Here is a 57,327-nt window from a genome sequence, read left to right as displayed (position 1 = left end):
CGGCTTCGGTCTGAACGTTCAACCGCCGGCATCGGTTCGCAAGTTCAACAAACGCTCGATTTGGCACGCTTGATCGCGCTTGCGGACCAGATCGTCGCCGCCGAGAAGGACCCAAAGGCGCCGGCACCTGCTGGCTCCGACGCCGAACAGGCTGAGGCGCTCATGCGCGCCGGTACGTCCATGGGCGGTGCGCGGCCGAAAGCCACGGTCGAGGACGAAGGCGCGCTCTGGCTGGCGAAATTCCCTCATCGCGATGACAGATGGAATAATCCGCGTGTAGAACACGCCATGCTCACCCTAGCTCGCGAGTGCAGCATCTCTTGTGCCGAAAGCCGGATGACGACCATCGCAGATAAGGACGTACTTCTGGTGAAGCCGTTCGACCGCCACAAGGCCGAGACGGGGTATCTGCGCAGCAGGATGGTGAGCGCACTTACGCTGCTTGATGCGGACGATACCCAGGAGACCGCCGACAAGCGCCAGAAATGGTCCTACTTGCTTCTTGCCGACGAAATACGGCGAGCTACATCGGGGAGTCAGACCAAGGATCTGCCCGAGCTCTTCCGTCGGGGTATGCTTCAACGCACTCATCTCCAACACCGACGATCATCCGCGCAACCATGCGATCCTAGCTAAGGACCATGCTTGGTCGCTGTCGCCAGCTTATGACCTTACTCCGAACCCGATGATCGCGCTGGAACGCCGCGACCTCGCCATGGCGTTCGGCGATTGGGGTCGATACGCCAACCGGACCAATCTGCTGTCTCGGTGCGAGCGCTTTCTACTCTCTAAGGATCAGGCCGCGGCCATCGTCGATGGCCTGCTATCAACGATCAGCTCATCCTGGTACGCGGTCTGTCGGCAGGCGGGAGTCAGCGAACGCGATTGCGAACTCATCCGCAGCGCTTTCGTGTACGAGGGATTCGAATACGACTTGAATGATCCGACGATCGTAACCGACGACCCGGAGGAGTTGCCGACGATGCGCGCCCGCTAGACTAGACAGCGCGGAAGTGCATCTTGGCCGAACTCCAGGGCGTCTTGCCTTGGCCCGGGCCAAGCGACCGCTGCGGTGGCATATCGCCTCGGCGGGATGGATCTCACGGTCCTCCGCCAATGGCGTGGCGCTGGCAATCATCACCACGACCAGCTTGCCATCCCTGGCATGCCGATTGCCCCGCGGCGGCAACGGCGACGCCCTTGGCATAGGGCTCCTCTGGTGTCGCCAGCTCATGGGTTTCGATGTCATCATAGCATGAATTGCAGGGCCGCGCAGTGATCTCGTCATGATCAAATCACGAACACCCGTCGCCGGTCCACGGCCTTCGATGTTTCGACATCGATCTGCATTGTCGCTCTCCTGAAAATCGCGCCGGAGGGGCAGCTTACAAAAGTCGGTTGGCAACGTGCGTTCCGCGGACGGACTGAAATCGCCTACGGCGCGGGTCTCCTGCCGGTTGGAGCGCTTGTTCGCTTCCTGACAACGGCAGAGCTGCTGTCACTTTCAAGCCAGCTGACGCCTATGGCTGGGCCGTATTTTTCAAAGCCTAATCAGAAGGTTAAGCAGCACGGACAGTGCTGGCATGACGGTTGCTATGAGCTTGCCGCAACACTGAGTGAGGGCTGAGTGCACGCCGACGCGCAAAAGACGAGCGATGCTCTCCTTCCCTTGAGCCCGTGTGCACAAGCTCGCGCGCACTTCGCGCAATCTTTGGCAATCGGTTGATGGAGAGTAGCATGGCTTCACTGAGACAAATCGCATTCTACGGCAAGGGTGGCATCGGCAAGTCGACCACCTCGCAGAACACGCTGGCGGCGCTGGCCGAGATGGGCCACAAGATCCTGATCGTCGGCTGCGATCCCAAGGCAGACTCGACCCGCCTGATCCTGCACGCCAAGGCGCAGGACACGATTCTAAGCCTGGCTGCGAACGCTGGCAGCGTCGAAGACCTCGAAATCGAGGACGTCATGAAGATCGGTTACAAGGACATCCGCTGTGTGGAGTCGGGTGGCCCGGAGCCGGGTGTGGGGTGCGCCGGTCGCGGCGTCATCACCTCGATCAACTTCCTGGAAGAGAATGGCGCCTATGAGGATATCGACTACGTCTCCTACGACGTGCTCGGCGATGTCGTCTGCGGCGGCTTTGCGATGCCTATCCGCGAGAACAAGGCGCAGGAGATTTACATCGTGATGTCCGGTGAGATGATGGCAATGTATGCCGCCAACAACATCTCCAAGGGCATTCTGAAATATGCCAACTCCGGCGGCGTGCGGCTCGGCGGCCTGATCTGCAACGAGCGGCAGACCGACAAGGAGCTGGAGCTGGCGGAGGCGCTGGCCAAGAAGCTCGGCACGCAGCTGATCTATTTCGTGCCGCGCGACAATGTCGTACAGCACGCGGAGCTGCGCCGCATGACCGTGCTGGAGTATGCGTCGGACTCCCAGCAGGCAGATCACTATCGCAATCTCGCGACCAGGATTCACAACAATGGTGGCAAGGGCATCATCCCGACCCCGATCTCCATGGACGAGCTCGAGGACATGTTGATGGAGCACGGCATCATGAAGCCGGTCGACGAGTCCATCGTCGGCAAGACCGCCGCCGAACTCGCTGCTTCGTAAAGAGTGCGCGAATGAATGCCGGCTTCCCCGATTCTCGGGGAGGCCGGCGTTCTGGCGAGATTTGAGGGCCACCACAGTATCCGCCGAAGCACGCTTGAGCGTAGTGGGGTCGTGAAGCCATGTTCGAAGCACAATCAGTCCGATGAATATCACCACAGTGACGAACGCGAGCGGCGCGTCGCGTACGGGAATTGCGACCTATCGCCTGCTCGCAGGTTGCCATCCCGCAGACGCTGACATCAGTAGCGACAGCGATTTCGATCGCCACGTGCTCGCGTCCATTCTGGCCACCGCTGCGATGGAGGGGGGGCGGATTTCTGACAGGGCCGGCCTGTCCGGCGACGAGCTCGTCGCATTGTTGGAGCAGCACTTCCCCTCGTTTCGGATCAAACCCGAGGAGCTGCATTTGCATTTCACGTGCGATGAGAACGATGAGGTCGCAATGTTGCGTGATCTCCTGCTCGCGCAACGGTCGACCGACGGCGACACCGGTCGCTGGCTGGCTGCGATGATCGCGCGTCGCGCCATCGAGCCAAATCACCTATGGGAAGATCTCGGATTGCGCGATCGTGGCGAAGTCTCCCGACTTTTAAGCCGTCATTTCGCGCCGCTCGCCGCGCGCAATATCAACAATATGCGCTGGAAGCGCTTCTTTTATCGCACCCTGTGCGAGGACGATGGCCTCGTGATGTGCACGACGCCGGTGTGCACGCAATGTAACGACTTCAACGTCTGCTTTGGCGATGAGAGCGGTGAGAGCCGGATGGCCGAGCGCCGGCGAGACGCTCTGTTGCCGGCGGCTGCACTAGCTGAGTCGCGCCGGACAGATCGTCCGTTGGCGAGCGTTTCGGTCGATGACCACGCGGGTCCTGCGGGGTTTGCGGGGGATTAAGGTGGACGCGGCTGAGGCCGATTTTGGCGGGCTAGGCCCCAAGGCCGGCTGCAAGGATCTCCTGCTCAAGGCCGGGCTGCGGCCGACGCGCCAGCGCGTGATCTTAAGCAAGCTGTTGTTTGCCGGGGGCACCCGGCATGTTACAGCAGAGATGCTGTTTACCGAGGCGCGCGCCGCCGGCTTTCCGATCTCGCTGGCTACCGCCTACAACGCATTGAAGCAGTTCACGCAAGCGGGCCTGTTGCGCCAGATTCCTCCAAACGGGGTACGATCATTTTTCGACACCAACACCACGCCGCATCCGCATTACTATCTGCACGGAGAGGATACCCTGCTCGATATTCCCGCAGCCGATCTTCTGCTTGCGAGTGCGCCTGAGGCGCTGCCGGGCCACGAAGTCTCCGGCGTCGATCTGATCATTCATCTGCGCCGCACGCCGAGTTGATCCGAACCTATCGCGCCGAGAAGTAAGCCGGCCCGCCGCTTTGCGACGCTGTCGCGTTTGCGACATTAGGTCTGCTACAAAAAATTCAGCTTTATGAGTGAGTTAGGTCGACTGCTGACGTGGCACGCGGGTTGCTGATGCCTTCATTGACTAAGGTCAACAAGGAGCCGCCATGATCGCCGCCGCCGCTACGAAACCTCCATGGTCCGACACGGCTCGGACCAAGCCGATCGTGCTCAATGACACGACGCTGCGCGATGGCGAGCAGGCGCCGGGCGTCGCCTTCAAGGCAGCCGAAAAGGTGGCCATCGCGCAGGCACTGGCAAGGGCTGGCGTCACCGAGATTGAGGCGGGGACACCCGCCATGGGCCATGAGGAGATCGCCGCCATCCGCGCCATTGTCGAGGCCGATCTGCCGCTTACCACCATCGGCTGGTGCCGGATGCGTGAAGCCGATATCGACGCAGCCATCGAGGCCAAGGTATCCATGGTCAATGTGTCGATCCCGGCCTCTGACCTGCAGATTGCCGCCAAGCTTGGCGGTGACCGCGATGTGGCGGTGGAACAGGTGAAGCGGGTGGTCGGGTATGCCCGCGAGCGGGGGCTTGAGGTCGCTGTTGGTGGCGAGGACTCCTCCCGCGCCGATGTCAATTTTCTCATCACTCTGATCGCAACTGCAAAGGCTGCGGGCGCGCGGCGCTTTCGCATCGCCGATACGCTCAGCGTGCTTGATCCCGACTCAGCCTCCGCGCTGATCGCGCGTCTGCGCGCGAAGACCGATCTCGAGCTCGAATTTCACGGCCATGACGATCTTGGGCTCGCGACCGCAAATACGCTCGCCGCCATCAAGGGCGGCGCGAGCCACGCCTCGGTGACTGTCATCGGGCTAGGCGAGCGCGCAGGAAATGCGCCACTGGAGGAAGTCGCGGTTGCGCTCAAACAGCTCTACGGGCACGACACCGGCATCGTGCTGTCGGAACTCGAGAAGGTCGCTGCAGTCGTCGCAGCCGCGGCTACACGCGCGATTCCTCTGAACAAAGCGATCGTTGGCGAGCATGTGTTCACTCATGAGTCCGGCATTCATGTGGATGGCTTGTTGAAGGATCAACGCACCTATCAATCGCTCGACCCGCAATTGCTCGGCCGCTCCAATCGTATCGTGATCGGTAAGCATTCGGGGCTGTCGGCGATCACCTCGCTGCTTAAGGAATTGCAGCTCGCCGTCAGCGCAGAAGAGGCGAAGCGGATCCTGTCTCGGGTGCGCGAACATGCCGTCGAGTACAAGAGGCCGGTGCCGCGCGAGACCGTGGCGGCGATTTGGCGCGATGTTTGCGAACGATCATTGACCGACTGCGGTGAGGGCCATGTCCAGCATCGTTAACCCCGATCGCGTCGCAGTAACTCCCGCATGGCGAAAGCCCTCGCTGCTCGTGCTTGGTTCTGTGTTTCTGCGCAATCGCGCGGCGTGCAACCAGCTCGAGACCTTGCTGACCTACCGCAGCATCCATGCTGTGATCTGCTATTTCCTCGCGAGACGCCTCTGGACAGCCGGCTGGCGGTTTCCGGCGCGGCTGTTGTCCTGGTTCGGCGGCTTCCTGGCTCATATCGACATCCATTTCGGCGCGACCATGGGTCGTTTCTTCATCGATCGTGGAGCCTGTCGTGCTAGGCGAGACTGCCAAAGTAGGGAGAGCTCAATGCTCTATTACGACATCCCGCTTGGCGGCGTCATTGTCGCACGAGCAAGTGCCATCCTACCGCGGAGGACTGGGAATTGGTCGGTGACGGAGCAAAGATCCTCGGTCCGATCACCCTCGGGTTCGACGCGCGCATTGGGAAGACATCCGGTTATCATCGAGAGCACCCCGTCCGACATCACTCTGGTCGGCATTCCGGCGCGCGCGTGCGGTCGCAGCGGAGCCATCGCCGCTTTATCGGCCATATCGGCCTTGACCACCATCTGATGCTGTTCCGCTCAGCAAGGCGATCGCTGTCCTGCTCGACCGGTCGAGTTTTTAGGAGACGCGTTTGGGCCATATGCAGCGCCAGCGTCGCAAGGTGGGCTGCCGCGAAACGACCAGCTTATCCCGCGTCAAGAGCACGGGCCGGCGGCCTAACCCAAGGAGATTTTCGATGAGCGACACACAATCGGCTGCCGGCATCCTCTATCGGCTCAACAAGGCCTGCTCGGCGGAGGATTTTTTTGCCCTTCTCGGGGTCGACTACGACCCTAAAATCGTCAACGTCGCGCGCCTGCATATCTTGAGGCGCATGGGGCAATATCTCGCCAAGGAACAGTTCGCAGGTGCGGCGGAGGCAGAGGTGACGGCGCGGTGCAAGTCGGTATTGGAGCAGGCCTATGCCGATTTCGTGGCGTCGTCACCGATCGAACAGCGCGTGTTCAAGGTTTTGCAGGATGCGGTCGCGGAGCCGAAGAAGCAGGCGGCTTTCGTGCCATTGAGTGCGCTGAAGTAACCTCGTGCATCACTTCAGTGCAGTTTGCCCATGTCGGATCAGCGCGTTGCGCCGCCAAACTCATAACTGAGATCAACTCTGTCGCCTTCCCGACGTATGTCGAACCTGAAACCGTCGGCGATGCTAACTGCCAGTTTATCATCCTCTCTCAACGCGTTGGTTTTTCAACCATTTTTGATGGCGCCGCAATTGGTACAACACTTGCTGTTCTCCGGCCAAGTCCGTCGTCTACGCAGACCCGACCGAATGTCGCTGTCCGAGATGAAATTTGGAGAAAGACCAATGATGTTGTCGTTACTGCTCGCAGCTCGCGCCGGAATCATCTTGTGGGTCACGTTCGCAATAATGCCGCTCGAAATTGCCTTTGACGCCATCGAGGATGTGATTGACCGGGAGATGGCCGCCAATGGGTAACTCGCGTGTGCACCGTACCTCTGGAGAAGGCATGCACAGCGTCGCTTGCGTCAAGCAGATCCCAGGCTCCGCGCAGATCCGCGTGCACCTCGTGAGCAACACGATCATGCGGCAGGTGTGCCGACCATCATCAACGCCTGTGACCCGTTCGCGATGCAAGCCGCGTTCGAGTTGCTTGACAGGTTTGGCGGTGAGATCACCGTGCTCACGATGGGCCCACCATCGGCAAAGGATCCCCTGCGCAAGGCGTACCTTCGGTGCCGATCGTCCGGTTCTGCTCAATGACCACTTCTTTGTCGGCGCCGACACGCTGGCCACGACTTACGCGTTCGCGTCCGCGATCCGGACAATCCGTGGTGCGTTTGGCTCGCCCGATATCATCTTCGCCGGCAAGCAGAGCATCGACGGTGACACCGCTAAGGTATTAGCCTGGCATAGCCAGGAAGCCAGGCCTGTTGCAGTTCACTCTGGTCGTCGAAATCGCCGTTCTCGATCTCACCTGCCGCACCGTCGAAGCAGACCGCCGCGCCGAAGCCGACGTGCAGATGTTGCGCACAAAGCAGTCCCACCTGATCACCTGCCGGAATCGACGAACCAGATTAGCGGCGGCGTCGATGGCCGACGCCCCGCGCGCCGGTACGGCGCCGGTGGTGAAATCGAGCGCGCAGGAAGCTGGCTTCGAGGATATCTTGAAAGGCGACCTGCACGACTCAGCGACCATCGTCAAACTGGTCTTTGCGCCGTCGCCGCACGCCGCCAAGACGGAGCTGGTGGAAGCCGCAAAGCAGCCGGTAGAGGCGCTGATCGAACCCATCTTCAAACCGGAATCCGGAGTCGAGCTTTGCGGTGCTGGCGCGCTGATTCTAAGGGAGTTTGAGCCATGAGCAATTTCATCAAAGGTCCTACGCCTACCGCCGGCGGCCGGGCAGCAGCTAAGAAAGAATTGCCGGAACACTTCAAGGCCTACAAGCATGTCTGGGTCTTCATCGAGCAGGAGCGAGGTCAGGTGCATTCCGTTTCCTGGGAGCTCATGGGTGCGGGCCGCAAGCTCGCAGACAAGCTGAAGGTCGATCTCGCTGCGGTTGTAGTCGGCCCGGAGGGCGAGGCGGCGCGCAGCGCCGCCATCGAATCCTTCTGCTACGGCGCTGACCTTGTCTATCTCGTGGCCGACAATGTGCTATCGGAGTATCGTAACGAGTCCTACACCAAGGCACTGACCGATCTCGTCAACACCCATAAGCCCGAGATCCTGCTATTGGGCGCCACCACACTCGGTCGCGATCTCGCGGGCTCGGTCGCGACAACGCTACTGACGGGTCTCACCGCCGACTGCACCGGGCTGGACGTCGACGCGGATGGTTCACTTGCGGCCACGCGTCCGACCTTTGGTGGCACGCTACTTTGTACGATCTACACCTTGAATTACCGGCCGCAAATGGCAACCGTCCGCCCACGCGTCATGCCGATGCCCGAGCGCGTCGCACGCGACGCCGCCCGTATCATCATCCATCCGCTTGCTCTCGTCGAAGACGATATCGTCACCAAGGTCCTGTCGTTCATCCCAGACCGGGATTCCGCAAAATCCAACCTCGCTTATGCCGATGTCGTTGTCGCCGGCGGCTTGGGTCTGGGGTCGCTGGAGAATTTTCAGCTGGTGCGGCAGCTCGCCGCCATGATTGGGGCCGAATTTGGCTGCTCGCGACCACTGGTACAGAAGGGCTGGGTCACTTCCGACCGGCAAATCGGACAAACCGGTAAGACCATACGGCCAAAGCTCTACATCGCCGCTGGTATTTCCGGTGCGATCCAGCATCGGGTCGGCGTCGAGGGCGCGGACCTGGTCGTCGCCATCAACACCGACAAGAACGCGCCGATTTTTGACTTCGCCCATATCGGCATCGTGACCGACGCGATCCATTTGCTGCCGGCGCTGACGGCCGCATTTCGTGCGCGGCTGTCGCCGCATTCGCGCGACCGCATTGCGAGCTAGCGCACCAGAAGGAGAGACTCATGATCGAAGAACGATTCGACGCCATCGTCGTTGGCGCCGGCATGGCAGGCAATGCAGCGGCGCTGACCATGGCTAAGTGTGGCATGAAAGTGCTGCAGCTCGAGCGCGGCGAATATTCGGGATCGAAGAACGTGCAGGGCGCGATCCTCTATGCCGATATGCTGGAAAAGCTAATCCCGGACTTTCGCGAGGACGCGCCACTCGAACGTCATCTGGTCGAGCAGCGGTTCTGGATGATGGACGATCGCTCCCATGTCGGTCTGCACTACTGGTCCGACGAGTTCAATGAGCAGCGGCCCAACCGCTACACCATCATCCGCGCGCAGTTCGACAAATGGTTCTCCTCGAAGGTCCGCGAGGCCGGCGCGACGGTGCTGTGCGAGACCACGGTGACCGAACTCGCGCGAGATGCCAACGGCAAGGTCATCGGGGTGCACACGGATCGCGGTGACGGCGAAGTCCATGCGGATGTCGTAGTGCTGGCGGAGGGCGTCAACGGCCTGCTCGGTACTCGTGCGGGTCTGCGCGATCGGCCTAAGCCTGACAAGGTTGCACTCGCGGTGAAGGAAATGCACTTCTTGCCGCGCGAGACCATTGAGGCACGCTTCAATCTCGAAGGCGACGAGGGCGTCGTGATCGAGGCTGCCGGCACCATTTCCCGCGGCATGACTGGGATGGGCTTCATCTATGCTAACAAGGAGTGCATCTCGCTCGGCATCGGCTGCCTCGTCGCCGACTTCCAGCGCACGGGCGAGACGCCCTATGGGCTGCTCGATCGCTTCAAGCGGCATCCGTCTGTGGCGCGGCTGATCAAGGGCTCCGAGGTGAAGGAATATTCGGCGCATCTGATCCCTGAGGGAGGCTACAAGGCGATCCCGCAGCTTTATGGTGAGGGCTGGGTGGTGGTGGGCGATGCCGCGCAGCTCAACAACGCCATTCATCGCGAGGGCTCTAACCTCGCGATGACCTCGGGCCGCATCGCGGCCGAAGCAATCTCGCATGTGAGGTCGCGCCGGGCTCCCATGAGCGCTGAGAATCTCGCGCTCTACAAGAAGATGCTGGACGACTCCTTCGTGATCAAGGATCTGAGGAAATACAAGGATATGCCAACGCTGATGCACACCAATTCGCAAAACTTTTTTCTTACCTATCCGCAGCTTGTCTCAAGAGCGATGCAGAATTTTGTGCGCGTCGACGGCACGCCAAAGGCTGAGAAAGAGAAGGTGACGTTGAAATCTTTTGTCAATGCGCGGTCATGGACAGGTTTGTTCGGCGATGCATTCCGCTTCGCCCGCGCCTGGCGCTGACCAACCAACGTCGAAGCCGAACCTAAGGAGCTGAAAACATGACTGTCGAGCCCTCAATGCGCGTCGAGGATAAGCTGTTCTACAATCGCTATCTCGTCGACGTCGGTCGTCCGCACATCAAGGTACGCGCGCACACCAAGCCATCGCCGCAGCTACTTGCCCTTTTGAAAGCGTGCCCCGCGCGCTGCTATGAGCTGAACGACAAGAGCCAGGTCGAGATCGCCGTCGACGGTTGCATCGAGTGCGGCACCTGCCGCGTCATCGGAGAGCCCACCGGCGACATCGAATGGAGCTATCCGCGTGGGGGATATGGGGTGCTATTCAAGTTTGGGTGAAGGCTGAACGACAGGCAGTGTGTGATTGCCATTAATGAGGCGATCTCGCGGCGGATACAGTTTCGCCGCGCACCGCCTGCGCGAGAGACCGAAATCTAGCAAAAACCGCAACTTGGGGTGAGGGGACGCTTCGCGAACTCAGCGCCTTAGCCCGGCGGATTCTTCTCACGAACGCATCAAACGGGGAAACCGCCGAATGAGGCCTTATCCAGCTTAGGCTCGCGAGCCGTCCGAGGGCTGTATCAAGCCGCGCTTATAGCCAGCGACCACCGTCCGGGCCGGGATCGCTGATGAGGATGGTGCATGGCGAAGATGGAACCGCTTCGCCCCAGACACGACAAGACATGCTGGTTGTAAATGCGACCGCTGTACCGCGCGACTTTCGTAGGGTGACGCCGCAGGTGCATTCATTATGGATAACAAACTCGCGCGATGATGCCGGACTCTCGCCCGCGGCCGTTCGCGCGTGGGCGTTGATCGGCGCGTTAGTCAATCTCGCTTTTGTTGGACTAGTTCTATTCTGCTGCTGAGCCCAGATCTGGCCAACTAGCCTTGACCGCATCCGGTCGCTGACAACATCGTTTGGACAACTTGCGTTTGCTCCACCAAGGAAAAATCGATCGATGTTGAGAAAGAAGAAGTAGTAGTGTCGTGGACGGAGATGCACCAGATATTACAGCACGAAATGCATCAGAGATCCGGTACGCATTTGCGGCCGAGGTTCTATCGCCCGCGGCGCTTACGGCGCGTCTTGGATGAGACCTTCTCACCGCAGAACAAATACGCGCTGTTGTGCTGGCTACCGCGATCGCGACCCGCACCACGGCCTCCTTCCTGCTGCGACCGACATTCAGATTGGTCGCATAGACATGCTGGATGGTGTTGTCGGGATCGACGACGAACGTATAGCGATATGCAACGTCGTCAGGGGAGCGCGCGCCCAGGCCATCGACCAGCCGGGCCGTTGGTGTCGGCAAATTGCCAGATCGGCAGATGGTGCAGATCCTTATGCTGGCGTCGCCAAGCGAGCTTGCAGAACTCGTCGGAGATCACGCCGCCTAGCGTTTGCCGCGGGACACCAATTCAGTCTCACGGTGCCCAGCCGAAAAGACGAGCTCGGCGGTCACGGCCTGACCCGCCAATGTTATTCCTGCAGGGCCCCTCAACTAGCCGTACGGAGGACTACTCCAGGTCGGCGCAACCGAGTTTGCTAGTGCTTGCTCAATCAATTTCCTAACACCTTCCGATCTGCTCATGCCATAGGATCTTGACCAGCGTTCGATCCGTTGAATCAGCTCCTCTGGCGCTCGGAAGGACAGCATAGGGTCCTTACCGGTGGGGGGCCGCCCCATTTTGGCATGCGGCTTCCGTTCCTTTCGTCTTCCAGCTCTAGTTCTTGTCTTCATAAGCAACCCTGAGTCTGATTAGGTATTACCCGAAGGGTAGACAGTGATTCGGGTATTACCTTAAATAAATCTCTAAAATATAGGTAATACCTTTTCCTCAAAATTCAAAGATGGGTATTACCCAAAGGCGAATTGTGGCCAGCCTGTGCTGCAGCAGCAGCGCTGTGATTCGTCGCATTGAACGGAGGGCACTAGGACCTTACATCTGAACGGGAAGGCACTGGTAAGTGCCACGACCAGGTCAAGATCCTGTGCGATAGTGCAACTATACGGAGAGATCTTGATTGACCTATCCAATCCAACCTTGTTATTAACGCCACGTGAACACTTTCCCGCCACACTCCAGTCCAGCCGTTTCCTGATGGGTAGTGCCAAGGACATGAAGCGCCGTTTGAAGCCGCTCTCGAAGAGCAACGAGATGCGATCGCTCGCTCTCGCGCTCGGCGCAGGCCAGGGCGCCCCGGACATATTGAAGCTGCTGGAGTCTGATCCAGAAGCGGCTAAGCTCATTGGCAAGTACGCAGAACGTGCGCGCTCGTCCTTTGCTGCCGCGTATCCGGGGCAGACGCGGGAAAAGACGATCAGCAACGGCGATTGGGAACAAGCGGGCTACGCGGGCATCGCGGGATTGAACCGCATCTTGGGACTTAAGAGCTCCTAGTACCATCGCCCCTCATTGCGGGGCAGGGGATGAAGGGAAGACGCCGGTCGCGCGCGACGAACTTTCGCGCGTCAGCGACTGTTGGCAGCGAGCTGAGGAGGCTATTTCCGAACGGCACCAACCCCGATACGGGACGTTGGTCGTATCCTCCCGCGCTACCTGCCGAGCTGTTCGGTGCCGTTGCCCACCTGCTTGAGGCTTCGGGAGCCTACACCTACATCGTCGCTCCATTCGCCTCTACAAGGGGCGTGCCTAAGGTAAGCTACTCCGGTGCAACCCAGGCGCCGAGGGAGACGCAGCTGGTCGCTTGGCGAAGAATCGGTAAGCGGTGGGCTTCCAATGTGTTCAAGGAGCAACCGGAAATCGTCGAACTCTGGGCTGAACTGTGGGCCTGCCGCAACCACGTGCTTGTTGCTGGACAAAATTCCCGACCACGTCTCTCGTGGTGGAAATCGGCTCACGCGTTGCTGGTGATTGCGGATGAGGCCAGCACTAACTGCGGCTATGAGACATTCGACGATGACGGCGCCGATCCAAACTGGGCAAATAAGCTCGCCTCGTATTTGCTTATCAACCGCACCGGAAAGCTCGTGATCCCATCGAGCCGCTCTCGCTCGGACGACAGGCATCTCAGCCGCCACGTGGCGCTCGACAGCCTCGCGGTCGATGCGTCTCGTGACGTTGTCCGCGTTCTTCCAAAGGGACGCACCACCGACGTGGGCTGTACTATGAGAACGCTAAGTCACAACCTGACTATGCTGCGCCCGCACGGCCATCCGAACGTCTATTGGCATCAGCAGCTATGGTCGAGCACGTCAGATCGACATGACAGCCTGAGCGTGCTGCTTATTCCGTTTCCCTACGATATACCGGACGGTTGTTTCAAAGGCGATATCCACAACGGCCCTGCTGATATGAAGTGGGGAAGATTTCGGGTGGAGCAGAAATGGCTTTACCCAAAAGTCGGCGACTGTCATTGGAGCGATCGTAGCGCTCGTCGTTCGTTCGTCGACTTCGTCAATGAGCTCCTTTTGCGAGCTAATAAAGACGTGCATGGCGTGGTGCTGCCCGAATATTCACTGGACTGGGCTACATATGACGAACTGGTCCGGTACCTTCGGGATGAATGGCCCGCCATCGAGTTCTTGATCGCCGGGGTTTCAGAGGATTGCAACAGGCGCAAAGGCAATCAGGTCGTATTCTCCGTCATGCATCAAGAGTTGGGAAACCGGATCGCCGAAACCCATTCCAGAAGAAAGCACCACCGTTGGAGGCTCGATGACACACAGATCCGCACCTACGGTCTGCAGGCCGATCTGAGCACGGACTGCATTTGGTGGGAATATCTCGAAATCGAGGAGCGTGTGCTCCACATAGATGTGTTTAGGTCTCAATCGGCATTCACGGCGGTTATCTGCGAGGACCTCGCGCGAGCAGATCCAGTCGTATCCGAGATCCGGTCGCTCGGACCGAATTTGATCTTCGCCCTCCTGATGGATGGCCCCCAAATGAAGGAACGCTGGCCGGGTCTTTACGCCACCAACTTGGCTGACGATCCCGGTTCTTCAGTTCTGACGCTCACTTCCTTCGCACTGATTAAACGGTCGAACGCCACGTTCGGACGGAATAAACGGACCATTGCTCTGTGGCGCAACCGACCAACCAATCTTTCATCGCGAGCGGCAAAGGACTTTGTTGAACTCGATTTGGCTGATGATGCGCAGGCGGTTGTCGTGAATTTAAGAAGCACACCGGCCGTCGACGTGACAATAGACGGTCGCCAGGACCGAAATACAACGTCGTGGCAGTTTGAGCACGCTCGACAGGTCGGGATTCCGAGCGACGAAATCGATGCTCGTGGCTGGCGCTGGATCGTCCCATATTGATGGCGAGGTGGTTCTAGTACATTTCGATAACGAGACGTCAGAACATTTAGAAAAGGCGATTGCTCTCTATGACGAACACGATTAGCTGGGAGGCGCTCAGCAGCGGCGTCCTGATTGATAAGGACGAAATCGCTGGAAGCGAAATCGCGCGATCTTCGAACTGTCGTCAATCCTCGCGTGGTGCCGTTGCGTCGGTTCGCGACCGAGCAGTTTGTGCTCGACGATCAGGTGGGCCATACGACAATGGTGGACAACGAGATGCCTAGCACTTTTAATCCCATTCGGTTCGAGTCGAAGTGCACCATCTTTTCGAGATGAAAGACACGGAAAAATCGTTTGCGAAATCACCTACGAGATCGCAACCGCAACCGACTGCACGATCGCGGCAAAGCGCACTGCGGTCTGGATCGCAGCCGAGCCGACGCCAGCTTCCTGCAGTGCCTTCTCATGGGCATCCATGCAGGCACCGCAGCCGTTGATGGCGGAAACCGCCAGCGACCATAGCTCAAAATCGGCCTTGTCAACCCCAGGATCGGCGATCACGTTCATGCGCAGCCGCGCCGGCATACTCTTGTATTCCGGATTGGAAGCGAGGTGAACAAAGCGGTAATAGACGTTGTTCATCGCCATCACCGAGGCTGCAGATTTCGACGCCGTAAGCGCCGCGGGCGATAAAACCTCGGCCGCAGCGGATTCCATTGCGGCGATCACGGCCGGGGTGCAGGTCGCGATCGCGGTGGCCAGCAACAGCCCGTATTTGCTCTGTGGTGAGAAGGTCTCATCCGCCACGATCGACGCCAGATTGAGTCTGACGTCCTTGGCGAAATCCGGAATCTGGTCCTTTAATTGCTCGATAGACATGATACCTCAGGCAACTTTCAGAGTTTCGCCACCGATCTCGCGGTTGCAGGGGCAGAGCTCGTCAGTCTGCAGCGCGTCCAATACGCGCAGCGTGTCCTTTGGGCTGCGACCGACATTCAGATTGGTCGCATAGACATGCTGGATGGTGTTGTCGGGATCGACGATGAAAGTATAGCGATAGGCGACGCCGTCAGGAGAGCGCACGCCCAGGCCATCGACCAGCGCGCCGTTGGTGTCGGCAAATTGCCAGATCGGCAGATGGTGTAGATCCTTGTGCTCGCGTCGCCAGGCGAGCTTGCAGAACTCGTTGTCGGTCGAGCCACCCAGCACGACCGCGTCACGATCGGCGAAATCCTTGGACAGGCGCGCGAACTCCGCGATCTCGGTCGGGCAGACGAAGGTGAAATCTTTGGGGTAAAAGAAGATGATTTTCCATTTTCCGGAGAAGCTATCTTCAGTCAACGTTTCGAATGCGCTCTGTCCATCCTCTTCCTGCAGGTGAAAGCCGGGCTTCACACCTGTGATTTCGAACGACGGCAGTCTGTTTCCAATTCCAAGCATATTGTCCTCATAAGATTACTTCGCGCGCGGAGTGACGATTCCGCCACCAGCGAAGCAAGCTATATGCCATTTGCTTTGGGATGTTCGATTGTCGGAATCCAGCAGTCGGATGCGTGGCATGCGACCGTCAGGCAAACGCACGAGGCCGGCGATGCACCGCGCGACCGGGGTTTTGCCGCAGCCTGACTGTCCGAAAATCGCCGCTACACCCTTAGCCGGTACGCTGAACTGCGCGTCGAGCGAAAAGCTACCCAGCTGGCCCTTGAAGGCGATGCCGATCCCGCCTGGTATGGCTGTCCTCACGTGCGCCTCCTTCGGCTGTATCTTTCGATCAACGTTAAGGTAATGATTACCGCAAACGCGAAACATCACCATGCCGCCGGCAAGGCGGTTTGCTTCGCCCTAGCGCGACGCTTGGACATAGTCGAAGAGAAAGGCCGACAGCACTTTGGTGCGTCCAGGAATGTTGCCGCCGATAATCAGCACGAGGCCGAATGAGCTAATTGTATGCGCAAAGCCAAGCACAGCGGCTGTGAGAAAACCCGGTCGCGCCAGGGGCGGGGCGACCGTAAAGAAGGCATACAATGGAGAGGCGCGCAGAGTGGCCGCAGCTTCCAGCGGACGGTTGCCGATGGCCAAAGGCATTGCGGATAGGCTGGACTACGAAAGTAAGCGCCCACAAAACCGATCCAACCACGAGCCTCGCAAAAGTGAAGGCGAGTGTGTGTCCGTCCCAGAGCCAGGCGAGAAGGCCGCCCGGGCCGTTTGGTCCAAGCAGCACCAGCAGATAAAACCCGCGTACAGTTGGCAGCAGCACCAGCGGCAGCGCAATGATCGTCGCCACCGCCTCGGTCCAAAGGCTCTTGGAGTGTGCTAGCCACCACGCGAGTGGCGTGCCAACGATTAGCAGGATCAGGGTCGTCAAGCTCGCGAGCTCGATCGTGAGCCCGAGCGACTGCCAGATCTCTGCCGAAAAGCTCCTCATGCGCGTCAACTCCGGTCGTCGAGCCTGAATGACACTGCAATCTCCCTCGCGGGCTCGTTGAAGTTGGCGGCGACCGCAACTTTGATGTTCGCCGCCGCCTCCGCATTGCCGACCATAAGCGAAATCAGGGTTGCATTGATCAGAACTAATCTGGGAGGTTTCATCGGATCGGTCCTGGGGCGGAAGCGCAGCCACCGCTCTCGCCGCGGCGGGTCTTCGCTGCTCATCCTAGCAATCGGCGTGCCGCTCGCAGACCTGATGAGCGCCTTGCTGCCTAGAAGAGTGAAGCAAGCATGGACGTCAGCGCGCCTTCTGGAATGGCCTGGCGGCGTTGTAGGGTGTCCGACATCGTCGTTTTCAACCGAATACGGCTTCATTCAAAGATGGAGGGCTGATGTGATGCCGATCGCCTCTCGTCCGAGCTTAAAAACGGCTGCTTGAGGATGATGAAGGCGGTGTCGACAATGTCACCGCTACGCGTGCGCATTAATAACCCATGGTCGGGTAGCCATAGGCCCGTTCGACGTCGGCAACCCATGGCTCTCGATTTGGTCATGCAGCACAAGCTGCAGTCCCTGCAAAATTGCGTAGTCACCCTCCACGAATAGGTGTCACTGCTCCACGGCTTTCACTCATTCGGTTCGCAATCTTCATTGTCGCTTTCATCTAATCATGGCTGACGGCGGACCCGGATTAGCAGATTACGTTCGACGGCTCGCAAGGCTAACCACGCTGCTCTGGCAGCGCCAATCGCGCAACGTGTGTCCAATTTCTGACAACGGCACAAAGGCACGTCAGGTTCAAAACACCATCTGCTTGCGGCGCCGTGGAGGACTTTGAAAGCGTAATCAGGCGCTTAGCACGTGTTGACGGCACTGGCACGGCCATTGCTGTTGAGATGCAGCAACACGAAGCGAGGGCCGAAGGCACGCCGACGCGCAAGACAAGCGATGCTCTCCTTCCTTTAAACCCGTGCGCCCGCTTCTACAGAGACAGCGCGTATAAATTCGTGCAACTACTAGCAATAGTTTTGGAGAGCAAAATGGTCGTGCGCATGGAATCCCAGGCTCCTCCCATTAAAGTGCAGAACTGGCTGCGCGGCCAGCCCGTGACGATCTTCCAGGCCGGAAAGGTCTACATCGTCGAATTTTGGGCAACTTGGTGCGGACAATGTGTGGCGTCGATGCCTCATCTGGTGCAGCTGCAAGAGAAATACAAAGACAGAGGGCTTGAGATCGTCGGTGTCGCAGCTAGCGAAAAAGCTTCAACCGCGGACGAGGCCCGAACCAAGTTGGACGCATGGTTGACCGAAAAGTTCTCGCAGCTCAATTATCGGGTCGCTTTCGACTACACAGGCGAAATGAACAAACTTTGGATGGACGCCAGTCTCTCTGTCGGCATTCCCACCTCGTTCGTCGTCGACCGTGACGGCCACATTGCCTTTATCGGTCATCCAATGCTACTCGATGAAGTTTTGCCGAAAGTTTTCAATGGCATCTGGCGCACAAGCGATGAAGCTAAAGCCGCCGATACGAAGCGGATCGCCGAAGGTCAACGCAGAACGCGCGAAACACGCAAGCGAGCGTTGACCAAGACGATCCTTGCCAAACTGCAGCCAGCAATGAAGGCTGGGGATTGGGCGAGGGCGCTTTCGGTGGTCGAAGAGGCCGTCGCTGTGATGCCGGACGACATCAAGTTCCGCGTCCTTCAAGTGGATCTTTTACTTCACAAAATGCATGACATGCGGACCGGCTTGCCGGTCCTGCGCCAACTGGTTCGTGACGCGATCAACCAAAAATCCGAGGTCTGGATGGCCGGCGCAATGCGCGAACTCTTTGATCCGGCGAAGGACAACTCCTACTTCCCGTCAGCCGAGCGCTTTGCCATAGGCAAGGAGTTGTCGGAGCACATCCTGGCACTCAATCCTCCGCAACGCGACGATGGCCCCAAGTTCCTGTCCTATGCGGCGGTCGCTCACTATTATTACGAGAGCGGCAACAAGGATCGCGCGATCGAGTTGGTCGAGCTCGCTCTGAAGTCACTGGACAGTCCGGAGCCTATCCAGGACGAACTGAAACAGCATGTCTTGTCGCCGTTGCTCCAAGCCCTGGCCAACTACAAGGGCGAGAAGGCTTGTTACTGGGGTTCTTGTTCGGTTCCGCAAGCCAAGTCTGCTGAAGTGCCAAAGCGCAGGCGCCGCGGAAAAAATGAAAGAAAGGGGTGATAATCGGAATTTTACTTACTGGCCGACTCGTCCATTTCTCTGGCAGCCCATTCGCAAGTGGCGTCCAAAACACCTGATATTGACTTAGATCGATCAAGTGTCAGGAGAAGAGACTGGCCAAGAGTTGCCATAGCAATAGGCTGAGCTACCGAATGCTGAGGACAGTATCGGTGGGCATCGCACCTCGTATGCCAAAGCGAGTTGTGGCCCATTCGAAGCTCGGATGTGAGTGGCCGATGGCCCGCTCTATGGCGGAACTCCTCGCACCTCTTGATGTTCGGCGTCTCCTGCCGCTTCTGCCCTGAGGAGCCCCCGAATTTGTAATCAGCCGGGCGACTGTGGCTCCAGATAGCCTTTGTCAGCGTGGAGCCGCTCGATGGCGTTGCCGATCGGCGCCTCCATTTCCGGGATCACGGTTGCAAGCGCATGACGATCATAACGCAGCGCCTTAATATGGTAACGTGCTTTGGCATGCGCCTACCTCGTGGCCACCGAGACAGGGCACGGCGCCTTCACTGAGGACACGAGGTATCATGCGACGAGCGATGAGGGTATCGCAATTACTTCATTGCGGCAGTCGCTCCGGGGGGCGGCTCAATCCGACGGCCGCTATTCCTTTTGTGATGGGTGACCGCGTCCCATTGGATCTCGTGCTCACCTCTTATTGCTGCACTCCCGGCCCGGTCTACCCAAACAGCTGTATGATGTCCCACGCTTCGAAAATGCGACAAAGACGTAGGCGGTCGTTACGGTTGCAACAAAAGAGGCCGACCGCCTAATGGGGCGGCCCAGAACCCGATTATAAAGCCGAGATAAATGGGGGTGTGACACAGGTTTATAGTACTACAGCTGGGTTTGGGAATTGCGGGGCCGGCATGTCGCGGCCCTTGTGATCTGAACAATTCGAAGTGATTGATCAGAAAGCGTGCTCTTCAGCACGATCATTCAACCGATGAGTGAGACTGTCGCAGTTGTCGCCGCGACATAACGTTTCTGAATCTGCCAGATAATTGCCGGCAACAGGGTGCCACTACTCGCTTGCAGCGCAAAAGTACTTCGGTCAATGCACTTCGGCACATAGTGTCTCCAACAATCTTTGAAGCGCTTGCGCGCCACGACGCTGTGTCGAATGACAAACAGAGCCCTCAAGGCTGTCTCCGGCAAGCGCTTCCGTGCACGTAGGTTGGCCCGTGTCGATCGTCCTCGGCACGAGCAGGCCGCTTGCGAAGCCGACAGCACATAGAATTGTGATGAAGAAAGCGATGTCCGCGGCTGATCCGTGGAGAAAACTGACGATTCTTGAGATCCCAGTTCCGGAAGGCTCCTGAGGGATTCGTGCCATGATCGACTACGCTAAGCCCAACCTGCCGCACGCAGAAAGGCGGCGCCGAAGAATAGTAAAATAACGCGCTCAAAGCCATAGGCGCTTGGCTTGTCGCTAACATGACAAGAGTTTTTCTTGAGGACTGAATCGCTCGGAAGGTACTCAACAAGGAGCAGGTCTTCTCGATTCTGGTAGCGGACAGAAACAATGAGAGGTGTAAAGTGGATATGTATCTTCCGCCCAATCGGCGGACTGGTAATGCCCCGGGCCAGCCCCTCTTCTTGGATTGGACGAAGTCTGCATACTACCTATGCATGCCACTCGAACGTGATTTGTCGGATGATGCCTGTTGGCTCCTGGCGGACGTTAAACCAGCGCTCTGCTTGCTACTGGGTAAAGTGGACATGGCAGATGTCGGCGGCTCACCGGCCACTTTTATTAGGGTCAGAGCTCATTAATTTCTTTGCGCTCACAGTACGATCCTGATTCGTTTTTGGAAGGGGCTAGGATCGTGCGCAAGAATCTCTTTTGGCTGAGCGACGAACAGTGGGGGCAGATCGAACCGCATCTGCCGATGGATGTCCGTGCTGTCGATCGTGCCTGCGCAGCGACCGCTGCCGAGCCGGGGAAGTGCCGAAAAAGTCCGACGTCAGTGGCATTCATTTGTGATTCGTCAGCTTCTCGAAAGCTGTCCGTCCCAAAATGGAACTTGAAACAACTGTGCTCGCGGCGAAAAGAATGACCACCGAACGCCGCAGAAGACTCCACTCTCGCTCACGATCTCCTGCGGCAGCAGCAGCGGGCGCAGCAACAGCCAGGCGACCTGAGCGCACAAACCAGCTCACCGGGATGCCCATCCACGGATCAACCGAACCTTGAGCAGCAGCTAAGTGACTTGCGGCCGATCCATCAAACATCAGATTCAGCTGTCACTTTCGCACATTCCGAGATTGGATCCTCTTCGGCTCTGACCACTGGCAATGAGAGCGCGCGCTATCCAGGAAAGCGAGCGGTGCCCAGCCGCATCCTTTGTCAGGGGACGTGCCGAACTTGCCGCATCGCTGGCCGGAGCGAGCCTTGAGGCGCTCAGGAACGAGATCAGGCTGGCTGAGCAGCGAACGGAATCGATCATTTGCGTCTGCATTGCGCGCCCCCGGCCGGAAAGCTCACGGAATAGGTTTTCCCAGACCCCGCGTCTTGCCCAGCGCACAAAGCGATTGTAGATCGTCATCGGAGGACCATATTCGGCCGGGCAATCGCACCAACGGCGTTTGGACGTTATCACTTCGAGGGGCGATCATGGCAAGGTCTTCATCGCGACGCCCTCATGACAATGATTGCCCACGCCTTCCTGCAACATCGTCGCATCGCACACGCGGGGCGGAAAAAAAAATCAACGGACCTCCGCTTCAGCCAACCATGCCCGCCGTACGTCACGCGATCGTCGATCTCTCCTTCGGCCGCCGTCTCAAAGGTGTCCATACTGCCGAAAACAAATCCTTGAAAAACGCTGCGCAAACAGATTCTGCCAAACTGGTGCTAGCCTGCTACGCCATGGCCTGAAATTGCGCGCGGCCCGGTGCCGACTGGACCAATCATGCCATTCATGCTTTTGTTTGGAACGGCCTCCCAATGGCGAGATTAGAACTTGGATCCTCTTTCGAACTTTGCCGCCGGAACATCTCTGCAAGACCTGATCGAGCGAATTGGCTCAGAACATGTTGAGCGGCGACTGAAAACCGAAGTCGAGCGCGAGGCCCAGCTGTTTGGCCAGGGACTGATCTTTTTCAACCTTGAAAACTGGTACTCAGCACCTTGGATTATCAGAACTGCGCTTAAGCTGACTGGACTTTATGGCCGTGCGCGTCGAAACGCTGACCACGTCCTTGTCAAAAAACACAGCGTGGCTTTCGCGAATCTTCCCTCGGCATTTCACAATTTCACTATCCTTCACATTAGCGATCTGCATGCCGACGTAAGTGTAGGCGCGATGCGGCATCTGGTTAGCGTGGTCGGCCGCCTTCAATACGACATTTGCGTCTTAACCGGCGACTATCGCGGCAAAACATATGGTCCATTCGAAAAATGTCTAGAAATCATCGATGAACTGCAGGCCCAATTGAATGGGCGAATTTATGGGGTGCTTGGTAACCACGACAGCATCCGTATGGCCCCTGCAATGGAAGCCATGGGAATCTGCATGCTATTCAACGAGTGCGAACCGATTGTTCGCGATGGACAGCGTATTTTCTTGGCCGGCGTTGACGATCCGCATTTCTATCGGGCAGACGACATTGAGAAAGCCGCGTCGCAGATTCCTTCAGATGCATTTTCGATTTTGTTGGCGCATACGCCGGAAGTTTACGATATAGCGATGAGCGCCAGATTCGATCTCATGTTATGCGGACACACCCACGGAGGTCAGCTTTGCCTACCCGGCGGAATTCCGATCAAGCTGGAGGCGGCCTTACCTAGATTCATGGGCGCTGGACCATGGCGCTATGGCTCGATGGTCGGATATACCTCTGTAGGCGCTGGCACGAGCCTTCTGCCAGTGCGGTTAAACTGCCCGCCGGAAATAACTCTGCACACCTTGCGCGAGGTAAAGCAGCTCTAGTTCACGGGCCAGTGGCAGAAAGAATGCGCTATCAAAATTTGGGCCGCGGTATCAAATCAGAGCCAACGCGCCGCATAAGATCACGCCTAACGGCCCTCGCAGTGCTCTCTATTGATACCATGAAGGCTGTGGAGCACTACGCTTTGGTGAATGGCGATGGGAGTGGGCCATGATTTCACCTTCCTTCCGAAGGCGCCGTCACCGCGAGATGCGGCGCGCATGACGCGTCGAGCTCAAAGAACACGAGACAAGTACGCCGGACGCAAAGTTGGGACCCAGACGTTTCAATTAGATTAGCGATTTCGAGTCTTCCAGCGGCCGCGACAATCGCCGCGAAGCAGTAGTCTTTCGCACGCCAACACTGCGGATGCTTGTCCGCTTTCTGACAGCAATACACGGCTGTCGGGTTCAGAACACCGCCAACGCTCGCCGGGCAGAAATTTTAAAGAGAATCGGAGACCAAGCTGTTTGAACGCGGATGGCATGGCTGTTGCTTTTGAGAGGCAGCAACACTGAGAGAGGCGAGGGCATTCAGACGCGCAGGACGAGCGATGCTCTCCTTAAACCCGTGTGTCCATTTCTGAGAGAGAGCAACGAGCGCGCGGAAAAAGCGTTGACAATCGGAAGGAGAGCAACATGCCTTCAGGCGAGACAAAGCATGATCTTTGGCGAGGGTGGCATCGACAAGTCGAACTGCTCGCAGAAACGTTAACGGCAATGGCCGGATCGGCCACAAGATACGTGCACGAAATGGCGAGCACTATCGCCGGAACCGCGAATGCGGGATCGGACGGTGCCAGTGATGCTGACGAGGGTTTTTTGTGGGTTTGCCGCGCGATCCCAAGGCGGATCTCACCGGATTTTCCGCACGTGAAAGGCGCAGGACGGGCTTTGCTGCGAACCAGCCACCTTCTGGGATCTCGAAATCGGTGCCGTGATGAAGATGGGCTACAAGAACGATCTGGTGCATCGAACCCAGCGGTCCAGGGTGGGTCAAGGCCTTGTCATTCGATTAACTGTTTGGAGGAGATCGTCGCCCTGGCGCGGTTGTAGAATGCGCGTCGGGATCCAAGGAGGCCGATCACTATCGCATGCTTGAAACCAAACTAAACAAATACTCGGCAAAGGTATGACCCAATCTAGAATCGAGCACAGCATTGCGGATGAGGTCGGAAGTCCATCATCCGCAGGGCAGTCGCTTAAGTCCTCGCTTGATGGAGAGCTAAATGACTTCGCCGGTGGCTTCTTCCGCACTTCAGGGAAGCTCGTCCGCATTCTTGGGAGCTCAGGGCTTGGATGTCGTGCGCGAAAAAGCTTCGCGCGATCCATCGCTGGCTCGGTAATGTGCGGCTGTTCGTTCTGCTGTCCGCGATGTCACTCGATGTACGGGGGCGCACGCTGAATGGCTCGTGGTATAAGTGGTTGATGCCGAAGAGCAGCGTGAACACGGCTAACGCAAGCGCGATCATGCGATAGTGCCATTCGACCGAGATCTGGCTGATACTCGCGCTGAGCTTGAAGAGGGATTGTCACATCGATCCATCGGCGGCGATTTGTCTGTAGTGTGCGTAATAGGTTCAAAATCGCTGGATCTGTACGCCATTTCGCCGTCTGCTTTGCAAGTTTGCACTGCGCTTCCAATTGTAAAAGTGCCCAAGTTGAGGAGATTGCGATGAAGGTCGGTGTTCCCGAGGAAGTCATGCCGCACGAATTCGATGTGGGCCTTGCGGCTGGAGCTGTCCGCGAAAATGTGGTAGCCGGCCACAGGGTGATAGTCGAAACAAAGGGCTCCGCCGGAAGTTGGCGCAACCGACAACAATTATCGCAAAGACGGGAAGGGCGCAGCTGCGAGCGAACCAGATCCCCTTTAGGTATCGTTTATCTAGCGCCGGAACCCCGAGGATGTGCGTGGCTCAAACAAGGCTAGCGCAGAGTGCCTTTGAAAGATCCAGATGCCGTAGCGGCAATCGTCTCAACTTTGCGGCGCGTTCACGGCGACAACATTGCACGCACGTTACTTGCAGACGGCATGAGCTTGGCGGTACTTATCGATGCAGCGTTCTCCTTGCCGATAAGCAACAGTGATGCGGTCCGAATGATCGCGAGAGCGCTTGACTCTGGCGATTTCAGATTCACACCGGACATAGGGCCGCTCTGGCGCGTGCGGTACATTTATGAAGATCGATGTGCATCGATGTGCGTTGTGGATATGGAGATGTCAACGCCGAATAGGATCTTCGCGAGCACTAAGATTTCGTTGCAGCTGTCCATATGATGCGAAGTCCAGGTCCACTGCCGACATTTTATCTCTAACCGAAAATCGGCCAACTACGTTGGATGAGGTTTCGTTGTCGGTATCAAACAAGCAGGCAAAGAGTGGCGTCTACGAATGCTCAGTCAGAACCGGGTTTAGCGGCATCGTGTTCGTCGACCTAGAAATGGCCTTCATTCAGTCCGACCAGTCGCACCTTCGTGAGAACGCATTAAACTTGACGGCTCCTTCCTCGTGGTACTGGACTTCCAGATCTACTCCTGCAGCTCTTGCGGCGTACTTCGTTGCGGCGTTGACGGGTTTGTCGCGTCCGGGATGAGGTTAAGTGCGGCCGGCGCGCCGCCGCACTCACCGTTAAGCTGGACTACCTCGGGACGAGCAGACGGCGGGCGCGCAACGCTATAGGCTGTTGCCGCATCACCAAGCAAAACCAGTTCACATGAGCGAAAGCTTGCGCTTGGCCGCTTGCGTCTCCATTTGTTCCTAACGGGTCCTTCAACGCTGCATTGTCAGTATGCGTCGGCCATAAGGCGATTAAGCCACATCGTCTCCACCCAACCTTCAGCCGTTGACCTCCGAGCCTCCAGCTCGCCGAACACGGCTTTCCGTTTGTAGATGCCGGCCCCTTTTAACGCCGCTTCAGGCATAACTTGGGAGCCGATACGCCGGCCTCGTGTTGCTCCCTGAATCCCTATGATCTGCTCTTCATGATCTGCTCTTCCGAAAAGCGGGCACGCCGCTTCCGAGCCGGCAACGTGTCTGATCAGTTTTCGAAGCTATGCCGCATTTGTCTTTGCTTCTCGTGCACCAAACCTGTAATTATTCCATGCTCCTCGCGTCACTAATCTCCTTTCACAGAGCTGGGTGCCGCGGCATTGTCATTGATCACGTCGGTCAGTTTGCTGGATCACTTGGTCCTTGCACTTCGTTTTGAATGGGCATTAGTAGGGAACAGCCGGCGTTGGTAGTTGTTGGCTCACCTGTTGTAATAAGCTCGCCTCGACCCCGCGCCGAGGCGAGCTCGTTGCGCTGGCTCAGTCCCATCCCGGATCGGGGTCGATTAGGCACACTTCTTCTTCACCGTCGTCGTAGCACACCATCAATTCCCCCGCACTCACCCGTTCCGTGAATGCAGCTGCCGCCGCGATCAGAGCAACAAAAAGGGCTGTTCTCCAGGAACGCGTTCTGTTGTTCCAAGACCCAGCAGCGCACGCTTTTTGAATCATTATACTTTCCTCAGTTCGTACATATTCGGGTACGGTGACGTCCGGACGCCGATCGCCACTAGTACAATCTGACGTAGCGTGCGAATCAATCCCTTTTTGAGGTCACCTCGTTCGAATACTTCAAACCCGGTCCTCCAGAAGGCCCAGCGCGCCTCGGTCAAGTTGCGTCGAACTGATGGCGTCTGATTTGGCGCGCGGTGAGCTTGAGCCGAACAAGAACCAGTTCATCACTGGCTTCGAGTATGTGAAAGTGACTCTGTGACTGCCGTGAACGGCGACAGCTCCGTCGGGCTTTCGTTGCTGGCGGGCCTTCTCCCGTTTGACAGTATCCATCCGAGCTAGGCCGCGGAGTGGATTCCCGATTTCACCGCTTGAGGGGTTCGGGGTTTTCCTTGTGTATCCTGACGAGCTCCATCAGATTTTCGATGCCGAAGTCGGTGAACGCCATGACGCCTTCGTCACCTATGCCGTAAACCCAAATGACGCCGTCCTCCGGGTCCATTCCGTTGGCCACGTCCCAGAGCCAGTCCTCCGTCTTCGCCGAGGTCCTTTGCGACGCGACCGATTTTGAAGACGGAATGAACTTTGTTGACGTGCACGGCTACGCCGCCTGAGCGGAGGACGTCGACGTGGGAGGCGTCCAATTCCACGGCAGCAACTCGTGCAGCCGGCTTTGCGGCATGTCGGCGATGCGCGCAAAGACGTCGGCGAGCCAGGCTTTCGGGTCGATGTTGTTGAGACGCGCCGTCATGATGAGCGTAGCCATCACGGCGGCCCGCTCGGCACCGCGATCCGAGCCGGCGAACAACCATGCCTTTCTTCCAAGAGCCATCACCCGTTCATTCTGCCCATGTCGGGCAGGAGTTGGAAGTTCAATACCGCTGGCATCCCTATTTCAGCTGCAAGGTCGGCATCCGGCGCATAGCGCAGCGAGCAACCGGTCGATTTCTGAGCGTTAGGGGTCGGCGGGCGTGGTCGTTACCATCGCCGACTGGATGCTCGATCCCGTCATTTGCGCCGGGATGTCCATGGGCACGCCGTGCGTGGACCTCGCGGCACTTGTTGAACTGAAGCGGCTGTTGATAGGCGCCGCCAACACGGCACACTCCTGGGGCAATGCCGGAATCGTTCAGGAGAAATGCCATGACGTATCCCAAGCTGCCGTCGACAATAGCGAGTTGGCAGATGAACCTGCTGTTCGACGCCAAAAGATCGGAAGGGATGAGTCCCACGGAGCGGAACAGAGTTGTATTGATACTGGCTCAGATGCTGATGCAGGCGGCCGGCCTCAACGTCGAGGAGCTTGAAGATGACAAGCTCTGAGCTGATTCCTGCGGCCGTTCTTAAACGCAAGGCGGTCGTATATGTGCGCCAGTCGACGCAATCCCAGGTCATGACCAATCTCGAGAGCCAGCGTCGCCAATATGATCTGGTCGACGTTGCCCGCCAGCGCGGATTTGTCGACGTGGAAATCATCGATGACGATCTCGGCCGATCGGCAAGCGGAACGGTGGCGCGGCCTGGGTTCGATCGCCTAGTTGCATGGCTCTGCGCCGGCAAGGTCGGTGCGGTCTTGTGCTTCGACGCGTCGCGGCTTGCGCGCAACGGTCGCGATTGGCATCACCTGCTTGAGCTGTGCGGGCTTGTCGAAGCCCGCGTCATAGATCTCGACGGCGTCTACAATCCCCGCCGGCCCAATGATCGCTTGCTTCTGGGCATGAAGGGCAGCATCAGCGAGTTCGAACTGGGCGTACTCCGAGCGCGAATGCTGGACGCCGCCGGCTCGAAGGCGAGCCGTGGTGAGCTGCGACTGTCAGTTCCGTTCGGCTATGTCTGGCATCGCGAAGTCGGACTTGGCCTTGATCCCAACCTCCGCCACCAAGAAGTGATCCGACTGATCTTCACGCGCTTCCACCAGCTTGGCAGCGCGCGCCAGGTGTTGCTTTCGATGAAGACCGATCAAATCCATTTCCCAAGACCCTCCGATGAAGGGTGCATGACCAGCTTCGAATGGGTGCCGATTTGTTATCGCAACGTCATCGCGGTTCTCAAGAATCCGTTCTACGCAGGAGTCTATGTTTACGGAAAAAGCGAGAAGCGCACCGCCATCGTCGATGGGAGGGCACGGCGAAGCGACGGGCACAGCAAACCCTTTGGGACGTGGGAAGTGATGATCAAGGATCATCACGAAGGCTACGTCACCTGGGACGAGTTCGAGCGCAATCAGAAGCAGCTCGCCCTCAACAACTACGGCCGTGCCGGAGGCGTCAAGACCGGGCGAGGCGGAAGAGCGCTTCTCTCAGGCATCATGACCTGCGGACGATCCGGACGACGGCTCAGCGTCGCCTATACGGGCAATCCGCAAAGTCGGCCGGTCTATCGCTGTGACAAGCCAAACCTTATGATGGGCTTGCCTCGGTGCATGACCTTCGGCGGTCCGCGGGTCGATTCCGCGATCGCGAGGGAACTGCTCCGGGCTGTCGAACCAATGGCGATCGAAGCCGCGTTCAGGGCGGAACGGATGCATCGGGAACAAGAGGAAGACTAACAGAGAATCCTGGATCTGGAACTGCAGCAGGCGCGCTACGAGGCAAGCTTGGCCGAGCGCCGCTATGCCGCCTGTGATCCTGACAATCGTCTGATCGCGGCACAGCTCGAGAAGAATTGGGAGATCGCGCTCCGCCGCGTTCGCGATCTGGAGGAGCGCCGGCCGGCCGCAAAGCAAGCGGAGATCGGAGTGTATCCGAATGCTTTTGCCAATTTGGCAGAGAACCTCTCTGAGGCTTGGAATGCGCCGGGCGTCACGATGCGTGCACGCCAACAATTGCTGCGGGCTTTCGTCGACATCATCGTCGATGTCGACGAAGAAGCGCGTGACGTCGTGCTTACGATTCACTGGCGCGGCGGCCAGCACTCCGAGCTGCGCGTGCGCAAACCGCGAACCGGAGAACATGGCTGCGCGACGACCGAAGATGCGCTGGCGGTCATGCGCAGCATGGCCGGTCGCTGGTCAGACGAGCATATCGCCGCGTCGCTTAATCGGATGGGCCTGCCTACCGGTCAGGGCAAGACCTGGACGGCGCATCGCGTCTCTTCAGTTCGCCGCGTGCGCGGTATCCATGCCTACCGATCTGCGGAAAAGGATGGCGAATGGCTGACCTTGACCGAAGCGGCCGCGGCGTTGCGCGTCACAAGTCATATGATACGCCGTCTGATCAAATCCGGCGTACTGCCGGCGGTGCAGGTTGTGCCCGGCGCGCCGTACCAGATTCGCGCCGACGACTTGGCGTCGGAATCGGTCAAATCTGCGGTGGCCCGAAAAGGTCGCCCGTATCGCGTCGACGACACCGACACGATTCCAATGTTTACAGACACTTGAAGAAGGAATGCACAATGAATCAGGCATCGCAAAACCGCGCAGCGCTCGCTCTGCGGCATTGTTGGTCAGGCAAATCCTTCCATCATGGGCAAAGCGGGCAAAGCCATCCCACCGGTTGAGCAGATAGTCAATCGGCTTGATGACGTTGGACGAACGCGAGAGCCGGGCAGATTCCGCCCGCAGCCAAGCCTCAAAATCGGTCAGCAGCGGCGCGCTTCTCACCTGGCGGACCCGCAGCCGCTCCTCGGCGCTCAGCCCATAGATATCACGCTCGATCTCAAACAGCTGGTCAATCCGACGGACCGCTTCCAGCGCCAGGGGCGAGATCGCCGCTGCCGACCGTCCACGGCGCGCGTTCTGGGCGATATCCGCCAGTTCGAAGAACGCCCTCCGGCCGTGCGCCCAGCAGAAGGCAGGCGTGGCCGGCGACGCCTTGCGCCCGGATCGAAGAGAGCATTGAACCCGCTATAGGCATCGGCTTGAAGGATGCCGGCGAAGTTCTGAAGATGCCGCGCCGGATGTTCGCCGCGCCGATCGCGCGAGGCGCAAAACAGCGCCGCCGGCGGACCTTGCCCGCCAAATGGCCGATCGTCGCGGACATAGGTCCAAATCCGGCTAGTGTCCGTCCTCCCCTTCGCCAGGATCGGGATCTTGGTGTCGTCGCCATGGAGCCTGTCGGCGGAGAGCACATAGGCTTCGATTAGTTCAAAAATCGGCCTAACCGCAAAGGCTCCGGCGCCCACCTGGTCCGCCAGGGTCGAGACCGACAGGTCGATCCCTTCGCATTTAAAGCGCTGGCTCTGTCGGTTTAACGGCTGATGCTGGCCAAATTTGTCGAACAGGATCGTTGCCAGAAGCTGGGGTCCGATATAGCCCCGTGGCGTCGCATGGAACGGCGCCGGCGGCTGCGTAATCGCCTCGCAGTCTCGGCAACTGAACTTCTGCCGCACCGTCTCGATCACTTTGAACCGTCGTGGGATCTCCTCCAGCGTCGAGGTCACGCTTTCGCCAAGCTTCGACAGCCGCGCCGACCCGCAGCAGGGACATTGCGTCGGAGCCGGCAGGACCACGCGCTCTCGCTCGATGTCGTCGGGGAAGGGTTGGCGAACGGGCCGCTTGCGCTCAAACGAACGCACCGTCTGCGTCTTCCCGGCCTTTCTCGGCGGCGAGTTCATCCTCGGTCGCAGCCGCCTCGAGCTCTTCAAGCTCCAACTCTAGCTAGTCGAGCAGTCGCGCCGACCGCTCCGAGCGCGCGCCATAAAGCGTCCGCCGCAGCTTCTCGATCTCGAGCTTGAGGTGGGCGATCAGCGCTTCAGTGCTCGATTGCTTCGCCTGGGCATTGGCCGCTTCAGCAAGCTTGGCTTCCGCTGCAAGCCTGGCGGCGCGCTCGGTCAGGATCATGGCGTGCGCGGCGGCAAGATCGGGCGGCAGTCCGTCAGCGGCGGAGTCCATGACCAGATGGAATCATATTCGCCGCCAGATTCAAACGACAAACTTTCAGCCCACGCTCGTGGGACGCCAGGACTCCTGTGGATTGCGCCAATCGATTCCGGACAAGAGGTAGCTCATCTGCGCCTGCGAGATCGACACAACGCCGTCAGCCAGCGACGACCATATAAAACGACCTCTCTCCAACTTCTTCGTAAACAGGCACGCTCCCTGGCCATCATGCCAGATCACCTTCAATAAATCGCCCCGGCGTCCACGGAAGCAAAACAAATGTCCGCTCAGCGGATCGCGGCGCAGCACCTCTTGCACCTGCAACGACAAAGAGGCGAAGCCTTTGCGCATGTCGGTGTGACCTGTCGCCAGCCACACCCGAACTCCCGTAGGGATCGGAATCATCGCGGATCCAGAGCCTCGATGATCCGGCGAAGCGCCTCAACGTCGACGCTCGCATCGACAATGACGCGCCGCCCGCCGGTCAGCTCGATCTCAATCCGACGCTCGGTCGAATGTGCTGTCGTACTACGCGATGAATCCGCCGCCGACGCCACAGGCCCATCCTCGGCCACAACTACCATGACAAGGCGAGCCTCGGATTTGGTCCGGTTCGCTGCGAAGGCTCTTCGCCAGGTCACCAGCAGAGAACGCGACAGGCCATATCGCCGCGCCGTCGCCGCAACCAAACGCGGCTCGGACATGCTTTCCAAAACAATCCGCGCCTTCTCCTCCTCAGACCAACGCCGTCGCCGGCCCGTCTCCACCACTTCAAGTCGATTCAGCGCGCTGATCGTATGGCTGTCCATACGTACAGTTCTCAACCATCAGGTCAGCCCGCCGCAAGGCGGCTCTCCTCGGTTCTCCTCGGAGGCTTACCATTTGTCTAACTACGGGAAACGCGCAACTACTGCCATGAGCAGGGCACCGTCCGATGAAAGAGCGAAGCTGTGTTCTCCCGATGATGGATTGCTTCGTGCCCAGTTGGCCTACACGGGGCCAAAGCGTACTAGAGTACTGCGCGAAAGGTAGGCTCCCTTCGCTCAGCCGAGGCGCGGTGGATACTACAGGTCTGAAGGCCGTCCTAGTTCGGCGCGCAGCTTCCAAATCGCGCTATTTGCAAGATGCAATATGTCCTGCTCGCCGTTTCTGCGTGAGAGTGCCAGATAGGTTCGTAGCCGATTGCGCAGCAATTCCTTTGCATTATGCACAAGCAATGGATCGGTCTCGACAAAGCGCCATGACTTGTCGAATGCGGCGCTCACGAGGCTGTCAGAGGCCTGGTATCGCTCGGGTGAAGTCTGCTCCATGTTAAGAACTCCAGCGTAACATCGAGCGAATACACAACTCGCCCGATCAAAAGTGGGTACGTCGATCGGCCCGCTTTTTGGAAGACCAAAGCACGGCCTCAAACAATCCACCATACAAGTACTCCGGCCAGACAGGCGTCGTCGATTGGTTAGAGTGCGCCTGGCGTCCGTAAGTCTGTTGAAAGCACTCTCGGATGGACCGAGGAAGCTAATACGGACGTTTGGTGAAGCTGAGATGACTGCGTTCGCTTTCAAGCCCATTTAGTTCTTCGCGCAATCTGGCATTGTTGTAGGCGCGTCGCCAAGCATGCGTTTCGGTGGTATCACTCTGCGGATCGTCACTCCGCGAAAGGACAGTCGTATCCTTCACCTCTGCTCAGCAAGAATGGCAATTAGACGTCACTACCTGCGACGTCTGGATCTTCATGTCGTAGAACGTGAGGTGCCGCCGCTGAGGGGGACATGCATTGCTTTGAGAGGGCGCGGCAGTTCGCGCACGTGCATCAGGCCGGCAATCCGCGTGCGGTACAGACGTTCCCATTGTGGTCCCCAGCTCGACAACAGCGACGCTCGTGAGGTTAGATTGTTGGGATTGTCTCCAAACAAACAAATCGTCGCTTCTGGTGTCGTACGCCTCAAGAGATTGACGTCGCATGTGTAAGGCCGCGATGCAAAAGAGCAAACGCGCTCGCCAAACTTGTGAAAGCTTCGAATCGTCTACCGAAGAGCGGACTGCGATGCGATCGAGAGCTTTCCATTAACGAATAACGCTAAGAATTGCCCGTCATTCCAAGCAAGCACGTGAAACGTAATTCCTTGGACGGTCTCACGTGACGTGATGGTGCCTGCGCAGCCGAACAGGTAAACAACGTCTGCGTAGTTTGAGCCCAGCCGAACGTTGCTGAGCTCCGAATCCGTGACGCGACAATGCCCGGCCGGGAGTGAGCGAGCGTTAACTGACTTGTATTCCGTATCCAGGTCATCGGGCGTGGCCGGATTGGCGGCAGCTCCGCTTGGCGGAGCGCCGGCTCGTGCCGGTCGAGGGGCGCTCGAGATCTGGGCTAGCTGCATGAATAGCCACGCGAAGGCTGGAATCGCGGTGATCCGCAGGACTACTCGCCAGTTGATGGAACGCCCTATCAGGTGGAATGCTTGATAGATTTTCATCGAATGCCAGAGGCTTGCTAACGTCAATACTCAGCCATTCACGTAGGAAGGGGGCAGGCCATCTGCAATCCACGGTGAAAGGCTGTATGCGAAAATGTGGGCTTCGCCTCGCGTTAGTGTTGCTGAGAAGTAGAATGACGTGTCGTGGACAAAGCACCTGTACTCCCAAGCCATTCGGTTCGAGTATTAGGTCCGACTTTTCACCGTGATGGTACAGATTAGGCAACCCGCCAGGACGTAGCAGTAGCTGATGTTGTTGTATCGGCTGACTACGTTGCGGAACAAGCCGATTCCGCAATACACACGCCTTTCGAGTTTACACTCGGACGATAAGACGACCGAGACTATGAGCCAACGCGACCGCCGCTGCCCAAACGTGTGGTTTCATATTGCACCTGCTACGGATTGGCCGCAGAAAGTTGGGCGGAGCGACCCGACCGTGGCCAGGGCGCGCGGAGTCACCCCTACCTCACGGGCGCATTGGTGATGCTGCCTGAATAGGCAAGCAACGTGCCGAAATCAAAAACATCAGCTTCTGCAGGCGCTTCGCTTGAATCTGTTCGAGGGGCTTGAATCTCACGTAACGTCAGGGTGTAGAGAGTGGCAAAGCTAACGAATCGGGCCTCGTGGTGTCCGACCAGCATTCCCGAAGCGAAACTAAGTGTGCCGCCGATGCTACTGTTCATTTTGCTGTCGATCTTCTTCGCTGTGTTCGGCGCACTGTACGCTGTGAGCGCATGGCTCTCCCGTGGGCAGCACGAGCGCGACGCGCCTTGCGTTCGCCCTACCCAAACACCCAAGCGACGAGCATTCTAACCTGTAGAGCGCCATCACCCGATGGGCTGCACGCTCAGCGCGGCTCGCGCGGCCTCTAAATCCATCTGGAGGAAATATGCAGTGCTTACTGGCATCAGAAAGCAGCGCTTCACTGAAGGCATTTAACGATGCCGGTTCTGAACAGTTCCGTGCCTCGTTACTTTGACTGCCCAGCATGACTCTAACCAGCACGGAAGTCGAACGGGTTCAGGTAATGCATCGCTCTAGATACGCCCTTATCTTCCAGCGCGCGCTGAAGGTGCTCGATCGCGTTGCTGAACAATTCCATTCGATTCGACAGTGATGGCACTGAGCTCGGCGCTGGAATGCCATTTCGATGGAATCCTGCGTGATGCTATCAAGAATAGCTGAATTTCGGCGCTACTTGGGCGCCCGCGTCGCAGGTTTGCATCGCTCTTTCCATTATAAGAGCGGTTGTCCAAGTTAGGAGATTGCAATTGAAGGTCGGCGTTCCCAAGGAAATCAAGACGCACGAATACCGGGTGGGCCTGACCCCTGGAGCAGTCCGCGAATATGTGGCCGCAGGCCACAGCGTACTGCTCGAGACCAATGCCGGTGCTGGTATAGGTGCCACAGATGAGAATTATCGCACGGCTGGCGCAACCATTCTGGACTCTGCTCGCGAGGTGTTCGCGTCGAGCGAGATGATCGTAAAGGTCAAGGAGCCGCAGCCGTCCGAATGGACCCAGTTGCGAGAAAATCAGATCCTCTTCACTTATCTTCATCTGGCCCCGGACCCCGAGCAGGCCAAGGGGCTCATTAAGTCCGGCTGTACAGCAATCGCCTACGAAACTGTGACTGACGCGCATGGCGGGCTTCCGCTTCTTGCGCCGATGAGCGAGGTCGCGGGCAGGCTTGCCGTCGAAGCGGCCGGTGTGGCCCTGAAGCGGTATACGGGCGGGCGCGGGCTGTTGATCGGCGGCGTGCCGGGTGTCCAGCCGGCCCGTATTGTCGTGATTGGAGGCGGCGTTGTCGGTACACATGCGGCGCGGATGGCCGCGGGATTGGGTGCCGAGGTCACCATCCTCGACCGTTCGCTTCCTCGGCTTCGTGAGCTGGATGAACTTTTCGAAGGGCGCGTTCGTACTGGGTTCTCCACGATAGAAGCCGTTGAGGAGGAAGTATTTGCGGCGGACGTTGTGATTGGCGCAGTACTAGTTCCTGGTGCCAGTGCGCCGAAACTCGTCAGTCGGAACATGTTGAGCTCGATGCGCAAAGGCTCCGTCATCGTGGATGTAGCTATTGACCAGGGCGGATGCTTCGAGACATCGCGTCCGACGACGCACGCTGATCCAACTTACGAGCTAGACGGCGTCATTCACTATTGTGTGGCCAATATGCCGGGAGCTGTCCCGCTGACCTCGAGCCAAGCGCTGAATAACGCCACTCTGCCTTTTGGTTTGGCTCTCGCTAACAAGGGATTTGCAGCCATCCTCGAAAATCCGCATCTGCGCGCAGGCCTCAATGTCTATCGAGGGCGGCTGACTTATAAGGCGGTGGCCGAGAGTCTCGGCTTGCCATTCTCACCGATCGAACAGGCTGCGGCCTGATCCCAGAGGCCCTCAAGGGCGTTTCCTCCCTTACTTGGGCCACTCCTTCGGAGTGGCCCCTTTTTTCGGAGGCTACGAACACTCAACGCAATTTGATTGTCTTGTAACTCGCAGATCAAGTCGGGGAGCTCTCCCGGAGAATATCCAGTCATCTTTTTCAGCTGCACGGCGATACGAAAACTTGGGGCTAATGGTGATGATGCACCCGTTCGTAGCGCTCGCCTTCCGGTGTTTTAAACCGCCAAGGCGACCGGCGACCGCCGCCATCCATTCGGGTTGCGGGTGGGTGGACGCCGAACGAGAAAGGAAGCGGTGATGGCGTTGAGAAATACGGAACTGCGCTACTACGACAGCAATGTCCTGCGCCTCCCTGACGACAAGCGGAAGGAATATCATGAACAGGTGGATCGCCCGATCGCCGAACTGTGCAAGTCCGTCCGCGACAAGACCGAGATCAAGATCACAAGGGTAGTAAAAGCTGGCTCCTTCGCCAAATATACCATCTTACGAGAGACGAGCGTCGATCCCGGCGATGTCGATGTGGTGTTCTATATTTCTGGACGTGATGCCGACAAGGAGACGCTCGATAGTCTGAACAACACCATCTACGACCTGCTGATCAACAGTATCCCAACAAGTCGGCCGAAGATTTCGAGATCCAGCGCAAGGCTGCGACCGTGACCTTTGTCGGCACGGGCTGAGCGTCGACATCGTCCCGGTGATCCAGGACGAGAACCGGTCAGGCTATTTGACATCCGTGACGGGTCGAAAATCCAGACCTGCGCTCCCTGCAAGATGAATTTCGTCCGGGATCGCAAGAACCAGGACGGCGATTTCCGCACGCTGATCCGCTTAGGAAGAAGTGGCGCAACTATGCTGAGATCAAGCCGCTCAAATCCTTCGCTATCGAACTCATCACGACCCATATGCTGGCGATGCAGGGTAATCTCGGGAGCATCGAGCTGCGCTTGCGGAATTTCCGTCTCTACATCGCCCAATCGGGTTTGAAAGAGCGGATTAGCTTGCCCCGAGAATACGGCACCGTTCGGGACCTTCAACGATTGCGTGGTCATCCTCCACCCTGTTTTGCCCATACCGCGAAGCCATGCAAGGCAAGGCTCTTTCTCAACGCCACTGCATTCGGCCTCTGATTGCGACATCGACATTATTCCGTCGCTAAACAGCCAGGTCGTCCTTGATTGTGACATTGCGGATCGCGTGTTCGTATCCATAAAGTTAAAACCGTACTTTGGGGCTGTTCGGCCAGCGTGCATTGAAGCAGTACCTCGCGAAGGCGAGGACAAAACGACAGCATCTATATGCCGCTCCAATTCAGCAACGGAAGCCCGTTCATAGGCACCCAAGCCGATCCGTGCCAGTTCCCGTGCTTCCCGCGCCGATAAGGCCGCTTCTTTGTCCGCCGCCGTAGGGGGTGGGAGTAAAGCCGAGTTTCAGCCATGGTCCTATACGTTCCGAAGAAAGCCGTGCCTTTGCAAAATTGGCAGCACCTCATGATGGTCATGAATGATGTAATCCGGCTGCGCAGCCTGCAAACGCGACTCGGAAACAAACCCGCCGGTAATGGATATGCTGATAAGCCCAAGCTCGCGCGCAATATCCGTTTCAATCGGCATATCGCCGATGATGAAGGTCGACTCGGGCTTCAGATTATTTGCTTGCATATACAGGCGAAGCCGTTCGCCTTTGCTCATGCTTTTGAATTGAGTGGCGCGGCTTTCGAAGGCGAGAACGTCGTTGACGCAATCGTCGATTCCGAGCCTGCGGATTTGCGAACGAAGAGGGTCGACTATATAGCTGCTGAGAACGATCGTTGAGACCGCCTGTTGACGTGCCGTTTCCAAAATGCAGCGGGCGCCTTTGCGCAGATGAGCCTTGCTCGCCAAGGGTTCGTAGGTATCGTGAAAAATAGCGCTGCCATCGCTATCCACGATTGCGGCTTCACCTTCCGACATTCCGACACTGCGGTATAGGACGGAAAGCGGGAGCTCGCACTGTTCCCGAAAAGTTGGCATATCGATCTCGGCGCGACCGAAGCGGCCTAAAAGGGCATTGATCGTTTTCAGCAACGCATCGGCATCGTCGAGCAGCGTGCCGTTCCAATCGAATACTAGAGTCGGTTTCATGATGTGACCTTAGGCAACGGCTGATTCTGGGAAGGGAAGATCGGAGATTAACTTGTCCAAATTCTTGTTCGCGCGTTTTTGCCCCGCTGGGGTTGGCATCTCGAACGTAAACGGCGACAAATCGATTCCATTATGCCCTTGCGGAAGCAAGGATACGAGAACTTGGAAGGGTAGATAAGTGACAGTCGCAGAGTTGATGGATACGGCAATTGTGCTTTCGATGACCCTGAGCATTTGCGGTTCGATGTTATGAAAGCGCAGGCTTTGCTTCCGCTGTTCGGGTTGCAAAGTTTTCCATATTTGCCAGAAGGCCAACTCCTCCATCGTGTCGATACCCATGCCGTAGTAATTTGGCGCCACTATAGGCGGTGAACCGATTGCCCAATGCACAGCTTTGGCTCCGGCGGAAAGGAGCATGTTCGTGACAGCCCGACTTGTGTCGCCGCGAATGAGAGCTTCATCGACCATGATTATGGTGCTGTCAGCGACGTCCTTCTCTGCGACACGGTATTTTTTGGAAATAAGAGATATGCGCTTATCAACGATGCCTACAAGCGTCCGTTGAGAAAATTGCGTGGCGATGACTTCCTGACGTCGAAAGATGGCGCCATCCTCGACCAATGATGCAAAAAGACCATCAGCATACGGCCCGCCGGTTCGCGGCATGGAAGAAACGATAATAGGGGCGGTCCCCACTTCAGCTGTCAGTCTCGGCGCGATAAGTTTACCAAGAGCCGCTCCGATATTGTAACGGGTTTCGAGATGAGATTGTCGTTTTGATGTGTCGGGGCTCCCTAGGTAAAGCGTTTCGTAGGCGCACAGCCTGGTGTTATGTCGAGCATCGCATACAGAGCGATCAAGGCATTCTCCCGTTCTTCCGTTCACATACTTGATGTGGCCCGGTAAAATTTCCTCCGCCTTGCCTTGGAGTCCGGAAAAGGCACAGTTTTCCGAAGCAAAAAGCAGAAAGCCATCGTCGGTTTGCATGAATTCCAAAGGTCGTAAACCGTATCTGTTGCGGAAAGCAATGAGATTTCCCTCACCATCCAACAAGAGTGCGCTGACGGCACCATCGATGCGGTTATCGATCTCTCGAAACAGTGTTTTGTGATTCACCGGCAGACCATGCCGCCAATAATGAGCTTGACAAGTGCGCTCAATCAGCTTGAGCAAGAGTTCGGCATCCGTTTCGCCATCAAAGCTATGCCCTTGAGCGAGCAATTCTTTCCTAATCTCATCAGCATTGACCAAAGCCCCGTCTAAAGAAATCGCCAAATGGCGGTAACCGGCTTGATGGTTGTGAACAGGCTGAACGTCGTTCTCGTCGTGTTCCCTGCTAGACGGGCTACGAATGTGTGCAATCGCTGCGTGAGGCCTGAAATCGGCGTACTGTTCATCGTAGTCGATCGTTGTTAGATCGCGTGGCGGCTGAGACGACTTTGTATATTGAACGCGCTTTTCATGCATGAAAGCGGCGAGACCAAACCCCGCCTGTCCGCGAAGTGCAAGTTTCGGAAGCATGTGCTTAAGCCGATCATAAACCGTCTCCCGTGAACGACTTGACGGCAACAGAACAGCGCCAGCAACACCAGACATGCAATTTATCCTTCAAAGACGACAATTGTTGTCGTCGTCATTCGACACTGCGAGTGTCGTGTTCAACCAAGACCCCGCGTCCCACTCCGAGACTAAGACAGATGTATTCCGCCGGCGCGACGCGAAGCACGTCGTTGTTCTGCTCGCTTTTAGCAAGGCTTGTGCCAGCGTCTTAAATGGCACAGCTCACGCCGGCAGATCGCTACGGCTCTGGAAATACGAGTGTTTTGATCAAGCGGGTGCCGATCCAAGCTGTTCGATCCACGACATGTTGGCCGGGGCGCGACACGTCTTACGCAAACAGGCGTCACGAATTGAACGTCCGTAGTCGGAGCGGCGCTAAGGTGAGAGTCACCCGCCTGCGGTGTCGCGGTAATGGTTACAAGTATCATTGGCTTCCGGTGCACTATATGCGGTGCCCGTGAGCGCTGATGGCGCGATCAATAACAAGAACACGTACCTGACCGTCAAAGCTCGGCGGCTTGGCCGATGGCAGGCCGCAGGATCGGCCGACTCTCCCTTTAGGCGCAACGTGCGCTCCGGTTTCGAGTCGATGGGATCATAGGAAGTGGGCAGGCCAGCTGCAGATGATCGATGCCGTTAAAGCGCTCGGCATTGATCCCGCCGATGTCGCAGCCGGCTCGCTGACATCACGTTCATAGCCGTCTTTCTGTGAAAATCCGCGTCCCTAACCGAAGACCATCAAGTGATTTTCAAAGAAAAGATGGATCTGTCCATGAAGAGGACGGCGATGCGGCTCTCATAGACGTGCGGTCTCGGTCGAGACGGGACGGGCTTACAACGTCGAAACATCGGCGGCGACAGCTAGATGGCGCTTTCCGCTGGTACCAGTGCACGGCCGTGCCGCTCAGCATCTGGCCGTAGCGTTCGGGAATGGTTCGGCATTTGGATGAATGTGCACCACGACAAACTTTCTGGCCGGCACAATGGCCCATCGAGGCTCACCGGGACGCAACTGAGGCCGCCGGCGACATTCTGAACTGGTCGGTCAAGCAGCTGGCCGAGCGAAGTGGAATGTCGCGCGAGTTCATTCGCCGGCCTGTGGAGTACAACGGCAGTCCGCCGATTTTCGACGAGTTGATGGAATCCTCTGAGCAGGTTTTCGGTTGCGAGAATCGAATTGTTTCCCCTGGTTGTTAAGCCATTGAAAGCTTTGGCGAAGCAGAGCTCTGATGATCTTCTAAGTCCCCCGATAGCTAGGCGACCGCTTCTCAAAAAAGGCGTTCATTCCCTCTTGCTGGTCGGACGTCGTAAATGCGTGCCTGATGGCTTGTCGTTCAAATTCGAGACCGGCATCAAGCGTGGTTTGGTAGGCGGCGAGTACAGCCGCTTTAGCCAGTTCCGTGGAACGCGGCGGCTTGTGCGCGATAACTTCGGCAACTTCGAGAGCGCGACTCTGTGCCTTGCCGTCTGCCGTGACCTCGGCAACAAGCCCAGCTTGATGGGCTGCGCGCGCAGAGATCGGTTCTCCGGTCAGGATCATGAGCATCGCGAGCGACTTGCCGGCCACGCGGGTCAACCGCTGGGTTGCTCCGTCGCCCGGCAATATCCCAATATTAATCTCCGGCTGCCCGAAGGTTGCGCCTTCACCGGCGATTACGATGTCGGCCAGGAGCGCGAGCTCGTGACCACCGCCAAAGCAAATCCCCTCAATTGCGGCAATAAGTGGTTTGGGGAAATTGGCGATATCCCGCCAGGCAGAACGTCGTGCGGAATTGTCGACGGCTTCGAACCCTCGTTGCTGCATTTCCTTGATATCGGCGCCGGCGGAAAAGAACGTATCGCTGCCACGAAGAAGGACGCAGCGGACGTCATCATCCAGCGCGGCCTTGCGAAGGGCGGCCCCGAGTTCCGCGATCAGATCATTGCTCAGGGCGTTTCGTTTGGATGCCCTATTCAATGTCAAGAGCACCACATGCGGCAGGGGTGAGGTCCAAAGAATGAGGTCAGGCTTGGCGTTCAAGGGTAGCACCTTTGCAAGTTGCGGATCAGCGGATTTACACAAATCGTTTTCGCGAATGCCGTCCTGCATGCCAGCTAGCTTGCGAGGCTTCATCGTGGCCGCCTCGGCAGGCGGTCGGCTATCCGTGGTGGCGCGGTGGACGACCGCATCACCAGCCGGTAGGGCAACAGGATGCTCTTGGGGACGGGCCTTCCCGCGATCGCATTAATTAGATAGTCGGCTGCGCCGCGGCCGATTTCCGCGGCGGGAATCCTAATTGTCGTAAGCGGCGGATCCACCTGGGCGGACAGTTCCACGTCGTCAAAGCCGGTAATTGAAAGCGCCTGCGGCACGCTCAAACCCATGTTGCGGGCTTCCGACATCGCGCCGATGGCCAGCGTGTCGGTCGTGCAGATCACGGCGGTCGTGTCGGGATGGTCAGTGAGCAGTTGGCGAAGCGCGCTTTGTCCTTGCGCGAGCGAGTAGTCGGCCCTGATGACTTGAGTCGGCTGGAGCTGGATACCGGCTTCAGCGAGAGCGCGCTGAATGCCATCGAGTCGCGCGCGCGAACGGTCATTCGACGGCGGAATGTTGGCAATTGCACCGAAACGAACGTGTCCCAGGCTCAGAAGAAATTCAGTCATTTCGCGAGTGGCACGTTCGTTGTCGATGCCAATGGCGGGAATGCCGCCGCCCGCCTTAGAAACGTAAGTCGTAATGACGGGAACACCAGTTTGCTCTACCAAAGTTCTCAATTCGCGACCATGCGAGCCCCCCACGAGCACAATGCCGTCGATGCCGCGCTCGATGAGGCTCTGCATCTCCTGCAACTCGCGGCGTTGATCATACTGCGAATTGGCGATGAATAATGTGTAGCCGCTTTCGCTTAGGCGGTTCTGCAGGGCCTCCACGCCTTCGGCAAAGATTCCAAGGCCTAGCGTCGGAACAATCGCGCCGATCGTCCGCATGCGTCCCGATTTTAGTGCCCGGGCCGCACTGTCCGGCGTATAGGAGAGATTGGCGATGTAGCGCATCACTTTGTCGCGCAGTTCGGGCCTGACAATTTCTGGATGATTTAGAACCCGCGACACCGTCGCCGGCGACACGTTTGCCTTTCTCGCGACGTCCTCGATCTTCACCCTGGGCTGCGACCGGCCTTTGGGATCGGCGATCGATTTTTTGTCCATCTGATCTGCTCGGATTGGCCCATAACGGGCTGTTAACATCCGTTGGAGGTGAACCACCTGGAGGATTGCTAATCTCAAGCTAGTGTGCAGGAGATCCGTGGTTCTCATTGAACATTATTTGAGCGTCCAAGCCACATCAAGCAGAGCGCGCCGGCGGCCATGCTCTGAATGTGCAGCGCTTAACTAGCTTGACGCCCCCGATCGGGGCGACTAACCTGAAAACGATTTCAGAAAAGCGAAGATGGCGGAATGTTGCCGACATTGACGCGAGATAATTAAAGGGACCCAGCAAGAACAGTTATGGTCGATCTTCTCAAGGGCGTTCGGGTCCTGAGCTTCAATCACTTCCTGATGGGGCCTATGGGTGTGCAATTTCTCGCCGACCTCGGCGCGGACGTGATCGCTGTGGAGCCGCCAGACGGCGCCTTCCAGCGGAAATGGGGTGGGGCAGACAAGCAGGTAGATGGTCAATCCATGCTGCTTCTGACCGGCAATCGCAACAAGCGGAGCCTGACGCTCGATCTCAAGAAGCCGGACGCGGTTCTGGTTGCGAAGAAACTGATCGCAACATCGGACGTCATCAGCGAGAACTTCCGCCCTGGCGTGCTCGACAAGCTTGGGCTTGGATATGAGGACGCCAGGAATATTAAATCCGACATCATCTATGCCGCAGCGTCCGGATATGGCCCGGACGGCCCGTACGTGAATCGACCCGGCCAGGACCTCTTGGTTCAAGCGTTGGCGGGGCTTGCTACCATCACGGGAAGCCGCGATCACGGCCCCCGAGCGGTGGGTGTTTCGGCAGTTGATCATCACGGCGCCGCTCTCTTTGCGGCTGGCATCCTAGCCGCATTGGTAAGAAAAGCGCGCACGGGGCAGGGGTGTCGGGTCGATGTCAGCCTACTGTCTGCAGCGCTCGACCTCCAAATGGAGTCGTTCACCTGCTATCTCAACGGGCAAAGACCCAACGACGTGCGCCAGCCGGGTCCGATCGCAGGATGGTATTATGGCGCACCGTACGGCATCTATGCTACGGGTGACGGGCACATCGCGATCTCGCTCGGATCGCTCGACGTGCTGGCAGATGCGCTTTCAATTCCCGCCGATCAGCGCGTTCCCGACACCGAAGCTTATCGGCGGCGCGATCACATCGGCAGCAATTGCGGCCAACATCGCCAAACGCACGACATCGGAGTGCCTTGCGCTGCTTGAGGCTGGCGGAATCTGGCACGCCCGCATCAACGACTATTCCGACGTCGTCGTCGATCCGCAGGTGATTCACAACAAGAGCTTCCAGGTTGTGAAAGGGGCGACGGGGGCGCCGATTACCCTCGTCAGCCATCCCGTGTGTTATGACGGCGAGGTACCGGAAATACGTTTGCCGCCGCAGCCGCTCGGGGCACAGACGGAAGAAATCTTGAAGGAGCTCGGCTACGACGCCCAGCAATTGAAGGACCTCTACGACAAACGCGCCGTCGGCTCAGTGACATCCCTTCACGCAAAAGAGCTTTAGCAACAGCGAGCTCCCGCCCGCTTTCGGTCTGCTCTTTCCACCGTCGCGCTCGCCCTCGTCAGCAGGAAACGCGCTGGAGCAGCAATTGATCGCGGCTTTGACGGGCACGGGCGAGTTCCTTGCCTTTAATAGCTCGACCGAGGCACTGCAAATTGGATCGCAGGTGGTCCTGCGACTTCTGCCCGGGCCCGGCAAGAAGGAAAGCAATCCATTCCGAGCGAACTTGAGCTGCGCTTGGGCGACGGAAGCTACACCGGTCGCGGCCTGTCTTGATTCCAGTCGGATCTCACCTACGAGCTTGTTCCGTCTGGAAACATCCCACTCGGGTTTACCTACAAGCACGGCAACAATCAGGATACGGACGTCTTCGCTAGCTCATACCGGGTCGTCTGATCGGGAAGCTCTGATTGGCGCAGGCGCGATCATGTTTGCTCGCCGCCCTGCATCTGCCCGCTATTCTCGCCGCAAGGTCTCGATTAAAGGAGAAAGGCAAGATTCGCGAGCGATCCGCCGCGGTGCCGTTGCGGAAGCAACAACCCGCCAGCCGAGTTTCACCGGCCCGTGGCAGGCACGAGCACCTCGGTCAAAGGACGATGCTCGCCGGGTGGTGTTTCGTGTAAGTAATTGTAATGAGGCCCGACTACATACCCCGCACTCTTCATCTCGAAACCGCGGTCATTTCCGAAGTTGATCTGCTCGCTCAGCACCAGGTCATCATCGTTCTCGCCGAACCAGGGGCGGGAAGGACAGAGCTCTTGCAGAGCCTTGCGGAAAGGCTCGGAGTTCAATCGTACAGGATTCGCAGCGCGAGTCAGCCATGCGTTAAATCATCCTGGCCGCTGTCCATACACCGGCCAGCTATCGCGACTCACCAGCGGCTTCCTAGAGGCTTTGACGGGAGGGCCCTCACCAGGGTTCGAAACGAGACTCGCCATTCGGCGGATTGATAATGCGCAGGCTCCATTTCGTCGAGCCGTCCGCCGACTGACAATCGATCTTCTCGATCCTCCGGCGCGCGTCCTCGCCCATCTGTGTGTTTGTAAGTGGGACCGGACAATTGACACCATGCATTTCAATAATTTGACGAGTGAATCTTTGGAACTCTGGGCGCTTCCGGTAGTCAATGGTGGTTCCGGTCGCTGGGACCGCAAGAATCAGCATCGCTAGGGAGGACAGCAAAAAGAAAATCCGCATGGTGCGCCCCGTCAGCAGTCAGTCACAACTTACCAGTAAATAAATTGTTGCTAGGCCGCTCAAGCCAGGGGATTCATTAGCGACTTACTTTTGATGTTTCCCCGATTTGTCCCCCTTGCAAGCCCTTTCCAAATGACTCGTTCACAGCGTCGTGCGTCACCATCACGGGGCTGATTAATGACTGAATTGTATCTGCCGACGACCATCTATCGCGAAATCATTGAACGCCTGCTGCCCGTCGCGGGCGCCGGCAATGCCGATCAGATCACGGCCGTTCTCGGTCCGCTGGCAAAGGATCGCCTGGTGCCGCTGGCGGATCGCCTGGCACGCCTGGCGCCATGCCCGGCGTGCGGCATGGTGACCAGTAACGAGGTCAAAATCGCACTAGGTGAGGCAGGCGACATCTGGCCGAATCACATCCGGAGCGCAGTGGCGCTCGCGCACTATGAGGATCATGTGGCGCAGTTTCACTGATTGCGCTCTTGCAAGACGCGAAATGGCCGCGCGGCGCACCCCTGCGCGGCCTTTTTATTGCATCGTATTCTTCCTATCGCATTCCTATTTTTTTTGCTCTACGTGGGACGCCCCGTAATCAACCGATCAGAGGTATTGCGCTAATGCAAACTGAAATCGATCCGGCCTATCTCGCCAAATCCAAGCCGCTCGCGAAAGCGCTTACACCGTTGGCCAGGCACTCGAAATGCAACGCAAGGCATTTTTCCCCCAAGCGATCGCACCGAATGCTACAAGCTCTAGGTTGCTATAACGGCACGGCGGAAGAGCACAACGTTATCTTTGATGCCGTTGAGCAAAAGACCTGCGGCGACTGCTGGGAAAAATCGGAGGAACGGCGCAAGTCAGACGTGGGGCAATCCTACGAAGAGTGGATGCAGGATTTTGAACCGGCCAAGATCGAGCCACTTGATGAGCGAGACGTCCCGGCCGAGCATGTCCACATAATCAAAGCGGAAGGGGATGCGGACGACATTCCCGATCGCCTACACATTATCCGGCGAGAATGATCGACGCTCTGTAGCTTTAATCGCGACGCAGCATTGAAAAGTAACATCGGGCGCGGATCACTCCGCGCCTTTTTTGTTGCGCGAACTACGCCCAGGTTGATGCACGGGATTTTGCCGCATTCTCAGCGGCAATAACCAGGGCCTCGGAGAGTTTGAGCGCCTGTTCGGCCGTCACCTGAAAATGAACGCCCACAACGCTAGCGATAGAGAGAGTGATCTCGTCATCGATCTGCTCAACTATGATTGCGGCCGACTCGTCGATTTCGATCACCGCGACAAGGGAGAGGTCGTCAGGGTCCTTCACCATCACTACAACTCCGCGGGCCACCCCGGTGCAACATCAACCATCACCATCTCATGGACAGGCTGCGCACACGCGTGGCCGACCGGCGGGTTGTGGGGTTGGTCCGGCAGCGCAGCCTGCCGGCGAGATCATGGTCGGAAGACAGCGTAACGAGATCCTGCAGCTTCAGCGGGCCAACGTCTCGACGGCATCGGCTGAGCTGCTGCTAACGAGGATGCTGGCAAAGATCGAAGGGCTGTGCGCGGAGCGAGACCGGCTGGTCCGACGAAAGGACGCGTGCTAGGTGGCCGGAGTTGGTGATGGGCGAGCGGCTGAAATGGTACGACGACAAGGCCGACAACTCGCCGTGGATCGACGCGCTCGCCGAATTGCGTCAACAGGCCGCGCGCGAGGGCCATTGTTATCAGCACGTCCAGGCGATCACTGTCGCGATCGATCAGTACGCGGAAGCTGCCTTAGGCAATCGGAGCTATTTCTTGAACAAGCCCTACAGCACAGCATCGGCGGGTCATTAAAAGGTAATCAAGAGCCGTGATGCCACGGTGGCACGAGCGACTAAAGATTAAAACTGAGGATCATCGGCCGGTTTCCCTCCGACGCGGCGCTCTTTGCGCGTTGGAGTGCCGAATATCGAGCGTCGCGATCCAATCTCTTCAAAAGATCAGGATCGAAGACTGTTCCTGAAATGTCGTAGTCACCAGACGAGCGGCATCGGACCGTCTTTCCGTCAAAGGTTTCAACGGTAATATCCTCGGCCTCCGCCTCACAAACTGGGCAATTGATGTTGTTAGCCATGGTGAACACTACTCCTCCGATTTCAACCCATCTAGACGGGTTCGTAGAAGATCAAGGTCGGCTTGGAGAAGATGGATGCGCCCGCGGAAAGCCTTCAATTCGTCGGGTGTCAGGATCTGGTTGGCCTTCTCGGCATACTCAAGGCGCATGCTCGCTTTAAGTGTTTCGATGTCTCGCTTCAGCATTTCTTCTTCGGTCATGGCTTGCCTTCTTGTGAGCCTCGGCGGTCGCTTGGTGATGGAGAGCCTCAAGGCCCGCTAGGCAGCCTTGAGGTAGCTGATGCTGTAGCGAATATTTGCTTGGCCGCCCGCAAGATCGATCGTTACGTTCCAATACCCATCATGGGGTACGGCGACTCGGGCAGGCAACGCGCGAAAAAATCCGCCGTATGCCCGATGTTGGCGCCCAGAGCGGAAAGCTTGAAAATTGGAGTCGTCTGTCAGTCGTACGTTGCATTGGTGACTGCACTGAACCACAACCACGTCGCCGGCGTGCAGGAGCTCTCTAGTGTGTATAAAATCAGCCATCGCCTTTCTCCTGTTGAGTTCCCGTTGCTGCCTCGAGCAGCAACGGGAGTAGTCTTCGCTCAACGTCCGTTTTTGTGCTTGGTGGGGTCTACCAGCGTGTAGCCCATACCAGGCTTCGGAGTAGGGGGGAGCGGTTCACCCCGCGTGACAGTTCGTTCTTCGCCGGTCCCGCCGCCGCGCGGGCCGACTTGCTCGTACTGTCCCGAGCGGGGGGCTTCTTCACCAGGTTTGTAAATTTTAGCCATGACTGGCCCTCCTCATTGTGAGAGCCGGTGTTGACCGCGGGCGACGAACCGCTCATTTTGGTTCGCTGAAAAGCGCCTGTCCCACGTCGGCTCTCGACCCACGGGGCGGTTTCGGGCCGTCGGAAGTTCCAGTTCCGGCGGCCTTTTCTTAGGAACGAAAATACTGCGTACCGATTAACCTGTACGTCCAACGTATATACAGAATTGTGTTGACGTTGTCAATACAGCGTTATACGTTTGCTAATAAAAGAGAAAGAAAGAGTCTCGGTCATAGGAGGTTACAATGTCTGCCGCCGTTATGGAGACGCCAAGGGAGACAAAGCGCGATGCCGTCATCAATGTTCGCCTACCCACCAAGCTGCGGGATCTGATCGATAGCGCCGCGGCTGTGGTTGGGAAGACTAGGACCGATTTCATCCTGGAGAGCGCTAGAAAACACGCCGTCGACGTCCTTCTGGACCAAACGCTGTTTTCTCTCGAAACCGCCCAGTATGAAGAGTTTCTGCGTGTATTGGACGAACCTGTGCAGCCAAATGCCCGTCTCAAACAGCTGCTCGCGAGTAAGTCGCCATGGCAGAAATAAAGCCGTACGAAGAGGCGCTGGGACCAATCCTGGCACCAGCGCCTCTTCTTCCTTCACATGACGTTTCCCGCTTCGACTGTGGGAAAGTTCCCCTCAACGATTGGTTGAAGCATACGGCACTCAAGGCTGAGGCCCGTTCAGCGCGCTGCTATGTCGTTTTGCGACGCCAGCACGTAATCGGCTTTTATTGCCTCGCCGCCGGAGCTGTTGTTCACGAAGGGGCACCTAGGAAGTTGCGGCATAACATGCCCAGCCCCACCCCAATTGTGGTCATTGGTCGGCTTGCCATTGACAAGGAATATCAGGGACAAGGTCTTGGGCGTGCTCTTCTTCAAGACGCGCTTTTGCGGATTACGCGAGCGTCGGAGTTGGTGGGCGCTCGGGCTGTCGTTGTCCATGCAGTCGATCAGGAGGCCATTCCGTTCTACGCGCGATACGGTTTCAAGTCCTTTCTGCTGGGGAACCAAACGCTTTACTTGCCAATCGAAGAAATTATTCAGTCCCTTTAGCGGTGAAATACCTTTCGCCTTTTTGACTTATACTAAAGCTCGAAAGTGTGTTCGCTTGTTGATTTAGTTGAGCTTTGTCCGCCCTGTCACGGCGGAGGCCGCGGGTTCGAGTCCCGTCTCTCGCGCCATTTCTCATTGGCTTGGTGCTTGGTCTCCCGAGACTGCTCAAAAAACGTCGCTGCAAACAAAAGGCCGCCCTCAGGCGGCCGTTTTTATTCCAACCACTATCGATCTCTTTTAACGGAACGTCGAGATGCTTCGAGCTGGTGACCATCGGCTTGCTGGATCGCGTAGCCCGCCGCCGTTCTGATGCCGGTAGGATCGGTCAGCGCTTTTACGCGGGATCATCGATTTTGTTGATTTTGTCGACTCAGGTGCTCGTACCCAAGGAATTTCTTCAACTCTGAGGTGGGGACTAATCCGCGTAAAGCGGTATGGATCTGCGGGGTACATGTGTTTTGCGTTTCCGAAAACGATGGTAAGCGCTTAGCCGGAACTCTTGCTTCGGGATCGGTATAGCTGTGCAAAGAAGCCTCCGGCTTGGACGGAGGTTTGGAATGGGATTGGACAGCAAAAAGGACGTCCATTTGGGCGGCTCATCGGCGGGGTCGGTGAGCCGGCTTGAAGTTCTTGAAGGACCATCGGGGCGCCGCGTACGTTCGGAAGCTGAGAGAGCTCGGATCGTCGCCGAGAGTCTGTTACCCGGTGCCCAAGTGTCCGAGGTGGCGCGCAAGCACGGAGCGACGCGCTGGCAGATCTACGATTGGCGACGGCGGTTTCGACAGCGAGGCATGTTGCCGCCGTGCGAGGCGTCGCAGCCGACATTTCGCGCCGCTGATCGTGGAAGATGCGTTGGAGGAGCGTCAGGTTCCGGCGATCAAGCTTGAGATCGCGATCGGCGATGTCGTCCTGCGGACGGATACGGCCATTGATGCCGAGCAGCCGTCCCGGGTGATCCGCGCGCTGCGAGCATCACGATGATTGCGGCCGGTGCTGATCTGAAGATTTCCGTTGCAATGCGGCCGATGGACTGCCGCTGTGGCCATGATGGGCTTGCGGCGAAGGTGCAGGAGATGCTTCGTCTCGATCCGTTCAGCGGCGCAGCCTTCGTGTTCCGATCGAAACGAGCGGACCGGATCAAGATTTTGGTCTGGGATCGAACGGGCCTGGTGTTGGTGCACAAGCGTCTCGAAGGTTGCAAGTTCGTTTGGCCAACGATAGCGGACGGCGTGATGCGGATGTCGCCGGCGATGTTCGCGGCCTTGTTCGAGGGGCTGGATTGGAGGTTGGTCCGTCCAGAAGAAGCACGGCGCCCGCAGGCGGCGGGATAACTGCGGCAGAATGACTCGGAAGCTATTTTGAACGTGGCACGCGCGGCGGCGATATGCTCGAAATAGCGCATGAGCATCGCGGCGCTGCGCGACGAAAACGAACGCCTGAAGGCGCTTTTGGCGCAAACGCAGGCGGCCTTGAGCGAGCATCAGGGGGCGCTGGAGGCGTCGGAGGAAGCCCGACGCCGCCTGGAGGTCATTCTCGGTGAATTGCGACGCGACAGGTGGCGCGAAGTCCGAGAAGCTGCGACCAGATCAGTATCATTTGCCGCTCGAAGACGTGGAGATCGCGCAAGGCATCCTGGATGCCGCGCAGGAGAGAGCCGAGAAGGTCATCCAGGGCCGATCGCGAAACGCGACGGGTCAAAGCTCTCATCGCAATCGCGGCTGCTTGCCTGCCCATTTGCTGCGGGTGGAGCGGATCATCGAGCCTGCGAGCACGCTCTGCCCGTGCGGTTGCGGCGCCATGACGAAGATCGGCGAGGACGTCAGCAAGCGCCTTGACGTGATCCCGGCACAATGGCGCGTGCTGGTCACACGCCGCCCGAAATACATCTGCCGCCGCTGCTCCGACCCTGTCGTGCAGGCGCACGCGCCGGAGCACGTCGTACCCAGCGGGCTGCCGACCGAAGCGGCCATTGCGCACGTGATCGTCTCCAAGTTTGGCGACCATACGCCGTTTTACCGCCAGTCCGAGATCTATGCGCGCCAGGGCATCCGGCTCGATCGGGCGACACTGGGCAACTGGTCCGGTCGCGCCTGCTTCCATCTTCAACCCATCGTGGACCACATGCGCCGCCACCTGGCCATGGCGGATCGTCTGTTCATGGACGAAACCACGGCGCCGGTACTCGATCCGGGGCGCGGCCAAACGAAGAAAAGGCTACTTCTGGGCGATCGTGTCCGATGACCGCGGCCACAGCGGCCCAAGTCCGCCGATCGTGCTGTTCCGATATGCCCCCAGTCGCAGCGGTGCCTTCGCTGACAGTTCCTGGACGGCTTTGGCGGACGCTGACTGCAATGCGATGCCTATGACGGTTATGATCAGCTGACCAAAGTCGCTCGACTGCAAGGGCCTTGGAGGCTCGTGCATTGCTGGAGCCATTTGCGCCGGCGCTTCGTCAAATTGGCCCGCAACAGCAAATCGCCGATATCGCCAAGGCCGCCGTTCGGCACATCGCACAGCTTTACGCCATCGAAGCCATGGTGCGCGGTGCATCGCCGGACATCCGGCTGGCCGCGCGCAAGGAGCATTCGTTGGCTCTCGTCGCCGCTTTGAAAATGTGGTTCGAGAAGCAGCTGTCGATGATCTCCAGCGGCTCGACACTGGCCGAAGACATCAAGACATCCGCTATGCACTCAATCACTGGCAGGGGCTGACCCGCTTCCTCGAAGACGGGCGCCTCGAGCTCGACACCAACCCGGTCGAGAACGCCATCCGGCCAGTTTGCCTGACCAGGAAAAATGCGCTCTTCGCCGGTCATGAAATCGGGGCAGAAAACTGGGCCTTGCTCGCGTCGATCGTCGCCACCTGCAAGCTCAACGACGTCAACCCGGCTGCCTACATCGCCGAAACACTCGAGGCGATCATCGACGGCCATCCCCATAGCAGGATCGAAGACCTCATGCCGTGGCGATTCCGCAAAACGTCAAGCCAGCCTCAATAGGGTTCCGGCTAAGCGCTTACAAACGATGGTTTGTTCGCGCTCGGCTAACGCGAAGACGAAATGACGCGTATTACTTTGTCGTACAGCGGTTGAAGCGGGAAAAACCCATACGGGCGATTGTGTCGAGGAGGTCGGCCACGTCGTCGTCGGTAATGGATGCTGCCAGCAGGCGGCCCCATTGCTCTCGGCAGCGTTTCAAATACCCAACGTCATTTTTCCAGGACTTTTTGCGAGGTGCTTCCTCACCGCGTGGGCCCTTCGCATATTCATCTATGTATTTGTCGGCGAAGGCATCGAAAGTCAGCTGATCCGGCTTGGGCCGGCTCGCTCGCTTCTCCATAGCCGGGTCGGCGCCGTTCGCTATCGTGCCTAGGAGGATCTTGGCTTGGGTCCGAGCTGCCTCCGGCGCCATCTTACCAACGGCCGCCACGGTGTAGCGCCGAACTGGCGCTGTTCACCCGGTTCCAGCTCGATAGGCGAGGAAGGACTTGGTCCCGGTCGGGCGGATCCGCACCCCAAGCCGGGCGGCTTGGCGTCCAAACCGTGTATTCGGACGCGCGTTTTTCCAGGCTGTCGACCAGGCTCTTTGTGATGGTTTGACCGCTCATTTTGGCACCGCCAAGCACGGGGGAAGCACCGTGGGGCCAATCAGAGCATGCTGAAGCAAACACGAAGTAGCGAAGAGGTTAAATTTCGCATCCAAACCAGGAGGATAGCCAAGTGTAGCTAACTGCCTACGGGATTGTGCCGCTGTCTGGGAGACTAGGGGTCGGAGTTCAAATCCTCTCGCTCGGACCATCAAACCTTTAAAGCCAACGAAGAATGCAGAAGGGCGCAACAGGCGCCTTTCGTTGTTGCGCGCGACCATCCAGCTCTGCCCCCGCAATAAACCCCCGGTTAACTATGGATCGTTACGATCTGCCATGTCCGGGGGTGACCTCCCGGCCAAACGGAGCGGATGTTATGCCCGTCGAGATGTTGTCGTATGCCGAGTTGGGCGAAAGGCTCAAGGTTTCTCCGGAGGCCGCGCGTGCCCTGGTGAAGCGACATCGCTGGCCTCGTACCCGCGCCAATGATGGGAAGGCGCTCGTCCAAGTCGATCTCACCGAAATCAACCATTCCCCCATATCCCGTCCGCCGCAGGCGCAGACCGGTCAGCAGCTGGTCACCGCCCTCAAGCAGCAGATCGAGACCCTGCAGGCTGAGCTCACGGAAATGAAGGTGATTGCCAGCGGCTACCGCGGCGATTTCGAGCGAGAATGCGAGCGCACCAACAAGCTGCTGGCCGAGCTGCTTAAAGCAACCACTGAGACCATGGGAGCCCGCGAAAAGGCGGCGTTGCTCGAAGGCAAGCTCTCGATGATGACGCAGCCATGGCGGCGCCGGCTGGTCGATGCCTTCACGCTTGCCCTGCCGCAGGTCACCTCCAGCGCGCGCGAGAGCACTGCTTCGCCAGCTAATTGATCCGGTCCTTTCGGCCGTACACTTCTTGAGCACGATCTGGGCCGGCGGCTCGATCATAATCGTCGGCTTCCATGCCGCTCGAATTGACGTCAGGTCGATTTCTTTTTCGACCGGTCAAGTTCCGAGAGAGTCCCGATGACGATGAAATCGATCTCTCCCTCGGGAGTCTGAGTTTGGGATAGTGCGCAGCCTTGTCCCAATCGGTCAATTCCACACGTCTGTGGTGTCTGGCGACAGCGAGGCAAGATATTGTGGGCCGTCGATGAACGCATCGATGTCCCGGCTCAGTCGATGGTTGGTGTATATCATCAGGGCTGTTCGGCCACCCAGGATCGGACCGGCTGTTCCTGCCGTGTGAGATCCGAGAGTCCGTCGAGCGTCCGACCGAGGAGTTTACGCCATGCGCTCAAGTGCACTCTCCAATGCTGGGCTACTTTCGCCGGTTGTTGACTTCATCGCTTCATGGGAGGCCGCCAAATCTTGAATGGGAATGGCGTGGCGTTGTGCAAATTCCAGAACAAACTCAGGTCGTACTTCCGTGAAGAACGTTGTGATATGTGCAATCTAATTTCGCCAGTCTCTCGAGGTGATACGAGCCACAAGATCGGTCGAACTCATTGTTCGGCGATACGGAGCGTTCGTGGTGCCGAGAACGAGCTCATCAATATCATTTGGTCTGAAGGCGCGATTGGAATAGGGATGGCTGCCCTTCTCCGGTTTTGTCGCGGGAGGATCGGCATCAAGCGCATCCGCCAAGCCGCGCCGGCGATCCTCGAGGCGCTTCAGTGTCATGACGTCGTTGACGAGAACACGTCGATGCCTTCCGACCAACCGGAAAGGAAGCTGCCCGAACCCATCGTTGGTAAACCAGCGGCCGAGAGATGCCGAGAATTTCGGCAGCCTTCTCGGCTGAGATTTCCGGGTCTGATCTTAGCGGGAGAACCTCACCCGTTTCGGCCAGCGCTGTGAGAATGCTTCTCATCGCACGTAGCAGGGATGGCGGCAGTTCTGCCTTGAGTATCTGGCCGTCAGCGTGGGTAACGAACACACCGCTATCCTCAAGCGTTGACTCGATGTCCCTTGCGCGCCTCGTCCTGATCGCTACTTTAGACGGGTCAGATCTTCGGCCACGATGGCTTCCATCCGTAATAATTGAAATAAATGTAATATCTGTAGGTCTCGCAACAAGCGGTAAATTCGCAACGTTTGCTCCCGGAGCCGCCGTTAGCTTATACGTCAGCCACTACAATCTCTGCCGCGTTCATGAGGCGCTGCGGACCGCGCCAAGCGTCGCCCTTGGCGTGGCAGACCGGGTCTGGACTGTTGGTGATTTGTTAGACGCAGCGCTAGCAATCGAGCCAAACCGGCCGGTTCGGCGAAATTTCTGTGTAATCGACGGCGGAAAGACCTAAGATCAATCAACGCGCGGGCGCGTGATTGCCGTGTGGCTTTTGGCTCGCAGAGCCAGAGTCATCAGACGGCGAAGGCTGAACTGCCTTGTTGAACTCACTCATCACCTCCGTGACTAGCTAGGGTTCAGACTCAATTGATCCAATAGGCGACGATCGCGGCGAGGTGGACGGCAGCCAAGAAGTTTCGTAACCGTCCGGTGAGGCTTTCAATTACCCACAAATTCTCCTCCAACCATGACGCCCAGCGCGATGTCGGTGAGGCGTGACAGCCCGCGCCACATGAGGGTATTGCCGGGCGGCGGATCGCTGGCGCGGGCGAGATAACCGCCGAGCCGGGCGATCTTGATCAGATAGTGCGAGAGCGTTTTCTGTCTTACTTTTGGTTTGTCGTTGACGAGGCGATCGAGCACGCAGATTTCAGTCGCAGTCAACGCGAGGGTTGGCGGTGCGTCTGGGGCGGAACGGTTGAGCATCGTCATCCAGAAGATCCGCCAGCTCAGGATGCAAAAGAGCGAGATCAGATTGGTCAGACGCTGGGCGGTCCTGAGTTTCGACTCCTCAGCTTTGCAGCCCGATTTGAGGATCTTGTGGAACACCTCGATCTTCCATCTCAAAGCATACCATTCGAGCTTCTCAATGGCGTCGGTGCGGGAACCAACAGGCAGGTCGGTGATCAGCTTCCAATCGATCTTCTTTCTGTTTTTCGGCGTCCCGCGCTCTTCGGCATGGATCACCGTCAGGGTCAGAGCGGGATAGCGCTTCTGCTTTCCGATCGGCGGCAGGACGCGAATCTTGCGATACCTGATCTCAAGAACGGCCTGGTCGGGATCGCCGTTGCTGTCTCTGACCCCGATGCGATGGAGCCCTTTGACGGCGACCTCGTCCATTTCGTCGGCGATCGTGTGATCCCCGTCTCCAGCCAAGCGGTCGACGCAGGTCCTGATCAGGAAATGCGTTCCGATCTCCTGTGCTGCGCAGAAAAGCTCGTAGATGTCACTCTCGCGATCACCGATATGGATGCATCGTCCCGGATGATCCAAGAGTTGCGTAGACTGCTTGAGATTTTCCAACCACCGGACGCTTTCCTTTTTCTCGATCGGAATCCGGGTCGGATTGATCTTCTTTTTAAGCGCTGCCGTCCCCTTGAATTTCTTCCGGGTCCAGAACTTAATGGCCGCCAGCCCCAGCGGCACACCCTCGATTGTAACTGCGAGGCTCGAATGCATCAGGATGCCGCAAACCGTGTGCGATCTGAGGCGGCCCGCCTTATCTCGTCCACTGTTTATGCGCTTGGTGATGCCGATCGCTTCTGACTTTTCGCGTTGATAGCTAAATTCGGTTGTGTCGTGTAGCACAAGAACGAGACCTTCAGCGGCGGCGGCACGATCACGTGTCGATTGGAAATGGCCGGCCAGAATGTCCGCTTCGCTGACCCGGTCATTAGAAAAGAAGCGGTAGGCTGCCTTGGTATTCGCCCAATCCTGGCAGACGAGCGGAATGCTTTGTCCCATGGCGCTTCCAATCTGCGTGAGCAGTTTGCGGAATCTGTCGCCGAGCCGCGCGTCCCTAAACTCGCATCCACTGGTCTCTCGATCAATCCAACATTCACCTTCCAAGGATCGCAAACAGCCTTTTGTCGATCGATCCCTTAATCTCAGCCCCAT

49 protein-coding genes and 11 pseudogenes are annotated in these 57,327 nt (G+C 57.9%); 34 read left to right on the top strand and 26 right to left on the bottom strand.

Features of this window, described 5'->3' with window-relative positions; genetic code table 11:
* The first annotated feature begins 69 nt into the window (after positions 1–69).
* From RX331_RS38185 to RX331_RS38125, 13 genes and pseudogenes are all read left to right on the top strand, one after another.
* Complete coding sequence (locus tag RX331_RS38185) at positions 70–636, top strand: HipA domain-containing protein (RefSeq protein WP_317252678.1); 567 nt, start codon at positions 70–72, stop codon at positions 634–636.
* Positions 548–997 carry a HipA domain-containing protein gene (locus tag RX331_RS38180; RefSeq protein ID WP_317258253.1) on the top strand — a complete coding sequence of 150 codons (450 nt, stop codon included), beginning with the start codon at positions 548–550 and terminating at the stop codon, positions 995–997. The genes RX331_RS38185 and RX331_RS38180 overlap by 89 nt, the downstream gene beginning before the upstream one ends.
* Positions 998–1,737: 740 nt before the next feature.
* Positions 1,738–2,622, top strand: a complete 885-nt coding sequence (gene nifH, locus RX331_RS38175; protein ID WP_317252677.1) for a nitrogenase iron protein — start codon at positions 1,738–1,740, stop codon at positions 2,620–2,622.
* 142 nt (positions 2,623–2,764) lie between these two features.
* Positions 2,765–3,514, top strand: a complete 750-nt coding sequence (locus RX331_RS38170) for a nitrogen fixation protein NifQ (protein WP_410708018.1) — start codon at positions 2,765–2,767, stop codon at positions 3,512–3,514.
* Position 3,515: 1 nt separating this feature from the next.
* Entirely contained in the window at positions 3,516–3,959 is a 444-nt protein-coding gene (gene irr / locus RX331_RS38165; protein WP_317252675.1) for a Fur family transcriptional regulator Irr, read from the top strand.
* Between the two features lie 172 nt (positions 3,960–4,131).
* Entirely contained in the window at positions 4,132–5,340 is a 1,209-nt protein-coding gene (nifV, locus tag RX331_RS38160) for a homocitrate synthase (protein ID WP_317252674.1), read from the top strand.
* On the top strand, positions 5,324–5,923 hold the full coding sequence (locus tag RX331_RS38155; protein ID WP_317252673.1) for a hypothetical protein: 600 nt from the start codon (positions 5,324–5,326) through the stop codon (positions 5,921–5,923). Before nifV ends, RX331_RS38155 begins: the two co-directional genes overlap by 17 nt.
* Before the next feature lie 169 nt (positions 5,924–6,092).
* Entirely contained in the window at positions 6,093–6,434 is a 342-nt protein-coding gene (nifW, locus tag RX331_RS38150; RefSeq protein ID WP_317252672.1) for a nitrogenase stabilizing/protective protein NifW, read from the top strand.
* A 96-nt stretch (positions 6,435–6,530) separates the two neighbouring features.
* Positions 6,531–6,848 carry a hypothetical protein gene (locus RX331_RS38145; RefSeq protein ID WP_317252671.1) on the top strand — a complete coding sequence of 106 codons (318 nt, stop codon included), beginning with the start codon at positions 6,531–6,533 and terminating at the stop codon, positions 6,846–6,848.
* A 31-nt stretch (positions 6,849–6,879) separates the two neighbouring features.
* Positions 6,880–7,732, top strand: a pseudogene (locus RX331_RS38140) (electron transfer flavoprotein subunit beta/FixA family protein).
* Positions 7,729–8,838 carry an electron transfer flavoprotein subunit alpha/FixB family protein gene (locus RX331_RS38135; protein ID WP_317252670.1) on the top strand — a complete coding sequence of 370 codons (1,110 nt, stop codon included), beginning with the start codon at positions 7,729–7,731 and terminating at the stop codon, positions 8,836–8,838. The pseudogene RX331_RS38140 and the gene RX331_RS38135 overlap by 4 nt, the downstream one beginning before the upstream one ends.
* 20 nt (positions 8,839–8,858) lie before the next feature.
* On the top strand, positions 8,859–10,166 hold the full coding sequence (locus RX331_RS38130) for an FAD-binding protein (RefSeq protein WP_317252669.1): 1,308 nt from the start codon (positions 8,859–8,861) through the stop codon (positions 10,164–10,166).
* Between the two features lie 38 nt (positions 10,167–10,204).
* Positions 10,205–10,501 (top strand): ferredoxin family protein, encoded by a 297-nt coding sequence (locus RX331_RS38125; protein ID WP_317252668.1) that lies wholly within the window; start codon positions 10,205–10,207, stop codon positions 10,499–10,501.
* Positions 10,502–11,322: 821 nt separating this feature from the next.
* Here the strand turns inward: RX331_RS38125 and RX331_RS38120 are convergent.
* Positions 11,323–11,563 (bottom strand): annotated as a pseudogene (locus RX331_RS38120) (peroxiredoxin); the annotation flags it as partial.
* A 624-nt stretch (positions 11,564–12,187) separates the two neighbouring features.
* Between RX331_RS38120 and RX331_RS38115 the strand changes: the two are divergent.
* Positions 12,188–12,568, top strand: a complete 381-nt coding sequence (locus RX331_RS38115; protein ID WP_317252667.1) for a hypothetical protein — start codon at positions 12,188–12,190, stop codon at positions 12,566–12,568.
* 29 nt (positions 12,569–12,597) lie between these two features.
* Positions 12,598–14,454 carry a hypothetical protein gene (locus RX331_RS38110; protein ID WP_317252666.1) on the top strand — a complete coding sequence of 619 codons (1,857 nt, stop codon included), beginning with the start codon at positions 12,598–12,600 and terminating at the stop codon, positions 14,452–14,454.
* A 348-nt stretch (positions 14,455–14,802) separates the two neighbouring features.
* Here RX331_RS38110 and RX331_RS38105 read toward each other — a convergent pair whose 3' ends face one another.
* The 4 genes and pseudogenes from RX331_RS38105 to RX331_RS38090 all read right to left on the bottom strand — a co-directional run bounded on the left by RX331_RS38105 (position 14,803) and on the right by RX331_RS38090 (position 16,861).
* Positions 14,803–15,315, bottom strand: a complete 513-nt coding sequence (locus tag RX331_RS38105; RefSeq protein WP_317252665.1) for a carboxymuconolactone decarboxylase family protein — start codon at positions 15,313–15,315, stop codon at positions 14,803–14,805.
* A gap of 6 nt (positions 15,316–15,321) precedes the next feature.
* Entirely contained in the window at positions 15,322–15,876 is a 555-nt protein-coding gene (locus tag RX331_RS38100; protein WP_317252664.1) for a peroxiredoxin, read from the bottom strand.
* A 15-nt stretch (positions 15,877–15,891) separates the two neighbouring features.
* The gene (locus RX331_RS39155) at positions 15,892–16,179 is read right to left on the bottom strand and encodes an ATP-binding cassette domain-containing protein (protein ID WP_410708017.1); all 288 of its coding nucleotides are present in this window, start codon (positions 16,177–16,179) and stop codon (positions 15,892–15,894) included.
* Positions 16,176–16,861, bottom strand: a pseudogene (locus RX331_RS38090) (molybdate ABC transporter permease subunit). Before RX331_RS38090 ends, RX331_RS39155 begins: the two are co-directional and overlap by 4 nt.
* A gap of 1,042 nt (positions 16,862–17,903) precedes the next feature.
* Between RX331_RS38090 and RX331_RS38085 the strand changes: the two are divergent.
* Positions 17,904–19,085, top strand: a complete 1,182-nt coding sequence (locus RX331_RS38085; protein ID WP_317252663.1) for a TlpA disulfide reductase family protein — start codon at positions 17,904–17,906, stop codon at positions 19,083–19,085.
* 1,983 nt (positions 19,086–21,068) lie between these two features.
* Here the strand turns inward: RX331_RS38085 and RX331_RS38080 are convergent.
* Positions 21,069–21,326 (bottom strand): hypothetical protein, encoded by a 258-nt coding sequence (locus RX331_RS38080; protein WP_317252662.1) that lies wholly within the window; start codon positions 21,324–21,326, stop codon positions 21,069–21,071.
* Positions 21,327–21,591: 265 nt separating this feature from the next.
* Positions 21,592–21,679, bottom strand: a pseudogene (locus RX331_RS38075) (IS5/IS1182 family transposase); the annotation flags it as partial.
* Between the two features lie 3 nt (positions 21,680–21,682).
* Here RX331_RS38075 and RX331_RS38070 point away from each other — a divergent pair.
* Together RX331_RS38070 and RX331_RS38065 are read left to right on the top strand one after the other, a co-directional pair.
* Positions 21,683–21,913 (top strand): annotated as a pseudogene (locus RX331_RS38070) (IS701 family transposase); the annotation flags it as partial.
* Positions 21,914–22,057: 144 nt separating this feature from the next.
* Positions 22,058–23,026, top strand: a complete 969-nt coding sequence (locus tag RX331_RS38065) for a metallophosphoesterase (protein ID WP_317252661.1) — start codon at positions 22,058–22,060, stop codon at positions 23,024–23,026.
* A gap of 3,862 nt (positions 23,027–26,888) precedes the next feature.
* Here the strand turns inward: RX331_RS38065 and RX331_RS39150 are convergent.
* Both RX331_RS39150 and RX331_RS38055 read right to left on the bottom strand, forming a co-directional pair.
* Positions 26,889–27,123: pseudogene (locus RX331_RS39150) on the bottom strand (hypothetical protein).
* A gap of 2 nt (positions 27,124–27,125) precedes the next feature.
* Positions 27,126–27,362: pseudogene (locus RX331_RS38055) on the bottom strand (transposase domain-containing protein); the annotation flags it as partial.
* Positions 27,363–27,667: 305 nt separating this feature from the next.
* Between RX331_RS38055 and RX331_RS38050 the strand changes: the two are divergent.
* Positions 27,668–27,847: a hypothetical protein gene (locus RX331_RS38050; RefSeq protein WP_317252659.1), complete on the top strand. Its 180-nt coding sequence runs from the start codon at positions 27,668–27,670 to the stop codon at positions 27,845–27,847.
* A pseudogene (locus RX331_RS38045) lies at positions 27,834–29,903 on the top strand (recombinase family protein). Before RX331_RS38050 ends, RX331_RS38045 begins: the two are co-directional and overlap by 14 nt.
* A gap of 24 nt (positions 29,904–29,927) precedes the next feature.
* Here RX331_RS38045 and tnpC (RX331_RS38040) read toward each other — a convergent pair.
* From tnpC (RX331_RS38040) to RX331_RS38020, 5 genes and pseudogenes are all read right to left on the bottom strand, one after another.
* A pseudogene (gene tnpC / locus RX331_RS38040) lies at positions 29,928–31,355 on the bottom strand (IS66 family transposase); the annotation flags it as partial.
* Positions 31,356–31,400: 45 nt separating this feature from the next.
* Positions 31,401–31,748, bottom strand: a complete 348-nt coding sequence (gene tnpB, locus RX331_RS38035; protein WP_317252658.1) for an IS66 family insertion sequence element accessory protein TnpB — start codon at positions 31,746–31,748, stop codon at positions 31,401–31,403.
* On the bottom strand, positions 31,745–32,152 hold the full coding sequence (gene tnpA, locus RX331_RS38030; protein ID WP_317252657.1) for an IS66-like element accessory protein TnpA: 408 nt from the start codon (positions 32,150–32,152) through the stop codon (positions 31,745–31,747). The genes tnpB (RX331_RS38035) and tnpA overlap by 4 nt, the downstream gene beginning before the upstream one ends.
* 255 nt (positions 32,153–32,407) lie before the next feature.
* Positions 32,408–32,653 (bottom strand): hypothetical protein, encoded by a 246-nt coding sequence (locus tag RX331_RS38025; protein WP_317252656.1) that lies wholly within the window; start codon positions 32,651–32,653, stop codon positions 32,408–32,410.
* 1,631 nt (positions 32,654–34,284) lie between these two features.
* Complete coding sequence (locus RX331_RS38020) at positions 34,285–34,506, bottom strand: hypothetical protein (RefSeq protein WP_317252655.1); 222 nt, start codon at positions 34,504–34,506, stop codon at positions 34,285–34,287.
* Between the two features lie 588 nt (positions 34,507–35,094).
* Here RX331_RS38020 and ald point away from each other — a divergent pair.
* Positions 35,095–36,207, top strand: coding sequence for an alanine dehydrogenase (gene ald / locus RX331_RS38015; RefSeq protein WP_317252654.1), 1,113 nt, complete (start codon positions 35,095–35,097; stop codon positions 36,205–36,207).
* 315 nt (positions 36,208–36,522) lie between these two features.
* Positions 36,523–37,293, top strand: a pseudogene (locus RX331_RS38010) (CBASS oligonucleotide cyclase); the annotation flags it as partial.
* Between the two features lie 377 nt (positions 37,294–37,670).
* Here RX331_RS38010 and RX331_RS38005 read toward each other — a convergent pair.
* The 4 genes from RX331_RS38005 to RX331_RS37990 all read right to left on the bottom strand — a co-directional run bounded on the left by RX331_RS38005 (position 37,671) and on the right by RX331_RS37990 (position 43,097).
* Positions 37,671–38,351 (bottom strand): HAD family hydrolase, encoded by a 681-nt coding sequence (locus RX331_RS38005; protein ID WP_317252652.1) that lies wholly within the window; start codon positions 38,349–38,351, stop codon positions 37,671–37,673.
* A 9-nt stretch (positions 38,352–38,360) separates the two neighbouring features.
* Positions 38,361–39,947: a hypothetical protein gene (locus RX331_RS38000; RefSeq protein WP_317252651.1), complete on the bottom strand. Its 1,587-nt coding sequence runs from the start codon at positions 39,945–39,947 to the stop codon at positions 38,361–38,363.
* 1,201 nt (positions 39,948–41,148) lie between these two features.
* Positions 41,149–42,024, bottom strand: coding sequence for an enoyl-CoA hydratase-related protein (locus RX331_RS37995; protein ID WP_317252650.1), 876 nt, complete (start codon positions 42,022–42,024; stop codon positions 41,149–41,151).
* Positions 42,021–43,097: a LacI family DNA-binding transcriptional regulator gene (locus tag RX331_RS37990; protein ID WP_317252649.1), complete on the bottom strand. Its 1,077-nt coding sequence runs from the start codon at positions 43,095–43,097 to the stop codon at positions 42,021–42,023. The genes RX331_RS37995 and RX331_RS37990 overlap by 4 nt, the downstream gene beginning before the upstream one ends.
* A gap of 300 nt (positions 43,098–43,397) precedes the next feature.
* On the opposite strand from RX331_RS37990, the gene RX331_RS37985 reads away from it, so the two are divergent.
* Both RX331_RS37985 and RX331_RS37980 read left to right on the top strand, forming a co-directional pair.
* On the top strand, positions 43,398–44,309 hold the full coding sequence (locus tag RX331_RS37985; RefSeq protein ID WP_317252648.1) for a CoA transferase: 912 nt from the start codon (positions 43,398–43,400) through the stop codon (positions 44,307–44,309).
* Positions 44,203–44,610, top strand: a complete 408-nt coding sequence (locus tag RX331_RS37980; protein ID WP_317258252.1) for a CoA transferase — start codon at positions 44,203–44,205, stop codon at positions 44,608–44,610. Before RX331_RS37985 ends, RX331_RS37980 begins: the two co-directional genes overlap by 107 nt.
* A gap of 906 nt (positions 44,611–45,516) precedes the next feature.
* On the opposite strand, the gene RX331_RS37975 is transcribed toward RX331_RS37980, so the two are convergent.
* A complete protein-coding gene (locus tag RX331_RS37975) occupies positions 45,517–45,804 on the bottom strand; it encodes a hypothetical protein (protein ID WP_317252647.1) in 288 nt (95 codons plus the stop codon).
* Positions 45,805–45,981: 177 nt separating this feature from the next.
* On the opposite strand from RX331_RS37975, the gene RX331_RS37970 reads away from it, so the two are divergent.
* A complete protein-coding gene (locus tag RX331_RS37970; RefSeq protein WP_317252646.1) occupies positions 45,982–46,278 on the top strand; it encodes a hypothetical protein in 297 nt (98 codons plus the stop codon).
* Between the two features lie 8 nt (positions 46,279–46,286).
* Positions 46,287–46,826, top strand: a complete 540-nt coding sequence (locus RX331_RS37965) for a hypothetical protein (protein WP_317252645.1) — start codon at positions 46,287–46,289, stop codon at positions 46,824–46,826.
* Positions 46,827–46,911: 85 nt separating this feature from the next.
* On the opposite strand, the gene RX331_RS37960 is transcribed toward RX331_RS37965, so the two are convergent.
* Positions 46,912–47,133 (bottom strand): hypothetical protein, encoded by a 222-nt coding sequence (locus RX331_RS37960; protein WP_317252644.1) that lies wholly within the window; start codon positions 47,131–47,133, stop codon positions 46,912–46,914.
* A gap of 296 nt (positions 47,134–47,429) precedes the next feature.
* Here RX331_RS37960 and RX331_RS37955 point away from each other — a divergent pair, with 296 nt between their 5' ends.
* Complete coding sequence (locus tag RX331_RS37955; RefSeq protein WP_317252643.1) at positions 47,430–47,645, top strand: hypothetical protein; 216 nt, start codon at positions 47,430–47,432, stop codon at positions 47,643–47,645.
* 40 nt (positions 47,646–47,685) lie between these two features.
* Here RX331_RS37955 and RX331_RS37950 read toward each other — a convergent pair whose 3' ends face one another.
* Genes RX331_RS37950 through RX331_RS37935 form a run of 4 tightly spaced genes read right to left on the bottom strand, consistent with a single transcriptional unit; the run spans position 47,686 to position 48,697 of the window.
* Positions 47,686–47,925 carry a hypothetical protein gene (locus tag RX331_RS37950; protein WP_317252642.1) on the bottom strand — a complete coding sequence of 80 codons (240 nt, stop codon included), beginning with the start codon at positions 47,923–47,925 and terminating at the stop codon, positions 47,686–47,688.
* Positions 47,926–47,933: 8 nt separating this feature from the next.
* Positions 47,934–48,125, bottom strand: coding sequence for a hypothetical protein (locus RX331_RS37945; RefSeq protein WP_317252641.1), 192 nt, complete (start codon positions 48,123–48,125; stop codon positions 47,934–47,936).
* Between the two features lie 57 nt (positions 48,126–48,182).
* Entirely contained in the window at positions 48,183–48,452 is a 270-nt protein-coding gene (locus tag RX331_RS37940) for a DUF1883 domain-containing protein (protein ID WP_317252640.1), read from the bottom strand.
* A 59-nt stretch (positions 48,453–48,511) separates the two neighbouring features.
* Complete coding sequence (locus tag RX331_RS37935; RefSeq protein WP_317252639.1) at positions 48,512–48,697, bottom strand: YjzC family protein; 186 nt, start codon at positions 48,695–48,697, stop codon at positions 48,512–48,514.
* Between the two features lie 283 nt (positions 48,698–48,980).
* Between RX331_RS37935 and RX331_RS37930 the strand changes: the two genes are divergently transcribed.
* From RX331_RS37930 to tnpC (RX331_RS37905), 6 genes and pseudogenes are all read left to right on the top strand, one after another.
* Positions 48,981–49,280 carry a DUF1778 domain-containing protein gene (locus tag RX331_RS37930; protein ID WP_317252638.1) on the top strand — a complete coding sequence of 100 codons (300 nt, stop codon included), beginning with the start codon at positions 48,981–48,983 and terminating at the stop codon, positions 49,278–49,280.
* Entirely contained in the window at positions 49,268–49,789 is a 522-nt protein-coding gene (locus RX331_RS37925; RefSeq protein ID WP_317252637.1) for a GNAT family N-acetyltransferase, read from the top strand. The genes RX331_RS37930 and RX331_RS37925 overlap by 13 nt, the downstream gene beginning before the upstream one ends.
* 557 nt (positions 49,790–50,346) lie before the next feature.
* The gene (locus RX331_RS37920) at positions 50,347–50,676 is read left to right on the top strand and encodes a transposase (protein WP_317252636.1); all 330 of its coding nucleotides are present in this window, start codon (positions 50,347–50,349) and stop codon (positions 50,674–50,676) included.
* Positions 50,642–50,770, top strand: coding sequence for a hypothetical protein (locus RX331_RS37915; RefSeq protein ID WP_317258380.1), 129 nt, complete (start codon positions 50,642–50,644; stop codon positions 50,768–50,770). The genes RX331_RS37920 and RX331_RS37915 overlap by 35 nt, the downstream gene beginning before the upstream one ends.
* Entirely contained in the window at positions 50,767–51,120 is a 354-nt protein-coding gene (gene tnpB / locus RX331_RS37910; RefSeq protein WP_317252635.1) for an IS66 family insertion sequence element accessory protein TnpB, read from the top strand. The genes RX331_RS37915 and tnpB (RX331_RS37910) overlap by 4 nt, the downstream gene beginning before the upstream one ends.
* A 69-nt stretch (positions 51,121–51,189) precedes the next feature.
* Positions 51,190–52,787, top strand: a pseudogene (gene tnpC / locus RX331_RS37905) (IS66 family transposase).
* 70 nt (positions 52,788–52,857) lie between these two features.
* Here tnpC (RX331_RS37905) and RX331_RS37900 read toward each other — a convergent pair.
* Positions 52,858–53,217: a hypothetical protein gene (locus tag RX331_RS37900; protein ID WP_317252634.1), complete on the bottom strand. Its 360-nt coding sequence runs from the start codon at positions 53,215–53,217 to the stop codon at positions 52,858–52,860.
* 533 nt (positions 53,218–53,750) lie between these two features.
* On the opposite strand from RX331_RS37900, the gene RX331_RS37895 reads away from it, so the two are divergent.
* Positions 53,751–54,251, top strand: coding sequence for a hypothetical protein (locus tag RX331_RS37895; protein ID WP_317252633.1), 501 nt, complete (start codon positions 53,751–53,753; stop codon positions 54,249–54,251).
* Positions 54,252–55,869: 1,618 nt separating this feature from the next.
* Here the strand turns inward: RX331_RS37895 and RX331_RS37890 are convergent.
* The coding region (locus tag RX331_RS37890; protein ID WP_317252632.1) for an IS4 family transposase at positions 55,870–57,327 on the bottom strand (1,458 nt) is incomplete at its 5' end.

Origin of the sequence: Bradyrhizobium sp. BWA-3-5 (genome assembly GCF_032917985.1) — a bacterium.
Lineage (GTDB): Bacteria > Pseudomonadota > Alphaproteobacteria > Rhizobiales > Xanthobacteraceae > Bradyrhizobium.
This window is presented reverse-complemented; position numbering and strand designations above follow the sequence as displayed.

Excerpts from the sequence above, each read along its gene's own strand:
- RX331_RS38080 (WP_317252662.1), bottom strand. The coding sequence starts at position 21,326 with ATGTTTGATGGATCGGCCGCAAGTCACTTAGCTGCTGCTCAAGGTTCG.
- RX331_RS37935 (WP_317252639.1), bottom strand. The coding sequence starts at position 48,697 with ATGGCTAAAATTTACAAACCTGGTGAAGAAGCCCCCCGCTCGGGACAG.
- RX331_RS37945 (WP_317252641.1), bottom strand. The coding sequence starts at position 48,125 with ATGACCGAAGAAGAAATGCTGAAGCGAGACATCGAAACACTTAAAGCG.
- nifH (WP_317252677.1), top strand. The coding sequence starts at position 1,738 with ATGGCTTCACTGAGACAAATCGCATTCTACGGCAAGGGTGGCATCGGC.
- RX331_RS37990 (WP_317252649.1), bottom strand. The coding sequence starts at position 43,097 with ATGGACAAAAAATCGATCGCCGATCCCAAAGGCCGGTCGCAGCCCAGG.
- RX331_RS38100 (WP_317252664.1), bottom strand. The coding sequence starts at position 15,876 with ATGCTTGGAATTGGAAACAGACTGCCGTCGTTCGAAATCACAGGTGTG.
- RX331_RS37970 (WP_317252646.1), top strand. The coding sequence starts at position 45,982 with ATGACTGAATTGTATCTGCCGACGACCATCTATCGCGAAATCATTGAA.
- RX331_RS38005 (WP_317252652.1), bottom strand. The coding sequence starts at position 38,351 with ATGAAACCGACTCTAGTATTCGATTGGAACGGCACGCTGCTCGACGAT.
- RX331_RS38020 (WP_317252655.1), bottom strand. The coding sequence starts at position 34,506 with ATGAACAGTAGCATCGGCGGCACACTTAGTTTCGCTTCGGGAATGCTG.
- RX331_RS37930 (WP_317252638.1), top strand. The coding sequence starts at position 48,981 with ATGTCTGCCGCCGTTATGGAGACGCCAAGGGAGACAAAGCGCGATGCC.
- RX331_RS37985 (WP_317252648.1), top strand. The coding sequence starts at position 43,398 with ATGGTCGATCTTCTCAAGGGCGTTCGGGTCCTGAGCTTCAATCACTTC.
- RX331_RS38125 (WP_317252668.1), top strand. The coding sequence starts at position 10,205 with ATGACTGTCGAGCCCTCAATGCGCGTCGAGGATAAGCTGTTCTACAAT.
- nifW (WP_317252672.1), top strand. The coding sequence starts at position 6,093 with ATGAGCGACACACAATCGGCTGCCGGCATCCTCTATCGGCTCAACAAG.
- RX331_RS38110 (WP_317252666.1), top strand. The coding sequence starts at position 12,598 with ATGAAGGGAAGACGCCGGTCGCGCGCGACGAACTTTCGCGCGTCAGCG.
- RX331_RS37960 (WP_317252644.1), bottom strand. The coding sequence starts at position 47,133 with ATGGTGAAGGACCCTGACGACCTCTCCCTTGTCGCGGTGATCGAAATC.
- RX331_RS38145 (WP_317252671.1), top strand. The coding sequence starts at position 6,531 with ATGTCGAACCTGAAACCGTCGGCGATGCTAACTGCCAGTTTATCATCC.
- RX331_RS38170 (WP_410708018.1), top strand. The coding sequence starts at position 2,765 with ATGAATATCACCACAGTGACGAACGCGAGCGGCGCGTCGCGTACGGGA.
- tnpA (WP_317252657.1), bottom strand. The coding sequence starts at position 32,152 with ATGGACAGCCATACGATCAGCGCGCTGAATCGACTTGAAGTGGTGGAG.
- RX331_RS38025 (WP_317252656.1), bottom strand. The coding sequence starts at position 32,653 with ATGGAGCAGACTTCACCCGAGCGATACCAGGCCTCTGACAGCCTCGTG.
- RX331_RS38135 (WP_317252670.1), top strand. The coding sequence starts at position 7,729 with ATGAGCAATTTCATCAAAGGTCCTACGCCTACCGCCGGCGGCCGGGCA.
- RX331_RS38085 (WP_317252663.1), top strand. The coding sequence starts at position 17,904 with ATGGTCGTGCGCATGGAATCCCAGGCTCCTCCCATTAAAGTGCAGAAC.
- RX331_RS38155 (WP_317252673.1), top strand. The coding sequence starts at position 5,324 with ATGTCCAGCATCGTTAACCCCGATCGCGTCGCAGTAACTCCCGCATGG.
- RX331_RS38105 (WP_317252665.1), bottom strand. The coding sequence starts at position 15,315 with ATGTCTATCGAGCAATTAAAGGACCAGATTCCGGATTTCGCCAAGGAC.
- tnpB (WP_317252658.1), bottom strand. The coding sequence starts at position 31,748 with ATGATTCCGATCCCTACGGGAGTTCGGGTGTGGCTGGCGACAGGTCAC.
- RX331_RS38000 (WP_317252651.1), bottom strand. The coding sequence starts at position 39,947 with ATGTCTGGTGTTGCTGGCGCTGTTCTGTTGCCGTCAAGTCGTTCACGG.
- RX331_RS37995 (WP_317252650.1), bottom strand. The coding sequence starts at position 42,024 with ATGAAGCCTCGCAAGCTAGCTGGCATGCAGGACGGCATTCGCGAAAAC.
- RX331_RS37895 (WP_317252633.1), top strand. The coding sequence starts at position 53,751 with ATGCCCGTCGAGATGTTGTCGTATGCCGAGTTGGGCGAAAGGCTCAAG.
- nifV (WP_317252674.1), top strand. The coding sequence starts at position 4,132 with ATGATCGCCGCCGCCGCTACGAAACCTCCATGGTCCGACACGGCTCGG.
- RX331_RS37975 (WP_317252647.1), bottom strand. The coding sequence starts at position 45,804 with ATGCGGATTTTCTTTTTGCTGTCCTCCCTAGCGATGCTGATTCTTGCG.
- RX331_RS37920 (WP_317252636.1), top strand. The coding sequence starts at position 50,347 with ATGGGATTGGACAGCAAAAAGGACGTCCATTTGGGCGGCTCATCGGCG.
- RX331_RS38050 (WP_317252659.1), top strand. The coding sequence starts at position 27,668 with ATGACGTATCCCAAGCTGCCGTCGACAATAGCGAGTTGGCAGATGAAC.
- RX331_RS37925 (WP_317252637.1), top strand. The coding sequence starts at position 49,268 with ATGGCAGAAATAAAGCCGTACGAAGAGGCGCTGGGACCAATCCTGGCA.
- RX331_RS38130 (WP_317252669.1), top strand. The coding sequence starts at position 8,859 with ATGATCGAAGAACGATTCGACGCCATCGTCGTTGGCGCCGGCATGGCA.
- RX331_RS37940 (WP_317252640.1), bottom strand. The coding sequence starts at position 48,452 with ATGGCTGATTTTATACACACTAGAGAGCTCCTGCACGCCGGCGACGTG.
- RX331_RS37955 (WP_317252643.1), top strand. The coding sequence starts at position 47,430 with ATGGGCGAGCGGCTGAAATGGTACGACGACAAGGCCGACAACTCGCCG.
- tnpB (WP_317252635.1), top strand. The coding sequence starts at position 50,767 with ATGATTGCGGCCGGTGCTGATCTGAAGATTTCCGTTGCAATGCGGCCG.
- RX331_RS37950 (WP_317252642.1), bottom strand. The coding sequence starts at position 47,925 with ATGGCTAACAACATCAATTGCCCAGTTTGTGAGGCGGAGGCCGAGGAT.